This window comes from Sphingopyxis selenitireducens (assembly GCF_051550705.1).
Taxonomy (GTDB): Bacteria; Pseudomonadota; Alphaproteobacteria; order Sphingomonadales; family Sphingomonadaceae; genus Sphingopyxis.
This window is the reverse complement of record NZ_JBPULG010000005.1, coordinates 449788-507458: the sequence shown is the minus strand read 5'-3', so window position 1 is coordinate 507458 and position 57671 is coordinate 449788. Positions and strand designations below refer to the sequence as shown.

46 protein-coding genes (2 of these 46 only partly in view) are annotated in these 57671 nt (G+C 62.3%); 27 read left to right on the top strand and 19 right to left on the bottom strand.

All coding sequences use genetic code 11. From position 1 onward, the window contains the following. The 9 genes from ACSYDV_RS18505 to ACSYDV_RS18465 all read left to right on the top strand — a co-directional run. Nucleotides 1-60, top strand: the 3' end of a protein-coding gene (locus ACSYDV_RS18505) for a chemotaxis protein CheW (RefSeq protein ID WP_438325297.1). 1311 nt of this gene lie to the left of the window's left edge; the window shows 60 of its 1371 coding nt (coding positions 1312-1371); its start codon lies off the left edge, out of view; it ends in the stop codon at nt 58-60. After that, entirely contained in the window at nt 57-1154 is a 1098-nt protein-coding gene (gene cheB, locus ACSYDV_RS18500; protein ID WP_438325296.1) for a chemotaxis-specific protein-glutamate methyltransferase CheB, read from the top strand. The genes ACSYDV_RS18505 and cheB overlap by 4 nt, the downstream gene beginning before the upstream one ends. Further along, on the top strand, nt 1151-1993 hold the full coding sequence (locus ACSYDV_RS18495) for a CheR family methyltransferase (protein ID WP_438325295.1): 843 nt from the start codon (nt 1151-1153) through the stop codon (nt 1991-1993). Before cheB ends, ACSYDV_RS18495 begins: the two co-directional genes overlap by 4 nt. Further along, nucleotides 1993-3999 carry a chemotaxis protein CheA gene (locus ACSYDV_RS18490; protein ID WP_438325294.1) on the top strand — a complete coding sequence of 669 codons (2007 nt, stop codon included), beginning with the start codon at nt 1993-1995 and terminating at the stop codon, nt 3997-3999. Before ACSYDV_RS18495 ends, ACSYDV_RS18490 begins: the two co-directional genes overlap by 1 nt. After that, complete coding sequence (locus ACSYDV_RS18485; RefSeq protein ID WP_438325293.1) at nt 3996-4235, top strand: hypothetical protein; 240 nt, start codon at nt 3996-3998, stop codon at nt 4233-4235. The genes ACSYDV_RS18490 and ACSYDV_RS18485 overlap by 4 nt, the downstream gene beginning before the upstream one ends. 62 nt (nt 4236-4297) lie before the next feature. After that, the gene (locus tag ACSYDV_RS18480; RefSeq protein WP_438325367.1) at nt 4298-4681 is read left to right on the top strand and encodes a response regulator; all 384 of its coding nucleotides are present in this window, start codon (nt 4298-4300) and stop codon (nt 4679-4681) included. Then, entirely contained in the window at nt 4678-5319 is a 642-nt protein-coding gene (locus tag ACSYDV_RS18475) for a chemotaxis protein CheX (protein ID WP_438325292.1), read from the top strand. The genes ACSYDV_RS18480 and ACSYDV_RS18475 overlap by 4 nt, the downstream gene beginning before the upstream one ends. Continuing rightward, on the top strand, nt 5319-7262 hold the full coding sequence (locus ACSYDV_RS18470; protein WP_438325291.1) for a PAS domain-containing protein: 1944 nt from the start codon (nt 5319-5321) through the stop codon (nt 7260-7262). Before ACSYDV_RS18475 ends, ACSYDV_RS18470 begins: the two co-directional genes overlap by 1 nt. Before the next feature lie 606 nt (nt 7263-7868). Further along, entirely contained in the window at nt 7869-8621 is a 753-nt protein-coding gene (locus ACSYDV_RS18465; protein ID WP_497198773.1) for a DUF72 domain-containing protein, read from the top strand. A 653-nt stretch (nt 8622-9274) separates the two neighbouring features. On the opposite strand, the gene ACSYDV_RS18460 is transcribed toward ACSYDV_RS18465, so the two are convergent. Continuing rightward, nucleotides 9275-9724 (bottom strand): hypothetical protein, encoded by a 450-nt coding sequence (locus ACSYDV_RS18460; RefSeq protein ID WP_438325289.1) that lies wholly within the window; start codon nt 9722-9724, stop codon nt 9275-9277. A 111-nt stretch (nt 9725-9835) separates the two neighbouring features. Here ACSYDV_RS18460 and ACSYDV_RS18455 point away from each other — a divergent pair, with 111 nt between their 5' ends. Together ACSYDV_RS18455 and ACSYDV_RS18450 are read left to right on the top strand one after the other, a co-directional pair. Beyond that, nucleotides 9836-10123: an SEL1-like repeat protein gene (locus ACSYDV_RS18455; RefSeq protein WP_438325288.1), complete on the top strand. Its 288-nt coding sequence runs from the start codon at nt 9836-9838 to the stop codon at nt 10121-10123. A gap of 15 nt (nt 10124-10138) precedes the next feature. Continuing rightward, entirely contained in the window at nt 10139-11398 is a 1260-nt protein-coding gene (locus tag ACSYDV_RS18450) for an SEL1-like repeat protein (RefSeq protein WP_438325287.1), read from the top strand. A gap of 267 nt (nt 11399-11665) precedes the next feature. Here the strand turns inward: ACSYDV_RS18450 and ACSYDV_RS18445 are convergent, their stop codons facing one another. Both ACSYDV_RS18445 and ACSYDV_RS18440 read right to left on the bottom strand, forming a co-directional pair. After that, a complete protein-coding gene (locus ACSYDV_RS18445) occupies nt 11666-12283 on the bottom strand; it encodes a hypothetical protein (RefSeq protein WP_438325286.1) in 618 nt (205 codons plus the stop codon). A gap of 170 nt (nt 12284-12453) precedes the next feature. Then, a complete protein-coding gene (locus ACSYDV_RS18440; protein WP_438325285.1) occupies nt 12454-13188 on the bottom strand; it encodes a hypothetical protein in 735 nt (244 codons plus the stop codon). A gap of 958 nt (nt 13189-14146) precedes the next feature. Between ACSYDV_RS18440 and ACSYDV_RS18435 the strand changes: the two genes are divergently transcribed. Next, the gene (locus ACSYDV_RS18435) at nt 14147-14539 is read left to right on the top strand and encodes a VOC family protein (protein WP_438325284.1); all 393 of its coding nucleotides are present in this window, start codon (nt 14147-14149) and stop codon (nt 14537-14539) included. Nucleotides 14540-15253: 714 nt separating this feature from the next. On the opposite strand, the gene ACSYDV_RS18430 is transcribed toward ACSYDV_RS18435, so the two are convergent. Continuing rightward, nucleotides 15254-19534 carry an autotransporter outer membrane beta-barrel domain-containing protein gene (locus ACSYDV_RS18430; RefSeq protein ID WP_438325283.1) on the bottom strand — a complete coding sequence of 1427 codons (4281 nt, stop codon included), beginning with the start codon at nt 19532-19534 and terminating at the stop codon, nt 15254-15256. A gap of 1281 nt (nt 19535-20815) precedes the next feature. Then, the gene (locus ACSYDV_RS18425) at nt 20816-21013 is read right to left on the bottom strand and encodes a CsbD family protein (RefSeq protein ID WP_438325282.1); all 198 of its coding nucleotides are present in this window, start codon (nt 21011-21013) and stop codon (nt 20816-20818) included. 255 nt (nt 21014-21268) lie between these two features. Between ACSYDV_RS18425 and ACSYDV_RS18420 the strand changes: the two genes are divergently transcribed. Then, nucleotides 21269-21658, top strand: coding sequence for a response regulator (locus ACSYDV_RS18420; protein WP_438325281.1), 390 nt, complete (start codon nt 21269-21271; stop codon nt 21656-21658). A gap of 421 nt (nt 21659-22079) precedes the next feature. Here ACSYDV_RS18420 and ACSYDV_RS18415 read toward each other — a convergent pair whose 3' ends face one another. The 6 genes from ACSYDV_RS18415 to pdxR form a co-directional block, all read right to left on the bottom strand. Next, on the bottom strand, nt 22080-22277 hold the full coding sequence (locus ACSYDV_RS18415) for a hypothetical protein (protein ID WP_438325280.1): 198 nt from the start codon (nt 22275-22277) through the stop codon (nt 22080-22082). A 40-nt stretch (nt 22278-22317) separates the two neighbouring features. Beyond that, the gene (locus tag ACSYDV_RS18410) at nt 22318-22530 is read right to left on the bottom strand and encodes a hypothetical protein (RefSeq protein WP_438325279.1); all 213 of its coding nucleotides are present in this window, start codon (nt 22528-22530) and stop codon (nt 22318-22320) included. Between the two features lie 440 nt (nt 22531-22970). Continuing rightward, a complete protein-coding gene (locus ACSYDV_RS18405) occupies nt 22971-23177 on the bottom strand; it encodes a cold-shock protein (protein ID WP_438325278.1) in 207 nt (68 codons plus the stop codon). 291 nt (nt 23178-23468) lie between these two features. After that, complete coding sequence (locus ACSYDV_RS18400; RefSeq protein WP_438325277.1) at nt 23469-23705, bottom strand: hypothetical protein; 237 nt, start codon at nt 23703-23705, stop codon at nt 23469-23471. After that, complete coding sequence (locus ACSYDV_RS18395) at nt 23702-23974, bottom strand: hypothetical protein (RefSeq protein ID WP_438325276.1); 273 nt, start codon at nt 23972-23974, stop codon at nt 23702-23704. Before ACSYDV_RS18395 ends, ACSYDV_RS18400 begins: the two co-directional genes overlap by 4 nt. A gap of 578 nt (nt 23975-24552) precedes the next feature. Next, the gene (gene pdxR, locus ACSYDV_RS18390) at nt 24553-26004 is read right to left on the bottom strand and encodes a MocR-like pyridoxine biosynthesis transcription factor PdxR (protein ID WP_438325275.1); all 1452 of its coding nucleotides are present in this window, start codon (nt 26002-26004) and stop codon (nt 24553-24555) included. A 151-nt stretch (nt 26005-26155) separates the two neighbouring features. On the opposite strand from pdxR, the gene ACSYDV_RS18385 reads away from it, so the two are divergent. Next, a complete protein-coding gene (locus ACSYDV_RS18385) occupies nt 26156-27382 on the top strand; it encodes a benzoate/H(+) symporter BenE family transporter (RefSeq protein ID WP_438325274.1) in 1227 nt (408 codons plus the stop codon). After that, nucleotides 27379-28245 carry a pyridoxal kinase gene (gene pdxY / locus ACSYDV_RS18380; RefSeq protein ID WP_438325273.1) on the top strand — a complete coding sequence of 289 codons (867 nt, stop codon included), beginning with the start codon at nt 27379-27381 and terminating at the stop codon, nt 28243-28245. Before ACSYDV_RS18385 ends, pdxY begins: the two co-directional genes overlap by 4 nt. A gap of 61 nt (nt 28246-28306) precedes the next feature. Here pdxY and ACSYDV_RS18375 read toward each other — a convergent pair whose 3' ends face one another. Then, the gene (locus ACSYDV_RS18375) at nt 28307-29215 is read right to left on the bottom strand and encodes a LysR family transcriptional regulator (protein WP_438325272.1); all 909 of its coding nucleotides are present in this window, start codon (nt 29213-29215) and stop codon (nt 28307-28309) included. A 138-nt stretch (nt 29216-29353) separates the two neighbouring features. Here ACSYDV_RS18375 and ACSYDV_RS18370 point away from each other — a divergent pair, with 138 nt between their 5' ends. Beyond that, the gene (locus ACSYDV_RS18370) at nt 29354-30541 is read left to right on the top strand and encodes an MFS transporter (protein WP_438325271.1); all 1188 of its coding nucleotides are present in this window, start codon (nt 29354-29356) and stop codon (nt 30539-30541) included. 113 nt (nt 30542-30654) lie between these two features. Here the strand turns inward: ACSYDV_RS18370 and ACSYDV_RS18365 are convergent, their stop codons facing one another. Further along, the gene (locus ACSYDV_RS18365) at nt 30655-31665 is read right to left on the bottom strand and encodes an alpha/beta hydrolase (protein ID WP_438325270.1); all 1011 of its coding nucleotides are present in this window, start codon (nt 31663-31665) and stop codon (nt 30655-30657) included. Nucleotides 31666-31961: 296 nt separating this feature from the next. Here ACSYDV_RS18365 and ACSYDV_RS18360 point away from each other — a divergent pair, with 296 nt between their 5' ends. From ACSYDV_RS18360 to ACSYDV_RS18335, 6 genes are all read left to right on the top strand, one after another. Beyond that, nucleotides 31962-32567, top strand: coding sequence for an RNA polymerase sigma factor (locus tag ACSYDV_RS18360; protein WP_438325269.1), 606 nt, complete (start codon nt 31962-31964; stop codon nt 32565-32567). Further along, the gene (locus tag ACSYDV_RS18355; RefSeq protein ID WP_438325268.1) at nt 32548-33513 is read left to right on the top strand and encodes a FecR family protein; all 966 of its coding nucleotides are present in this window, start codon (nt 32548-32550) and stop codon (nt 33511-33513) included. The genes ACSYDV_RS18360 and ACSYDV_RS18355 overlap by 20 nt, the downstream gene beginning before the upstream one ends. Nucleotides 33514-33725: 212 nt before the next feature. Beyond that, complete coding sequence (locus tag ACSYDV_RS18350) at nt 33726-34406, top strand: hypothetical protein (protein WP_438325267.1); 681 nt, start codon at nt 33726-33728, stop codon at nt 34404-34406. Then, complete coding sequence (locus ACSYDV_RS18345) at nt 34406-36766, top strand: M1 family metallopeptidase (protein ID WP_438325365.1); 2361 nt, start codon at nt 34406-34408, stop codon at nt 36764-36766. The genes ACSYDV_RS18350 and ACSYDV_RS18345 overlap by 1 nt, the downstream gene beginning before the upstream one ends. A 9-nt stretch (nt 36767-36775) precedes the next feature. Beyond that, a complete protein-coding gene (locus ACSYDV_RS18340; protein WP_438325266.1) occupies nt 36776-38425 on the top strand; it encodes an alpha/beta hydrolase-fold protein in 1650 nt (549 codons plus the stop codon). Continuing rightward, nucleotides 38425-39564 carry a dipeptidase gene (locus ACSYDV_RS18335; protein WP_438325265.1) on the top strand — a complete coding sequence of 380 codons (1140 nt, stop codon included), beginning with the start codon at nt 38425-38427 and terminating at the stop codon, nt 39562-39564. Before ACSYDV_RS18340 ends, ACSYDV_RS18335 begins: the two co-directional genes overlap by 1 nt. 5 nt (nt 39565-39569) lie before the next feature. On the opposite strand, the gene ACSYDV_RS18330 is transcribed toward ACSYDV_RS18335, so the two are convergent. From ACSYDV_RS18330 to ACSYDV_RS18320, 3 genes are all read right to left on the bottom strand, one after another. Next, nucleotides 39570-40865, bottom strand: a complete 1296-nt coding sequence (locus tag ACSYDV_RS18330; RefSeq protein ID WP_438325264.1) for a metal-dependent hydrolase family protein — start codon at nt 40863-40865, stop codon at nt 39570-39572. Continuing rightward, the gene (locus ACSYDV_RS18325) at nt 40862-42055 is read right to left on the bottom strand and encodes a dipeptidase (protein ID WP_438325263.1); all 1194 of its coding nucleotides are present in this window, start codon (nt 42053-42055) and stop codon (nt 40862-40864) included. The genes ACSYDV_RS18330 and ACSYDV_RS18325 overlap by 4 nt, the downstream gene beginning before the upstream one ends. A 136-nt stretch (nt 42056-42191) precedes the next feature. After that, a complete protein-coding gene (locus ACSYDV_RS18320) occupies nt 42192-42371 on the bottom strand; it encodes a hypothetical protein (protein ID WP_438325262.1) in 180 nt (59 codons plus the stop codon). 88 nt (nt 42372-42459) lie between these two features. On the opposite strand from ACSYDV_RS18320, the gene ACSYDV_RS18315 reads away from it, so the two are divergent. Further along, nucleotides 42460-45528 (top strand): TonB-dependent receptor domain-containing protein, encoded by a 3069-nt coding sequence (locus ACSYDV_RS18315; protein WP_438325261.1) that lies wholly within the window; start codon nt 42460-42462, stop codon nt 45526-45528. Nucleotides 45529-45593: 65 nt separating this feature from the next. Here the strand turns inward: ACSYDV_RS18315 and ACSYDV_RS18310 are convergent, their stop codons facing one another. Beyond that, nucleotides 45594-47348 carry a DUF885 domain-containing protein gene (locus ACSYDV_RS18310; protein ID WP_438325260.1) on the bottom strand — a complete coding sequence of 585 codons (1755 nt, stop codon included), beginning with the start codon at nt 47346-47348 and terminating at the stop codon, nt 45594-45596. Between the two features lie 161 nt (nt 47349-47509). On the opposite strand from ACSYDV_RS18310, the gene ACSYDV_RS18305 reads away from it, so the two are divergent. The 3 genes from ACSYDV_RS18305 to ACSYDV_RS18295 all read left to right on the top strand — a co-directional run bounded on the left by ACSYDV_RS18305 (nt 47510) and on the right by ACSYDV_RS18295 (nt 54956). Further along, entirely contained in the window at nt 47510-47863 is a 354-nt protein-coding gene (locus ACSYDV_RS18305; RefSeq protein WP_438325259.1) for a hypothetical protein, read from the top strand. 166 nt (nt 47864-48029) lie between these two features. Next, the gene (locus ACSYDV_RS18300) at nt 48030-49025 is read left to right on the top strand and encodes an AraC family transcriptional regulator (protein WP_438325258.1); all 996 of its coding nucleotides are present in this window, start codon (nt 48030-48032) and stop codon (nt 49023-49025) included. Nucleotides 49026-49250: 225 nt separating this feature from the next. Beyond that, on the top strand, nt 49251-54956 hold the full coding sequence (locus ACSYDV_RS18295) for an autotransporter outer membrane beta-barrel domain-containing protein (RefSeq protein WP_438325257.1): 5706 nt from the start codon (nt 49251-49253) through the stop codon (nt 54954-54956). A gap of 252 nt (nt 54957-55208) precedes the next feature. On the opposite strand, the gene ACSYDV_RS18290 is transcribed toward ACSYDV_RS18295, so the two are convergent. Both ACSYDV_RS18290 and ACSYDV_RS18285 read right to left on the bottom strand, forming a co-directional pair. Beyond that, on the bottom strand, nt 55209-56024 hold the full coding sequence (locus ACSYDV_RS18290) for a hypothetical protein (RefSeq protein WP_438325256.1): 816 nt from the start codon (nt 56022-56024) through the stop codon (nt 55209-55211). A 93-nt stretch (nt 56025-56117) separates the two neighbouring features. Next, nucleotides 56118-57386, bottom strand: a complete 1269-nt coding sequence (locus ACSYDV_RS18285) for a S8 family serine peptidase (protein WP_438325255.1) — start codon at nt 57384-57386, stop codon at nt 56118-56120. A gap of 91 nt (nt 57387-57477) precedes the next feature. Here ACSYDV_RS18285 and ACSYDV_RS18280 point away from each other — a divergent pair, with 91 nt between their 5' ends. Next, on the top strand, nt 57478-57671 hold the start of the coding sequence (locus tag ACSYDV_RS18280) for an RNA polymerase sigma factor (RefSeq protein ID WP_438325254.1). The gene runs 295 nt beyond the window's last position; only the first 194 of its 489 coding nucleotides appear in the window; the start codon lies at nt 57478-57480; its stop codon lies off the right edge, out of view.

Below are 57671 nucleotides of genomic sequence, written 5' to 3'. Positions count from 1 at the left end.
CTGCTCGATCAGACCGAAGCCGCGATGGTTCGCGACGCAGCGAAGCGGCCGCGCGCATGATAAAGCTGCTCCTCGTCGACGATTCGCCGCTGATGCGCAGGTTGCTTGCCGAAATCTTCGCGCAGGCAGGCGACTTCGAGGTGGAGGTTGCCCGTAGCGCCGAGGAGGCCCTTGCAGCCCTCGAGACGTTCCGCCCCAACGTCATCACACTCGATATCCACATGCCCGGAATGGACGGGCTCGCATGCCTCGACCGGATCATGGTGCTGCGGCCGACCCCGGTGGTGATGGTTTCGGCGCTGACCGCCGATGGCGCCGACGAAACGCTGGAGGCTTTGGCGCTCGGCGCGGTCGATTTCATTCCGAAGCCGCGCGGCGCGCTCTCGCTCGAAATCGAACATCTCGCGGGGCCGCTCGTCGACAAGGTCCGGCAGGCTGCCTCGGCGCGCCTTTCGCGAACCGCGCGGCTTCGCGAGCGTCTCCGGGCGCGCGCTGAAGCGGCGGGAGCTTTTACGCCCGCCGCCCCGCCGCCGCGGCGGGCGCGATCGCGTGCGGGCGATCCGGCACCGCTGCCGGAGGGTGCGCATGTCGTCCTCGTCGGCTGTTCGACGGGGGGGCCGCCGGCGCTGGACGAATTGCTTGGCTCGCTTCCTTCCGGTTTCCCTTGGCCCATCGTGATCGCACAGCATATGCCCGCTAGCTTTACCGGCCCTCTCGCGCGCCGGCTCGACCGCCTGTGCGCGCTCGATGTCGTCGAGGTCGATCAAAGCCTCCTTCTTGAGCCAGGCCGGGCCTATATCGGCCGCGGCGACGCCGATCTCATCGTTTCGCGCCGCGGTGGAGCCAATAGCGTCATGCCCGCGCCGAGTGATCCTGCCGTGTTCTGGCATCCAAGCGTCGACCGGTTGGTCAACAGCGCCCTGAAGCACTTCCCGGCGGATCGGCTCGTCGGTGTGCTGATGACGGGCATGGGCGCCGATGGTGCCAGCGCGATGGGCGAGCTTCACGCGCGCGGCGGCCACACGATTGCCGAGGATGAAACGACCTCCGTCGTCTGGGGAATGCCGGGCGCGCTCGTCGCGGCGGGCGGGGCAAGCTCGGTGCGCCCGCTCGGCGAGATTGGCGGCGAACTCGTCGCGCTGGCGGGCCTGTGACCGCGGCGCCCGCTCCCGCCGTTGCGCTCACCGACGCCGACATCGCCGCGATCGGTGCGATGCTCTATCGCTGGACCGGCATGATCTTCGGTGCGAACAAGCGCTATTATATCGAGCGCCGCATCGCCGACCGTATGGGAAGGCTCGCGCTTACCGCACCTTCGCGCTATTTCGATCATGTGTCCCGGCATCTTGACGAGCGCGAGGCGCTGATCAACGCATTCACGATCAACGAGACTTATTTTTATCGCGAAGATCATCAGCTGGCTGCGATGAGCCGAGACATGCTGCCCGAGATCGTCCGATACAAAAATCCCGGCGATCACGTCCGGATATGGTCGATGCCTTGTTCGACCGGCGAAGAATGCTATTCGATCGCGCTCTGGCTGCTCGAGAATTGGGCGCTCGTGGACGCGTACCATGTCGAGATCGTCGGTTCGGACATTGACACCGCCGCGCTGGATCTCGCCCGCGAAGGGCGCTTCTCGGCGCGTTCGCTCGCGAAACTCCCACGCGGCGTACTCGAGGCCTACTTCGAACCCGAGCATCATCACAAGCGGCGGATCATCGGTGACCTTCGCGAGTCCGTTCGCTTTACCGATGCCAATATCATCGACCCCGGCTCGGTTGCGGGTCTCGGCCGGTTCGACATCATTCTCTGCCGCAATCTTCTGATTTATTTCGATGACGGCTCGCGTCTGCTCGCCGCGAACAACCTCCACGGCGCGCTCGCGGACGGGGGCTATCTCTGTCTGGGTCACAGCGAGTCCATGACGCGGATCAGCGACCGGTTCGAGATGGTTCGATTTGGCGACGCGATCGTCTACCGGCGGCGCTGATGGACGAGCTGCTCGCACAATTCTTCGTCGAGGGCCGGGACCTCGTACAGCGTGCGACGGCCGATCTCGGTCTGCTCGCGCAGACGCCGGGAGACGGGTCGGCGCTCGATAGCGCGTTTCGCGCCGTCCACACCTTGAAAGGCTCGGTTGCGGTGTTCGGGCTCGTGCCGGCCGAACACCTGCTCCACAGCGCTGAAGATATTCTCGACCGCGCCCGTTCGGGGCAGATCATGTTCGACGACCGCGCGATCCATCGCCTGCAACGAGCGATCGACAGGGTCGATGCGTGGATCGACAATCTCGAAGCGACGACCGCGCTGCCCCGCGATGCGGCGTCGGCCGCAGCTGCCCATATACGGGAACTCAGAGAGCTTGCGCCGCGATTGGGTGACGCGACTGCCGGTGGCGTGGGCGTGGGCGTGGGCGTGGGCGTGGGCGAGGGCGCGGGTTCGGACAGAAGGCCGGCGACAGAGCGCGAGGCCGGCGATGCTAAATGGGCGGCCGAATGGTTCGCTGCGGAGAGCGCGCGACTATTGGAGGCGCCGAAAACGCTGACCGTCTTCCGTTATCGTCCGGACCGCGATTGTTTCTTCCGCGGCGAGGATCCGCTGGCGCTGGCGCTTGCTGTCCCCGAGCTGATCCTTCTCCGGGCGCTGCCCTCAGAGAGCGCGTGGCCGGGACTGGGCGACTTCGAACCCTTTCAGTGCGTGACGCGGCTCGAAGGGGTAAGCGGCGCGAGCGCGGATGCCGTTCGGGCCGCCTTCCGGCTGGCGCCCGGACAAGTCGAAATTCAGCGGATCGATCGCGACGAAGCGCAGGCGCCTGCGCCCGGCGCTCGCCGCGCACGCGAAACCATTCTTCGCGTCGAGGCATCGCGCGTGGATCGCCTGGCAGACGGACTCGGCGAATTGATCGTCGCCGTGAACGGGCTCGCACGTCTCTCCGGAGAGCTCGCGAAATCCGATCCCGCGAGGGGCGCCGAACTGCGCGCCATCCATGGGCAGCTCGAACAGGTGTCGAACCGCCTTCAGCGCGATATCGCCGCAGTCCGCTCGGTTCCGCTCGCGCATGCGCTTCGCCGACTGCCACGCCTTGTTCGCGAAATTGCCGAAACACTCGGCAAGACCGTCGATTTCAGGCTGCGGGGGGAAAGCCTCGAGGTCGACAAACGCATCGCCGACGTCTTGTTCGAGCCGCTGCTCCATCTCGTACGTAACGCGATCGACCATGGAGCCGAACAGTCGGAAGATCGCGTCGCCGCGGGCAAGGGACCGGCTTGTCGTATCACCCTCCAGTTCGAGCGCGCCGGCGATCGCATCCTTGTGCGACTTGGCGACGATGGCCGCGGGATCGATGCGGCCGCGGTGCGTGACACAGCGGTCAAGCGGGGCCTGATCGGTCGCGACGCCGCCGAGGCGTTGAGCGAGGCCGAGGCGGTTCGCATGATCTTCCTGCCAGGCTTTTCTACGGCCGGCGCGGTGACGTCCACGTCGGGGCGCGGCGTCGGCATGGACGCCGTTCAGGCAGCGGTCGAAGAATTGCGCGGAACCGTCGACATCGCGAGCGGACTTGGGATCGGGACGACGGTCGAACTCGGATTGCCGGTCAACGCCCTTACGACGCGGCTGCTCGTCGTCGAGGCTGGCGGCCATAGATACGGGATCGCGCTCGACCAGATCGCAGAGACTGTCAGGATCGACGCAAGGGAAATTGCCTTGGCGGGATCGGGCGAAGCCTGCGTACTGAGGGATCGGACCGTTCCGGTCGTTTCCTTGTCCACGCTTCTCGGCGGCGACCGGGCCCAAGGCGGTGTCGCCCGCCTCATCGTGACAGAGGCGAGCGGCGAGCGGGTGGCCATCCGCGTCGATGCATTGGGGGAACGGATCGATGCGGTCGTTCGGCCGGCGACGGGGGTGTTAGGATCGCTCACCGCGGTTGCGGGATCGACCTTGCTGGGAGATGGAAAAATATTGCTCATCGTCGATCTTGCGGAGCTTCTTGCATGAGCGTCGTATATGAAAATGGGGTCATCCGGCTTGTCGGCCGATGCGCCGCCGAGGATGCCGAGACGCTGCTGAACTTGCTCGTCGACGAAAGCGATGCGACGATCGATGCATCGGACGTCTCGAAGCTTCATCTCGCGGTCGCGCAACTGCTTCTTGCGTGCGCACCCAGGATCAGGACCCTGCCAGCCGATCCGATGCTGGCGCAATTATTCGGTCGCTTGTCGGCAGAGCGATAGATGGCAACTATCATCCGCCCGCCTTTGCGCTTAACGACATTTTTCAATCCTCGGGAGTTTTTATGCCTGCCAAAGTAATGATTGTCGACGACAGCAAATTGGCGCGTATCGTCGCCGGCAAGGCGCTTGCCGAACTGCAGCCCGACTGGACCAGGGTAGAAGCGGCCAGCGCCGCCGAGGCGATGGAGCGCCTGGAGGAAGGGCCGGCGGATGTCGCGCTCATCGACTTTAACATGAGTGAAACAGATGGGCTTGAACTTGCGGCAAAGTTGCGCGTTCTCTATCCTGACATGCCGATTGCAATCATCACCGCGAATATCCAGGACGAAATCATAGCGCGGGCCCGCGAAATCGGCGCGGCGTTCGTTCCGAAACCCGTGACGGCCGATGGGCTCGAGGCTTTTGTTTCAGGCGCGGCGCTCACACTTCGATCGCAGCGCGCGTGATTCCGATCGATGTCGCCCTCAGCGAGCTGGAACGCGATGCTCTGACCGAAATCGTCAATATCGGCGTCAGCCGGGCCGCCTCGAATTTGCGCAAGATGATCGGCGACCAGGTTTTTCTTTCCGTTCCGGCGATCGAGGTGGTCAGCCAGACGCGTGCAGCGCGCCTCATCACCGAGCGCGAAGTCAGCGACCTGGTGGCGGTGCGGCAGGATTTTAGCGGCGCATTCGCAGGCCGCGCGCTTCTGATCTTTCCCGAAGAAAACAGTCTCGACCTCGTGCGCGCGGTAGCTGGCAGTGAACTTAGTGCCGACGAGGTCATCGAGATCGAGCAGGAAGCGCTTGCCGAGACCGGCAACGTGATATTGAACTCCTGCCTCGCGACGATGGCGAACATGCTGAAGCGCTCGCTCTCCATGTCGATTCCGCAAGTCGTTCGCGGGACCGGCGCGAGCCTGTTCGCCGCGGAGGAACAGGGAACCGAAGAGGGGCTCGTGCTTTTTCTCTACATTGATTTTGCGGTGAAGAGCCGCGACATCCGGGGATATATCGCTATGATAATGGACCTTCCGTCGCTAGCGATCCTGAAAGGCTTGCTCGAAGATTTCATCACCCGCGTCGTCGGCGACGACCTCCCTTGATGTCGCTGCCTGCCGTCGACAATCTCCAGACCGAGCTTGCCGCCATGGGCGCGAGCGGCACTTGGCATTGGGATATAGCCGGGGACCGGCTCCACGCGGATCACAAGTTTGCCGAGCTTTACGGCCTGGATCCGGAGACCGCGCTCGCCGGAGTGTCGCCCCAAATCTTCTTCAGTGCCATCCATCCCGACGACCGACCGCGCATTCGCATTGCGGTAGCCGCCATTCTTGCGGGCGCCGACACCTTCTCCAAGGAGTTTCGGGTGATCGCGCCCGATGGCCAGATCTTATGGCTCCATGGCCGCGGACAAGGTCATCTCGATGCGATCGACGAGCCCGTCCGCTTCACGGGGTTGCTGGTCGATGTGACAGAGCGCAAGCGTACCGAGGATCGGCTCCGAATCGCGCAGACGGCCGGCGGCGTCGGCACATTCGAATATGTCGACGGCTTCGCCACCGCCAGCGTTTCCGATACCTTCTGTCGTCTGCTCGGCCTCCACCCGGCGCCGGCCCTTCCAAGCCAGACAATCAATGGTGTGCTGTGCGGCGGCGAGGAGCCGCTGATTCCGGGACCCTATGCCGGCGAGGCGCCGGGCACCCTCGACGGGAATTTCCAGATCGTCCGGAACGACGATGGCGAGCATCGATGGATAGAGAGACGGGGCGAGATCGTTCGTGAGGGAAACAGCTACCGGCTGATCGGCGTCATCTACGACGTGACGCACGCAAAGATGCTCGAGGCGCAGCTGCGCGAACTCAATGACAATCTCGAGGCGCGCGTCGCCGCAGAGGTTGCGAGCCGGCAATCCGTGGAGGACGCGCTTCGCCAGGCGCAGAAGATGGAGGCTGTCGGACAGCTCACGGGAGGCGTCGCACACGATTTCAATAATTTGCTGATGGCGATATCGAGCAGTCTTGATCTGCTGCGCAAGCGTGTGGGCGACGACCCGCAGGTGGTGCGGTTGATCGACAATGCCCTCGCCGGCACAAAACGCGGCGCGGCATTGACACAGCGCATGCTCGCCTTCGCGCGGCGTCAGGATCTTGTATCGGATATCATCGCCATCCCGGACCTGGTCGAAGGAATGCTCGATTTGATGCGCCGGACTCTTGGTCCGTCATGGCCGGTCGAAGTCAATTTTCCGCATGATCTGCCGCCCGTTGTTGGGGATGCCAATCAGATCGAGATGGCAATCCTCAACCTTGCGGTGAATGCGCGCGACGCGATGCCGGGCGGCGGGACGATCTTTGTCGCGGCGAACAGCGAGCACCTCGATGTCGCGAGCGGCGAGCTCGCGCCGGGCAGCTATCTTAAGCTCAGTGTAATCGACACCGGCTTCGGCATGGACGAGGACACGCTCGCGCGCGCCGTCGAGCCTTTCTTCACCACCAAGGGCGTCGGAAAGGGCACCGGGCTGGGTCTCTCGATGATCCATGGTCTAGCGCAGCAGCTTGGCGGGACCTTTACGCTCGAAAGCCGAGCCGGAGAGGGTACGACCGCCTCGCTTTGGCTTCCCGCAGCAACTCCTGCGGAGGAACAATTGGATCGGCCGTCCGACGATGCACATGATGCGCCAACAAAGCTCCATAGGCTCAAGATATTAGCGGTCGATGACGACTCGCTCATCCTTATGAACACATCCGCACTGCTCGAAGATCTTGGCCACACCGTATTTGAAGCGAGCTCGGGTGACGAGGCGCTGGCTCTGTTCGCAGCAAATTGCGATATCGACGTAATCGTCACGGATCATGCGATGCCCGGGATGACAGGCGCCGAACTTGCAGAACAGATCGAGGAAATAAGATCGAATGTCCCGCTCATTCTTGCGACCGGCTATGGGGAGTTGCCCCCCGGCTTCCGCTCGGGTGCCGTTAAGCTCGGGAAACCCTTCAGCCAGAAGGCGCTGGCCGACGCGTTGTCGCAGGCGATGGCAACGGCGTGATGTCAGTTGGCACCCGAAAGCCGGGTGAGCAGAGCAGCTATGATAGTAGGTTTGGTAACTGCTGCATATCCGCCCTCGGTTTCCGGATTCTAAGGCCTGCTGCGAAAGGGGAGGCCGATTCCCGCAGCCTTCTGTCGCGGCAAATAATATCCGGTTTTTTCGATTCGCAGCGGAAGGCTTCCTGACCGCAATCGGCCATAGGCAGCGATCTGATTTGGGAAGAAGAACGCCCGATCGGAGATGGACGGGGGTAACTTGAAGAGCCGTGTTTCCTGAAAGGAAGAGCTCTCCGGGTCGCTCGGCGCGGAGAGGCATGCGGGTGGACAGATGATTGTACAGCTGCACCAAAAACCCTTGTCGGTGCCGGCAAGATAAATGGGGTGGCGGGAGATCGTTCTCGGTCAGATTATTCACCCGGGACGCGCGAAGGGTTCATTCGACTGACAGGTTCTGCGGAAATATGCGGCCATGGGGCATCGGACAACGATCGCGGGTCTGGGAGACAATAGGCGAGAGGTAGCAAAGCATGGCGCAGATGTTCCAAACCGGACGACGATCAGATGGCTCGAGCTTCCGCAAAGGTTTTACGCATCTGAAGGCTCGCCGATGCGTTGGCTTCCCATGCAAGCAAGAATCGGCACGGCAGGATGGAGCATTGCGTCCCGGTACAGGGATGTCTTCTGCGGAGAGGGTATGGCGCTGGAGCGCTATTCGCGTCATTTATCATGCGTCGAGGTGAATTCCTCATTCTATCGCTCTCACCAACCTTCGACCTGGACACGCTGGGCGGCTATGGTGCCGACGGATTTCCGTTTTTCGGTAAAGGTGCCGCGCTCGATAACGCACGAGCACCGCCTCGAGAATTGTGACGGATTAGTCGGCAGGTTGCTTGAGGAGACGGCGGGCCTCGGAGAGAAAATGGCGGTGCTGCTCGTACAGTTGCCGCCGACGCTCATCTATCGTCCGCGCGTTGCCGGTACGTTTTTTCGTCTGCTGCGCGCATTAAGCGCCGTTCGTATCGCCTGCGAACCGCGCCATGCGAGCTGGTTCGAACCAGAGGCCGATCATGCGCTCGCCGAGATGATGATTGCACGCGTTGCCGCGGATCCGGCGCGAGTTCTCGCAGCGGCTGCTCCGGGAGGCTGGCGCGGCCTTTCCTATTGGCGCCTGCATGGCTCGCCCCGAATATACCGTTCTTCCTACACGCCTTCACAGCTCGATGAATATTCGCGCCAGCTTTTGTCGTCGGAAACGAGCGAGCTGCCATGGTGCATCTTCGATAACACCGCGTCGTCGGCCGCTCTCGGCAATGCGCTCGATCTGACGTTTCGAACCGATGGTCGCAACGTATCGCGCTGATGATTTGTGATGGCATTGATCTTGATCATACCAATTGCCGTTTTTGCAGTAGTAATTGCAGTAATGATAGGCAGTGGCGAGTTCGTCGTGTATGTCTCACCAAATGCCTGCGCGTTCGCGCAATCGTCCGGCCTCGGACCCCTCTAAGTAACTTGCTGTTACCGAAATTCACCGTGGGATCGCCGAGGCAGGGCTCTTCACCGCCTGGCTGCCGACGCTGCTGGCCTCTGCGGCGCACGATGACAGCTACCCCATTCTGGTGATTCCGGGGATGCTCGCGAACGACGCTTCGACGGCGCCGCTCGAGGTGCAACGGGAAGCCTCGGATATGTTGCCCGCGGAGGGGGGACTGGGCCGCAATTTTGGAACGCGGGACGACGGCCGCATACTTGACGATTCCCGCCGCGAGCTGTTGACTGTGCGCGGTCGACCACTGGGTCCGGAAAAACGAGACGGTTCACGGCACGCTGCCGCTATTTGCTTTTCGGATTTACGCGCCACAAGCCGACCGTCCGTAATCGGCCACACCCGGATTGGCGGTTCGCAAGAGCGCAGCTATTGCCTGCATAGAGCCTGGATCATGCGAGCAAGCCGAGGCGCCGGAATCTCTTCGATCAACCAAAAATCGCCGGAGCCATTCGGGGCCGGTCGTTTCAAGGCTCCGAATATGGCGATTCTCCGCCAAGGCTGTTGTTCGTATGACGGATCAGCAGATCGCACAGACAGGCAGCATCGGAACAGGCGTCGCGCTTTGCGCTGAAAACGGCATCGCGCGGGGGATTGTTCTGGTCGACTGCCTGCTTGGTTGCATTCTCGCGCGCATACACCCACGCAAGGTCGTCGAGGCGGCCCATGTGCCAGAGTCCGGCAGGATATTCGTCCAACGAGTCGCACATCAGCTGATGTGCCTTCACGGTCGGGTCATCGCAGCTAATATCGGACAGGACGTTCGCATAGGACGGTTCCAGCTTTGATATGCTCTTTTCGACCGCGGCAAAATCCACCTTGCAGCTCTGTGCGAACGATATCTGGGGCACGAGCAGCAACGCGATCGTCAGAACCGCACGGTATGCGGGGCCAGGGCGCAGTGACAATAGGGGCATTAAGTCGTCCTTTTATTCGTTGGAGTGCATATCGCGCGCACCGCTTAGCCAGCGATTGCGCATCGCTAATGTGATCGACCGCACGTCGATCGAATAATCAATGAATTTCATATGATAGATAGCGATATGCGGCGGGCTGGCCCAAAGGACCACCAGCGCGCCCTCGCGCTGTTCGACAAAGCCTGCAGCCCGGGCGAGCCCAAGAGCTGCTTCTCGCGGGGGCGGGCCTGTCAGACCGGGAACGGCCGCGATGCCGAGGTTGCGCGCGCCATCGCGCTGCTGGAGCGGGTTCTCATGCCCGAGCCGAAGACAGCGTCCGCCGCCAAAGCCGAAAAGGCCTTGGCGCTCGCTCGGCTGTCAGCCAAGTATCCAGAGGCCACTCCGGCGAGCAAACCATGAGAGATGTACAGCACGATGATGACGCGCATAGTTGATGGCCTGATGTTGCTGCGCGCCGCCATGATCGCGGCGTGTCTCTGGACCGCGGCGCCTGCCTCGGCTCAATGGCAGGCCGAGGAAACCGTCCTGCACTGCCGGTTTGAGGCGCAGGGCCGGGTGGCGTCGATTTCGCTTGCGGGCACGCGGGCGATCTATCGCTATGGTCGCCCCGGGCAAAAGCCAGAACTGACTTTGTCCAGCCCGCTAGCCGATCTCGACTATCAGCGCGCAGACGGTGCGGGTGACACGATCGACGAGATTGCGACCTTCGCGAACGGCGACACCACCTACCGCTTTGCCGCCGGCTTCAAGAACGGCGCGCAGCCTGATCCGTCCGCCCTGCGCCCATTCGGGCTTCTAACCGTGAGCCGGGCCGGCAAGGAACTTGCAAAGCTGGCCTGCGTTCCGGCGAGCATCGAGAGAAATCCAGACCGCTTGCTGGCGCGCATGCGCAACCTCGGCCGCGAGCGGACGTCTGGCGGCGCGACCTTTCCGAATTACCCGATCGACCCGCCGATTCGCGCCGCCGACGCGCCTGCCTGCAAGCCGGAGAACAACGTCGATACCTGCTGGAGCCGCGGCGTCGACGCTGCACGGCGGGGAGACCTGCGCGGCGCGCTCGAACATTACGACATGTCCTGCGACGCCGACATCGGCACCATGGGCTGCTATGAGGCAGGCAAGCTCTACCTCCATATTCGGCAGCTGCGCGATTACGCTCGCGCGAAAGAGAGGCTCGCTCGCACCTGCTCCGGCGACGATTCCGGCCAGGGGCCTTATGCCTGCAAATATCTCGGCTGGATGGCCTTCACCGGGACCGGGGTCCCGCGCAATCTTGACGAGGCGTTTGGGAAGCTCGCGAAGGCCTGCTTCTTCCACAATGACGCAATTCTCATCGACCCGGAGGGTTGCCACTTTCTGGGCAGGACGGCGCTCGAACTGCGCGGTCGTTCGCAGCGCGATGCGGCCAGGGCAGACCATCTGGCATACATCGCGTTCGCACAGGGCTGCACGGACAACGCCAAGACCGTGTGCGATGAAGCCCGCGCGCTATATCGTCGCGAGGCTGCGCGCGCCGCCAGCTGGATAAAATTGTGCGACAGAGATGTCGGCGAACATGGCGCGATCGGCACGTGCGCTGAACTTGCCATAAGCGAGGAGGATTATGATGCTGCGCAGGCCGTCCGGCGGCAGCTTGCGTCGATGTTCCGCGCCGTGTCGACATCGTCGGACTAGGGTCAGGACCCATTGATTTGATGTGACGGCTGTGTTTCAGGCTTGCTGTGAGGAGTCTGGACGATGAGCGCTTTGTTTTTGGCCGGACGGACGAGCAAAAGGTGCGTCTTCAGCCCTATTTTCCGAAGAGCCATGACCGCGCGGGTGTTGATGACCGGCGCGTTCTGAGCGGCATTATCTTCGTCAATACCTCTCCCAAAGCGCAATGGACGCTCGCCGACCGAGGCAATTTGCAGGAAAAGGAGTCTGGCCTTTTGCCTGTTCCGCTCAGTTTTTCCGGACCCGAAATGTCAAACTGCCGGCCTCGACAGCATCTATTTCGATGGTGATATCGCGCAATTCGATCACCGTTTGATCGACCGGAAAGCTGAAACGCTGGCTGCTTGCCGGTCGCTCCGGATCTGCGGCTGCATAACCACGAACGTCAAACTGCATCCTTCCGCCTTCGATACCTCCAAAAAGAATATCGTAGACGCGGCCCGTTTCGATGGGGCCATGCGCCTCCTCGCGTGGATCTTGGGCATTTTTGGAATAATCCCGCGGCGGAATGACCGGATCGCCGCTCAAGACGAATTGCGTTTTACCGAAGCTCTCGATTTCGGGCGCTGGATTTGTAGTGACCTGAGCGTCGGCTGCGGAGGCCTCGGCACCTGCTGCAGCCTGCCCATCGTCGGCCTGGCTGTTAGTCGCGGCGGCGTAGAGGGCAATCGCGGCGCCGGATGCGAGCAAAAGCCCGAGCCTTTTCATATCATTCCCTTTCCAGCCGGATTTGGCCGGTTCGCACGGCTCGACAAACCGCTTTTCGAGCAGACACTTGATCGCCGATACCGACATGAGCAACATGAATAAATATCTTCGTTCAGTCATCATCGGCACGGTGACCAAGTCTGCTATCTTATGCCCCCCAACTTGCTTGCGTGCGAAAGCGTTCTGAAAAGCTTCTGCGTGCTGCAAGCCGCGCAAGGCGCACCGATCCCCGAAAACCGAGCATGAGACCAGCGCTGCTGTGGCTCCGCCTGATGTGATTTCCGTCGTTGCCGGATATCCTGTCGCCTTCAAAGCCGGGTGATGATCATATTTCCAAAAACCTGACTGAACAGGATAACGCTGGCGAGCGCGACACCGAACGAGAAGAGCCAGTTCATCTCGGCCCGAAGCAATATTTGCTCGCGCGCATCCAGCAGACCGGCATCGCGGCGGCGTTGCTGGCGGTGGATGAGCGCCACGGCGAGCAGCGTAAACAGGATCGTCGGGAGATAGCCGAACAGCAGCCCTGTCAATTGTCGCCTCGTCGCGGATCCGGAACCGATTCCTACCATGAAATGGGAAATGGCGACCTGATGCTCATAGCGCATGAAGCTGAAGAGCAAACCTGCAACGGCGAGCAGATAAAAAAGTCCATGTCGCAATCTCAGGCTCAACGGCCAGTCGATCCGCGGTGCGGGTGGAAATAGCTTACCGCCGGGCGGCGGGGCCATGGCGGTCTGACGATCGCCGCGGGCGTTTTTGCGATCATCATTCCAGAACCGGCGATAGGTCATGCGATGGATCACAACTAGCAGAATGACTGCCAGAAACGGCATAATGACATACAGCAATGCAACCGCGCCGGCATTGCGTTCAGTCGATCCGCGCAGCATCGCGACCGCAATCCATCCACCGAACAGCAAGGTCCAGCCGACAAGGAAGGCTGTAATGGCCACCATCGCCCGCCGGACCGGACGTCCATCCATCCACGCATGCAGCCGGTCGAACCAGCCTATGGGGCCGGGTGGCGGAATGTCGGTCATAGTTTCCAGGCCCGGCTGACAGATGTTGAACAATGATCCGGGTTGCAGCGTTGCCAAAGCGCATCGACACCTCGCCGATCTAACGAGAGGCGTCCGACATCGTCGACAAAAGCCGCGCCGCCGAGGTTATGCTTCCCTCTGAAGGCAAGAGGTCGCAAGTAGCGATCAGGCAAAAGCTTGAATAGCACGGTCCGACCCATCTTAATTTTTTGATGTCATTAATCAGTCCGGTTCGGTCAATCGCACCCACCATTGCAACGACAAAGTCCAGGAGTTCGACTGCAGCCAAGCGCCGCAATTTGTCACTTGCCAGTGAATGTCGCAAGCGTTCGGTCGGCTGCGACGCGTGCCGAAAGGCGATGAGGGCGATAGTGATTGGAACATGGTCAATCTTTGCGCGCGCCAGCATTATAGCGCGCGGGTTCTTCTGAATGGGCTGAAGCTCGGCTGACAGCGCGTTTGCACGATTCCCGCTATGTCTCTACGTTGGCGGGTGATCGATCGGGTCGTGATTTTTCCGCTCTTCCACCGGAGAGAGGCCGACCTGCCTCGGCGTGCGTTAGTCGCGCCTCCCATACGAAGTTCTGTGCCTTCGCTTGGCCGGGACTGTATTTAACGGCGGCTTTCCCGCGGCCTGAACCCGCAAGCCTACGGTCCGAGATCGACCAACTTCATTTGTTGAATGTGCATCGGATGGTCGCCGCGTCAGCCACATCATTTGCGCTCCGGCTACCCTTCATACGCCGCAACCGAATTTCTTCCGCCCGCGCAACCGCCGGTTAAACTTGTCGTTAATGGAGAAGGAATAGGGCTCGTTTGGGATCTGGCGGGGTACCAATTCAAATGTCCCTGCCACTTCAAAAAGGGCTGGTGCAACTACGGCGGTTTTCGGTGGGGATAATCGGGCTGGCAGAGCAGATAGTGGCGGTCCGCGTCGCGCTGTCGCGGGGAAGGGAGAATGGATTTGATCGACCATATGGGAATGGGCGTTGCCGACCTGGGAACGTCGAAGCGTTTCTATGATGCGGCGCTGGCGCCCTTGGGCATAGCCCAGGCCATGGAAGTCACGCCCGAAGAAACGGGTGGATACCATGGTATAGGTTATGGCGCGGCAGGTAAGCCGTGCTTTTGGATTGGCAATGGAAAACCCGGTAGCGCGGGCCTGCATATTGCCTTCTCGGCATCTTTGCGTGACGAAATCGATGCCTTCTACAATGCAGCCATGGCGGCTGGCGGACAAGATAATGGCCCGCCCGGCATTCGCGCTCACTATCATCCCAATTATTATGCTGCGTTCGTCCTGGATCCTGATGGCAATAATGTGGAAGCCGTGTGTCATGCGCCTGTGTGACGTCGCCACCGGCAACGGCTCGTCTCGATACGCTCGATATCTGCTCCCTGGGCCGATCTGAATAAAGCATACGGCTCCGGCCGCAGATTGCACGATTGGGCACCAGGACTATGGCTAGCCGAGCATGAGTGCGATGGCGGGGCCGCCTCGCTCGGCCTGCCCGTTGTGAACCCGCGCCATGCCTCTGCTAGCGGCGCGCATGATCCCTTCAGATGACGCGCTGTTGAAAAGTATAGCCGAGGGAAGGGAGCCCGCGTCCTCGACATACGGTCGCCGCCATTTCGGTTGTCGGACGCGACCGGGAGGCGGCAGACGGGCAAGCGACTGCTGACAGGCGGAACCAGCTGCGCGCTGGGCAGGGATCTACTGTGCTAGGGATCTTGTGTTGCGTCCGCAAATCGAGCTTTTCAGCTTGAGAGCGGGCCGTTTCCAAACGGCCACAAATCCTAATGAGTAGTGGTTGGATATACAAAGCTGCAAAGCAGTGACCAATGCCGTCCTCTCAGATGCGACGTCGAGCTGCTCGCGTTTTCGTTCGTCGGATCACATCAGCTTCTACATACCGCCGGTCAATAACGAGAAGAGCGCTCGCGGATCGGCGACCAAATTGCCATTGATCCGCGATCGGTGCACCGGCTTGTATGCCGGACGAAAAAGGGCCGCCGCGCATCGCAGCAGCCCTTCTTTCATGACCGGTCGCCCGACCTTCTTCGGTCAGAAGCTATAGGAAAAGCCCAGCTTCAGGCCGTGATCGCTCCAGCGGTCGGCCATATTTCCGACGTAGGAAACGCCAAGCGAACCGCCGGGCAGTATGTTCGCCTGCAGGCCGGCCTCCAGACGCAGCGCGTTGCGCGTCGCGGGCATGCCTTCGATGGAGAAGCTCTCACCCGTGGCGAGCTTGTGACGCCCTTCGGCGGCTACATCACCAAAACCGCGCAACCATGCTGCTGAGACACGCGGCGTGATTACCGCCTGTTCCGAAACGGGCAGCACGGCGCCAAGTCGCAGGCCTAGCGTGGTGTAGGTTACATCGCGCTTGTGGCTGCCCACCGTGAGTGCGGTCAGTGCACCGCCGGTTTCGTCGAAGCCGTCGGTCTTGAGACGGACATGGTTCGCTCCAGCGAAGGGCTCGACCATCAGCTTGCCCAGCGTGGCCGCATAGCTCAGCTCCGCGAACGCAGAGGCGCTCTTGCCGTTATATTCGCCGGAGACCTGTTCGGAGACGCCCGGGAACGAGATGTTGCGCTCGCCCTTCACGTCCTGCCAGCCATAGGAGCCGCCGACGCGCGCGCGCAGCTTGCCCCATCCGCCACCGACATAGGCCGCGATGGCCGATCCCGTGACCGTCGCGCGGCTGCCCAGATCATCGATCTGTACCTTATCTTCGCCATGGTTGAACGCCACACCAACCCGCCAGTCGCCCAGCATGGTATCGATACCGGTGATGAAACCGAAGCTGTTCTGCGTCGCGGCGGCGGCATTGCCGTCGCTCTTCGCCGTGTTCCAGCTTCCCAGCGCCTGTCCCCAGATGCCGGTGCGCCCGCCGTCCGTCTGCCGGGCGGCATTGCGGGCATTCGACAGCGCATGGCTGATCGTGTCGGCCTGGTCCATGCGGCCGATCACCATTTCGCCAAGGCGCCGGGTGCCATCCACCATGAACGTGCTCGTGGTTTCCCAAAGCTCGCCAGAGAGAGCATCAAACGCCTGCGCTGCGCCGGCTGCGTCAGCCTGTCCGGCAACCGCACGATAAAGGGCGCCATTCCGGACAGCTCCGTCCAGCGCGACAGCAACCGCACGCTGATTAACGGAACCCGCCACGCTGGCGAAGCTGCGGTCATTGCGAACCAGCGTCAATGTTACCGCATTGGCACCATAGCCCAGATAAGGGGTCAGGAACGGCAGATCGACATCGAGGCCAGCAAAAGTGCCCGTCACCCCGCCTGCGGCGGTCAGGATCACATAGTCGCTGGTCCAGCGATACGCGCCAGCCGCCGCGATTACCGAAACCATACCGCCATTGATGGTCGCTGCACCGCTCGCATTGACCCGGTCGCCGTTACCGGCAGCGTCCACTTCGACCTCGAAGACGGAGCCTGCGTTGAACTGCACATTGCCGGCCACATTGAGGGTGCCGACCGAATTGCCCGGCGCCAACGTCCCGCCATTGTTCACGACCAGCGTGCCCGTGGTGCCAGTGCCGCCCAGCGTGCCGCCGTTGTTCACCGCGATTTGGCCCGGCAATGTGCCGTTGACGGCCAGGCGACCGTCGTTGACATCCACCTGTCCGGTGAAGCTGCTCGTCCCGGTCAGGTTCAGCGAGCCCGATCCCCCCTTGATGAAGCCGCCCGTTCCGGTGATCTCGCCTGCAAAGCTGCTGTTTTCATTCTGAATCACCGTCAGTTCGCCGGTTCCCAGCGCCAGCGTGCCGCCGGTGCCGTTCAGGCCTGCCACCTGCTGGTCGCGCCCGCCGAGATCGAACACGCCGCCATTCAGGACAAGGTCGGAGTCGGTATCAAGTTGCGAGGTCAGGCGAACGACCCCGCCCTCGACCACCGTCGAACCGGTGTAGCTATAGTCGCCCGAGAGCAGCAGCGTGCCAGTGCCCCGCTTGATCAGATTGCCGTTGCCGGCAAGGGCGCCGGTATAGTCATAGTCGCCGATCTGGCTGAAAATCAGCGTGCCGTTGTTTACGGCGCCGGCAAGCAGGTTGCCGTCCCTGACCCCGTCGCCGACCTGAAGTGTGCCGGCCGTGTCGATCAGCACGGCGCCGCCCAGCGAACCGGTGAGCAGCATCGTGCCGTCCTCGATGGTCGTATCGCCCCCAAAGCCGCTGCTGTTACCCGAGAAAATCGTAGTTCCGGCGCCCGATTTTACAACTGAACCTGTGCCGCTGAGGACGCCCCGATATGTGGTGGTTGTGGGGCGTGCGAACACCAATGTGGCCTGGTCGGCAATATTGGCATTGCTGTTGATCGTGCCCAGAAGCACCGCAGTGCCTTCTGCCACGTTCAGCTGCGTGCCGCTGATGGCACCGGTAAAGGTCGCGGTGTTAGCGCCGGTCTTGATGACCGTGCCCTGGCCGGAAATCTGCCCGGCATAGCTGATGTCATCCGAGCGATCGAAGACGAGGGTGCCAAAGTTGGTGACGTTTGACGTGATCGAACCGGTAGTGCCGCCCGCGCCGATCTTGACGGTCGCGCCATTGCTGATGCCAAGGCCGTTCTCGAAGCTGCTGGCTCCGGTCAGCGTCAGCGTGCCGCCTTCGACCATCAGGCCGCCGGTGCCGGTGATCTGGCCGGCGAAGGTCTGCGAAGCATTTTTCACATTCAACCCGGCACTGCCGACGATGACGGTCCCATTTCCGTCCAGATCCCTGATCTGCGCCGAACTCGACGCCCGGACATCGAATGTTCCGTTGACGGTCACGCCGCTCGACTGGTTGATGCGGCCTTGTCCGCTCAGGGCGAGCGTCGCCCCGGCTTCAATGTTGGTCGCGCCAGTAAATGTGTTCATGCCGCTCAGCGTGATCGTCCCGCCGGAAACGGTCAGGCCGCCGCTGCCGCTGATGACCCGGTTGTGGAGCAACGCATCGGAGCGATTGAAGACCAGCGCGCCATCGTTCACGATATCGCTGTTGAGCGAACCGCTGGTCCCGCCATTGCCGATCTGCAACACGCCGCCGGCCTTGATGTTGGTGCTGGCAGCGCCGGTCGCCCCGGCCAGAACAGCCTTGCCGCCATCCACAGTGAAACTGCCCGAGAACAGGCTGCTGTCGCCGCTGAAAATTGTCGTTCCCGACAGGACATCAACCGCGCCGATGCCCGAAATGGGCCCGGCAAGGACATAGTCGGTGTCGGTATGGTTGAGGACGAGTCGTCCCGACCCGGCGCCGAATTTGATCCCGCTGGCGGCATCGATATGCCCAGCAGCTGCCGCGCTTTCTCCAGCCGCCGCGCCAATGTTCAACGTGCCGGTCGAACCGGTCTGGAAGGCAATGGTAACCCCGCGGGCGCCGTCCGCTTTCAACGTGCCGCCGTTGGAGATGGTTGCCTCACCATCATTGGTGTAGCCGACCATGACGTAGGAGGTGCCCCTGACGAGGCTGTTCGCGCCATCGACCACCAATGTGCCCGAACTTTCCGTATCGAAGCCCACAATGACCTTGTCGGCGCTCATGGTCGCGCCATCTCTGATGGTCGCGTCGCCCTCGCCGCTAAATCCGACAAAAAGATTGGTCGCGGTCGTCAGCTGGCTGTTTTCTCCTGAAACCGTCAAGGTTCCAGATCCCGACAACTGACGGCCGATGCTGATGTCCCCGGTCGCAGAAACTGCGGCACCGTCACTTATGGTCATGTCGCCGGTGCTGCCGCTGCCGACCGACAGACTGCCCGTTACAGTCCAGCTGGTGTCCTGACCCGCAATGACAGCGACGCCGTTCGAACCGGCATTTATGCCGAGGGCCGAAGAGGTTGTCTGCGCCGAGGCGCCAGCGGACATGTTGAACTCACCTTCGCCGCTACCACCAACGTACAAGCCTCCTCCCTCCAAGAGACTGCCGGCGCCGGAAACGGTGACCGTTCCTTTCGTGCCTTCGATCAAACCGACGCTCGTCGTGGCGCTTACAGTCGCGGTGGCGCCGTCGGTAATATTCAGCGTGCCGTCACCATAATAACCGACTGTCAGGCCGCCAACCGAAAGGCCGGACCCTGTGCCGGTAAGAAGGATCGCGCCGCTTTCATCGCGGATACCGGGCAGGGCAGCATTGTTGGTGCTGTTGCCCACGACAATATTATTTGCGTTCAGCTGGCCACCGTTTCGGATGGTCAGGTCCGCGTGATCCATCGACCCCAGAAACAGCATATTGGCTTCGCCCACAGTGCCGTCGATCACGGGTGCCGGATCGGACGCTGAAGGTGCCACAATTGCAGCGGGAATAGTCAGCGAAGGTGCGGCACCGCCGGACCAGTTGCCGCCGTCGGTCCAATCGTCGCTCACATTTCCTTCCCATACGGGATTTACCGGGGCGGCGACAGCTTGGCCACCGGACGCAAGCGCGAACAGGGCTACGCCCAGGCTCAGCGCCACCTTCCGACTGATCGCGGACGTGCTGGTACTGATTTCAATCTTGTAAACACTCATTCTCAATTCCCCGTTGATTCGAATCACAAAATCCCCAGAATCTTTGTCCAGGTCACATCGGCGACGTTGGCGATGCCAGGGGATAAGGAGTTTGATTACATCGTGGCTTACGTCTGATACCCGCAAACCGGCTTAAGGACGGAACAGGGTTTCTGGCCCTTCACCAGTTCTCCCGTATCATAGGCTCGTTCTTTTCCTCCACCGAGCGTCCCCAAATTATATATGTTTGACATTGGGTTACACATGCCAAGCCCGTTGGCAGAGATTGGTAAGGCATGTCGACTGGAATGTTCTCGCGCTACCTGCTTTTTCTAGTTTTCCGTTCAAATGGGACAGCTCGCAAGTCGACAAGCATGATGTCGCAACTGATCAGCGGTTGGTCACCGTGATGTTTCTGCCGTCCTCCAGGTTGGTAGTGGGCCAGATTGGCGCGGAGCTAGTCGAGTGGTTCCGGACGCTGACAGCACAGACGGTTTTTCCGAATCTCCGGCTACATTTGCTAACATCCCTACCGTGACCGCCACATGAGAAAGGAATGGCAACAAGGAGGGAGGCACGATCATGTGCGAGCAATTTCCTCGTTTTACCTCTTCCACTTGGCGCGTCACCCGAGCCTCGAGCTCGAGGTTGAACACGCACTCCTCGCATCTTGGACATCGAACCGCGCCGCAGTGCGATACGCCCCTGGGCTTCGCAAGCCGCCCGGCGCGCCGTGCCGGTCGATGATGTGTTAGCGTAATGCCCCAGGTTTGATGACGATTGACAGCTTGTTGCGTGCGCTCGCGCAACCGAATGTCTGGTGCCAGATGTATTGCTGCCAAGTTGCGTGATGTCTTGCGCCCGTTCCGCTTTGACAGTCTTCACCAACATCCTTGGCATCCTCGATTACTGGGGAGGAAGGCTGTCGATGCCGAAATGAAGGACAATGAAGGACGATGCTCTCGCGGCAAAGCGGACCTACGATAAGCATTGTCCGTTTTCCTGAGATCGAACCCAGAAGCAACCGCAGGGTTCCCTGGAAAATCGAAACCTGCCCGTCATGCAGGGGCCCTGGGAAACCCGCCCGAGCAGAAGTGCGCAAACCGGCGCAGAAAAGCCCGCGCAGATCCTGCGCGGGCTTCGTCCCGACTTGTGCGGTCAGTAGCTGGTTTCGAATTCGTCGATTTCACGCTCGGCTTCGTCGCGGGCGCGTCCGTAGCGCTCCTGTATCTTGCCGGCAAGGATTTTGCGATTTCCGTTGATCTCGTCGAGTTCGTCGTCGGTCAGCTCGCCCCACTTCTTCTGGACGTGACCCTTGACCTGTTCCCAATTGCCTTTCAGCGTATCGCTATTCATAAAGTTTCTCCTATCGTCGGTACGGAGGAACAACGCGGCGCCTTACCGGATGTTCCGCGACGGTGCCGGCGAACGATCCTGTCGTGAGAACTCCGGATCCTGGCGCGACGATAATGTCGCAACGATTGCTGCTAGGGCCAATCTATCTCTTTGGAACCAGCGACTTCGGCCGGCGTTGAGAAGGCAAGACAGAGGCTGGCGGAGTGTGAGGCTATTTGGCTTCGCTTGGTCCCGGCGTTCAGCAGGGAAGCCGCGTTGGGCAATCATATCATTCTGATGGTCGAAGACGAGCCACTCATTCAATTCATCATGGGTGAAGCCTTGCGCGAGGCCGGCTATATCATCCTGGAAGCCGGGGACGGCGAAGAAGCTCTCTCGATCCTGCAATCCGAAGACGCTGTCGATCTCATGGTCACCGATGTTCGCATGCCCGGCGGAATTGACGGGCTCGAGCTCGTGCGGCGCTCGAAAGCTCTGTCTCCCGGCCGCCCGGTGATCGAATGTTCGGGGCATCTTCTGGCAGACGAAGCCGGTCCGGCAGATGCATTCTTGTCGAAACCGTATACAGCGCGCCTGCTTATGGCGGCAATAGAGCGCCTACTGGACGCGCCTCGCGCCGAGATTCTGCCGATACGCATTAATTGATATGCGCCCATGTCGTGGGGACCCCGGCCGAAGATAGGTCTTCACAGTTGCTTGTCGAACCGTTGCCGGCCGCCTTAAATGCGGAGCCCAGCTCGGTCGCCCGCAACCGGCGATATTCCACACATCGCGGCGTTTATCATGGCTCGGTAGATCGGGCCGAGGTCCCCTTAGCCAACCTGGCCAGCCACGCCTGTCATGGCGTCGAGCATTGCCATGTCGGGTTCTCGCAGAGCGATGATCGCCGCCTAGGCCTTGGGCAAATAATCCTGCCAAAACGGTTTACCATCTATCGCTGCGTGGGGCGGAATTGTCTGCATCTCGCCAAGCGCGCGGGTTACTCTTTCGCGGCCTTTGGTCATGCCTTCACTATAGCATCTATTGTCACGAGGATCGCCTTTAAGATTGCTGGCGCGACAATCGATCAGGCCGCAACCGATCCTTCCGCAACACTGTAGCCGAGGAAGTTCGGTATCAGGCCGCGACCTTCGCGGAATCGGTTGATGCGTCTCGCATAGTGACGCGCGAGGTCGAAATGGGGGGTGGCGAGGCCAGTCTGGCGCGCGCTGCCGGCTTCCATCAGCGCAATCTGGTGGTGGTAGAAAAGCTGGTTCATATCCATGGCGTTTTCCTTATTTGGTCCGGGGAGTGGATGGCTCTGCTCAGGCGAGGCACTGGGCTCTCGCTGCGTCGGCAATCCGGTCCTTTTCGGCGCGAACTGCCTCGGACTTCTGTTGCCGGCTTGCCATGGCATGCCAGGCGGCCGCCGAGCGAAGGTTACGGTCGCGCACCTCCATCAGGTCGGACGCCTCTGCATCGGCCTCGCAGCGTTCGGCCTGCTCACGATAATGCTCACTCGTTGCTGTTGCGGCCATGCTGCTATCCTTTCGATCAATCGATCATATCGGCGATGAGGCGTCTGAGTTCGCGCCGCGAGAGCGTCGATGAACGGGCTCGTTGGCTGGGCTGCATCGGCTTTCCGGCGAGCGGAAGTGCCGAGAGGCTGGGGAAAATACTGCTATTCTGAAACATATTGATCTTCTTGGATTAGATGTCAGCGCCGCTTTGCTCGCGGCGCCCGGACTGTCCGGGGCGCGATCGCAATAGGCGATGCGGCCCTTGGTCAGGCATAGGGCGTCATTTCGACGCGCACGGCGTCGCACACAACGGACCGGATACGAAACGCCGCATCCGGTCCGCCGAATAGGCGATCAACCGATGGCCATTTTGGGTTCGACGCGGCAGCGCCCGTGGGGCAGGATCTCGTCGATCATGTCCTCAAGCGTGAGGACATCCTGCTTGGCCATCCGAAACGTCAGGCCGCTTCGAGGCTCACGGCCGAAACCTTGCCGTCGCGGCCGGTCTCGAGCTCGTAACTGACGCGCTGGTCTTTGTTAAGGGTCGCCATACCGGCGCGCTCGACCGCGGAGATATGGACGAAGCTGTCGCCCGAACCATCCGCATTCGCGATGAAGCCATAGCCCTTGTCGGAATTGAAGAATTTGACGTTGCCGATCGGCATGATTGTTTCCTTTCACGAAAACAGGGTACCCGCCGGCAAAAGCACCGGCAGAGCTGGAAGCGTGAGAAGGGAAGAAATAGACCCCGCGAGGGGCTTCAAAATTCCGTCGCAGGCGACGTTAGCAAGACGCGTATGAACTGACGATATATAAAAGTCAAGGAATTACTTGATTTTCTACATCGATACCGAAGTTTCCTACTGGAAAAGATGTGGGAGAATCATGCTCTGGATTATAATATATCAGCGATCGATCGGAGAATAATGGGCTCGGGTTCTTCTCGTTTGTTCTGCTTATCGAGCCTGTTCGTTCGGAGTCGGCGGGCGATAGAAACGATGCCGTGTCACTTCGCCGTCGATCACATGCCCGCGAAGCCTGAGGCGCATCTCCTCCGCGCCGGCGCCTGTCGTGCAAATGAGCCGGGTGCCGCCCGATCGGAGCGGTTCGATCGCGCTGATGCTGACGCCATGTTCGTGGCAGAGGCGCTTCACCTCCGCCTCGGGTAGCGCGAGGTTCATTGCGCGGCTCATGCGAACCCCGGATCGCGCGACCATGACCGGATCGCCGCGGCGACGCGCTCATAACCTTCCGGGCTCGCGGTCGCGACCGCCAGCGGACGACCGCCGAGCTCGGGATTCTCGCTGTTCAGGAAGGCAATTGCGGGATCGCGTCCGCCCATGGCGAGGAAAGCGAGCTGGCTGATGTCGCCTTGGCGGCGCGCATCGCCGGGCGGCAGCGGTGTGCGGCTCTTGCGAAAGAAGTTGCCCGATCGGCCTTTGGCGGCCGTAGACGTCGTCACGGCTGAAGGCCGATCTTGATCGGTGTGCGAACTCATGCTGTTGGGCCCCTGCCTGTAAGCGGGAGCACCAGGTCTCTCAGTCGCGGCGGCCTACAAGAACGAGTGCCGCGATGGTTATAATATGGGGCCTTGCGGCGGAATTGTAAGATGCTCGTGGCTATCGATCATGCGGTCGATCTGCCGTGGCATCTTGGTCGCTTTCTGAGCGGAGATAGTCCCGGTAACGATCTGCTTCGCGCGATGCGCCCAAGGCTATTCGATCCGCGCACAAAAAAGACGCCCGCGCGATTGGAGCCGGCGGGCGTCAGATGAAGATCTCTGGTTTCCTGACAGGAAGAGCACACTTGGGTCGCACGGCAGGGATAGGCGTGCGGGTCGGTGGATGACTGTACCGTAGCGCCAAAAGACTCCTGTCGACGGCAGCCGTTGTGCAGAAACTCTCGCCGCGACTGTCGGACCGAGACGAACTGGACGAATGTCCGCGTCACAATATTGGGAACCAGATGCTGCCGGTCCGCAACCGGCCACTCTTCGCTGCGGCGTAGATCGATTGCGTTGATGCTCGTGTCCGGGCCAATCTACGGCTTCGCTATCGCTCGAAGTGCATTGCCGAGCGTTCTGACGGCGACCTCGATCTCGGGCGGCGCGTAGGCTGCGAAACCCATGAGAAAGCCGGCTTTGCCGTCGCCGGCGGCGTGGAGCGCCGACAGGCCCATAAGTTCGATCCCGACACGCCGCGCCGCGTCGACAGCCGTGCGTTCCGGCATGTCGCAGGTCAACACGCAGGGCATTTGCAGCCCGCCAGCGGGAATGCGCGGCTCGACGAAATTCGACAGATGCTTGTTGATGAGGCCGGCCAGCACGCCGAGCCGCTGAGCATAGACACCGCGCATGGTGCGAACATGGGCGCCGAAATGCCCGCCCTCCATAAACCGCGCAAGCGTGAGTTGCGCCATGGGAGCCGTATGGCCATCGAGCAGGGTGCGTGCGACGGTCATGGGCTTTACGAGTTGGGGCGGCAGCACGACATAGCCAATCCGCAGTCCGGGAAAGAGCGATTTGGTGAAGGTGCCAATGTAGATGGTGCGATCATATGGATCGAGACCTTGCACGCAGGCCGTCGGCTTGCCGGCATAGTGGAACTCGCTGTCATAATCGTCTTCGATAATCCACGCCCGATGCCGCGCGGCCCATTCGATCAGCGCCATGCGGCGATCCAGCGCCAGTGTGACCCCGGTCGGAAACTGGTGGGAAGGCGTCAGGAAAACCGCTTTCGCCTGGTGCGGCCCGGCGATGATCTGATCCACAGCGATGCCCTGTTGATCCACCCTGACAGGGAGGCATTCCAGGCCCGCCGCATCGAACGCCTTGCGTGCGCCATAATAGGCGGGATCTTCCACAAATATCCGGTCGCCGGGGTCGAGCAGCATATTCGCACACAGCCACAAGGCCTGTTGCGAACTGGTCCGCACCAATATGCGGTCGGCGGTGGCGCGCGCGCCGCGTTCGAGATTCACATAGTCGGCGATCGCGCGGCGAAGCGGCCCGGTCCCCTGCGGATCGCCGTGGAGCAGAGTTTGTGCGCCAACCTCTTTGCGGACTTGCCGCTCCAGACGTTCCCAGAGCTGCAGGGGAAAGCTTCGGGTTTCGGGTATGCCATGGGCAAAGGGCCTTGGCGACAGCATCTCGCGTACCCCGCCGCTGCGGAACATGGCGGCTCCGCGCTTGCCGAGATCTGGCGCCTGGTTGCGCAAGAGCGTGTCCCGCCGCGAAAGCTGGCGGCTTGATGCGAACTCCGTCATCTCCGCCACGAAGCTGCCGCTGCCGACGCGCCGGTTGATGAAGCCTTCGGCATGCAGCTGGGCATAAGCCGCTTCGACCGTGTCGCGCGACACCTCCAGCGATCTGGCAAGCGCGCGCGAGGCGGGCAGGGGTTTGCCCGGCCCGAGCGCGCCGTCGACGATCAGTTGCCGGATAGCCCGCTGAATTCGCGCATGAAGCGGCATCGCTGCGTGGGCGGGGCGGGCCATCCATGCCTTTACGGATTCCAGTTGGGAATGCCTGAACAAATGGTCTGAACCTCTTTTGAAAAATGGATGGGCATATCCGGCCATTGGCCGGCTAATTGTCAAGGCGACTCATTGCCCTTGCGACAGAAAATTCAGGAGTGTCGTCACCATCATGTCATCCGGTTCAACTCCCCTTCGTTTCAGCGATGTCGTGCATCCCGTCGTGGCCGGCCTGATTTCCGTCATTGTCAATTATGGCGGCACCTTCATCCTTGTTTTTCAGGCGGCGAAGGTCGCGGGCCTGAGCCCCGATCTCACGGCATCGTGGGTCTGGTCGGTTTCCATCGGCGTGGGGCTGACCGGGCTGTTCCTCAGCTGGCGCTATCGCGAACCGATCATCACGGCCTGGTCCACCCCGGCGGCGGCGTTTCTCGTCACCGCGCTGGCGACGACGCCTTATGCCGAAGCGGTCGGTGCCTATATGATTTCGGCGGCCGCCTTTGTCGCGCTCGGCATGTCGGGCTGTTTCGAGAAGATCATCCGCTTGATCCCGCCCGGCATCGCCTCGGGCCTGCTTGCCGGCATCCTGCTCCAGTTCGGCATCGGGGCCTTTGGCGGCGCGAGTGCCGATCCGTTACTGGCCGGCTTGCTGATCGTCGCCTACCTCGCGCTGAAGCGCTTCTCGGCCCGTTACGCCGTTGTCGGTATCCTTCTGATCGGACTGGCCTTTCTGTTGACGCAAGGTCGCGTCGACCTGTCGGGGTTGAAGCTGGAATTCGCGGCGCCGGTTTTCACCATGCCGGTTTTCTCGCTGAACGCGCTGCTTTCCGTCGCACTGCCGCTGTTCCTGATTACGCTGACCGGTCAATATATGCCCGGAATGCTCGTCCTGCGGAATGATGGATTCCGGACGAGCGCCAATCCCGTCATCACGGTGACGGGCTTCGGTTCGCTCATCATGGCTCCCTTCGGATCCCATGCCTTCAACATCGCGGCCATTACGGCGGCGATTGCAACGGGCGAGGAGGCGCATGAAGATCCGTCGAAGCGCTGGATCGCCGGCATTGCAGCGGGCTGCTTCTATGTCCTCGTCGGGGTGTTCGGCGTGACGCTGGCCGCGGTCTTCATGGCGTTTCCCGCGACCTTCATCACCATGCTGGCCGGCCTTGCGCTTCTTGGCACGATCGGCGGGAGCCTTGCGGGGGCGATGGCCGATCCAGCGTCCCGCGAGGCGGCGCTGATCACCTTTCTCGCGTCCGCCGCGAACATCAAGCTGCTTGGCATCGGCGGGGCATTCTGGGGCCTGATGATCGGCCTCGTCGCCTCGCTCGTTCTGAACGGCCGTCTGCCACGCCGCGAGCGCACCGCTCTGACCGTCAGCGAAGGAGTCGGAAAATGAAATCCCGGACGATGCCGATGAGGACCTCCGTCATCTCCATCCAGAGCCAGGTCGTGCACGGGCATGTAGGCAACAGCGCCGCCGTTCTGCCGATGCAGGCGCATGGACTGAACGTTGCGGCGGTGCCGACGACGCTGCTCTCCAACCATCCGGGTTTCGAGACCATGCGCGGCCGGGTGCTGGAGTCCGAGCTTGTCGGCGATCTGCTGCGCGGGGTCGAAGAACGCGGGCTGATCGAGACGAGCCGCTACATCGTTTCCGGCTATCTCGGTTCGGGCGCCAACGGGGAGGTTGTGGCCGCTTTCGTCAAGCGGGCGAGGCAGATAAACCCCGGGATCACTTATATTTGCGACCCCGTCATGGGCGACGCCCATCTCGGGATATTCGTCGCCGATCAGGTCGTCGAATGCCTGCGCGACGAACTTGTCCCGATGGCCGATCTGCTGACCCCCAACCAGTTCGAGGTCGGATTGATCGCGGGCGGCCAGCCAATGACGTGGCGCGAGCTGGAGGCGGCCGTCGTGAAAATCCAGGCGTGGCGCGGGGCGCATGTGGTTGTGACCGGCTGTGCGCTCGCCGATACGCCGGCCGGCTTGCTGGAGAATATCGTCTTCGAGGGCAGGAGCTGCACCCGGCTGTCGTCGCCGCGTCTGCCGGTAGTGCCGGTCGGGACGGGGGATCTTTTTACCGGACTTCTGACCGCCAGTCTCGCCCGCGACGTGACGCTGGTCGATGCCGCCCGCCGCGCCGCCGCCACCGTGCTCGACATTCTTGGGCGCACCATGGCCGAGGGCGAGCATGAAATGCAGCTCGCCAGTGTCATGGGAACGCTTGGCTTCACTCGCCGGGAGCTCTCTCGATAAAGCCGCTCCATTATGGGGGCCTTTAGAAAACGAACTGCATTCTGTCCCAGGGGAGCGTGCTTCAGCGTGGGCCGCCGCCAAGGCGTTCCGCGAGAAAGTCGATGAACACCCGTACCCGCGCCGGCAAAGTAGAACCGCCGAGAAAGAGCGCGTGGAAAGGTTCTACATCGCCCGGATTATAGTCGGCGAGCAGCTCGACGAGGCGCCCGTCGGCGATCGCATCAGCGACGTTGAAGCGCCCGATACGCGCGATGCCGACGCCGTCCAGCGCGAGTTGGGTGACGGTGTCGCCATTATTGGTCTCGATCGCGGGAGTGATCGGCAGGCTGATATCGCGTCCGTCGTGGCGAAACGGCCACCATGGTTGCTGGCGGCGGAAATTGAAACCAAGACACCGATGCGCCCGCAGGTCCTCGGGGGCGAGCGGTTCGCCGTAGCGCGCGATATAGGCCAGGGACGCCACTACGACACGGTCGCTTTCGCCGAGCCGCCGCGCGATCATCGGGCTGTCGGGCAACGGGCCAATGCGGATCGCGACGTCGGCGCGCTCTTCGACGAGGTCGATTACGGTATCGGTCAGGCTGATATCGACGATGATCCCCGGGTGTAGGTCGATGAATTCCCCAATCAGGGGCACGACATAGAGGCGCCCGTAGGACAATGTTGTGCTGATGCGAAGCCGCCCGCGCGGCGCGGCCTGTTCGCCGATGGCCTGCTCAACCTCGGCCAGGTCTCCAAGGATGCGCCGTGCCGCATGATAATAAGCTTCGCCCTCAGCGGTCATCGCCAGCGCGCGCGTCGTGCGGGCGATCAGGCGGACGCCGAAGCGTGCCTCGATTCCCGAGATCGTGCGGCTGACTGCGGAGGGCGATAGCCCGAGAATGCGCGCGGCGGCGGAAAAACTGCCGCGCTCGATCGCGGTGGCGAACACCTCCATATCGGCGGTGCGGTTGATGCGATCGCGGCTCATATTTGCGTTAAACTCACAGATGTTTGACCAAATCACTCTCTAAACCAATTGGTACAAGAAGACCATCTGTGCGCTGGACGTGAAATTAGAGCCGGTGTCGCCTTGTGGCGTTCGGCTCGCCCGACAGGAAACAGGCATATGAAGATCAATTTCCCGCTGCTGGCGCTGGCGACCGGCGCCTTTGGCATTGGCATCACCGAATTCGCCCCGATGGGCCTGCTCCCCGATATGGCGGAGGGATTGGGGGTTTCGATCCCCGCCGCGGGGCTGCTGGTTTCCGCCTATGCGCTCGGCGTGCTGGCGGGCGCGCCGCTGATGACATTGACCACGGCGCGGATGAAGCGGCGCACTTTACTGATCGCGCTGATGGCAATCTTCACACTTGGTAACTTCCTGTCGGCGATCGCGGACGATTACGCGATGCTGATGGTCGCGCGGGTCATTACCTCGCTCAACCATGGCGCCTTCTTCGGGGTCGGTTCGGTCGTCGCTGCGAGCCTCGTCGCGCCCGAGAAGCGCGCGAGTGCGGTTGCGGCGATGTTCATGGGATTGACGCTCGCAAATGTCATCGGCGTGCCGCTCGCGCCATGGATCGGCGAGACGTTTGGCTGGCGCACCGCGTTCGGTGCGATCACCGTCTGGGGTCTGATCACCATGGTCGCGCTGCGAATTGCATTGCCGGACATTCCGCATGCCGGGGGCGGCAACATGTACGCTGAGCTTGGCGTGCTGAAGCGGCGCGAAGTGTTGATCGCACTCGCGCTGACCGCGATCGGATCGGCGGCGATGTTCACCGTCTTCACCTATATTGCGCCGATCCTGACCGAGGCAACAGGGGCGGGGACGCTCTATATCACTGCGATGCTGGTGATCTACGGGATCGGCCTCACCCTCGGCAACTGGCTCGGCGGGGTCTTTGCTGATCGATCGATCGACCGTACGCTGATCGTCTCGCTCGCCGGACTGTCCGCCTTGCTCCTGCTCTTTGCGGTCACGATGTTCTCGCCAATCGCCGCCGCGGTCACCATCTTTGCCTGGGGTATCGCGACCTTCGCCATCGTCCCGCCGCTCCAGATGCGGGTGATGGAGGCCGCGTCGGAGGCTCCCAACCTCGCCTCGGCCGTCAACATCGGCGCCTTCAACCTAGGCAATGCGGTCGGCGCGGCAGTCGGCGGCGGGGTGATCGGGCTTGGACTTGGTTATCCCCTTGTGTCCATCGCCGGTGCCGTAATGGCGATGGGCGGCTTGGCCATCGTATTGGTGTCGCGGAAAGCCAAGGTAGCTTCGCTGCTGCCTGTCGGCGTCGTCTATGGCAAGGAAACTTAATTGGCAGCTTTCTTTGTCGATCCCGCTTGGTTGGTGACATTTCTCTACCGGCCACCCTCGACGGTGGGGTCGTCTGCCGATCTATGCCCGGTCGTTGCCGCGCCACGGCGTTCTCAGTGATCGCGCGCCATATCGATGCGGGGCAGGTCACCGGCCGGTAACATAAATTTCAGGCCATGGGTAAAGCCGCGCGGGGCAACGCTGACGTGGGTTTCGTCGTTCAATACCTCCATTTGCATATGGAGGGACGGATAGTCGCGAGATGAAAGTGCCTGCGCCATGTTCTTGGTATCGGTCACCATATTACCTGATTTGGCAAAGCGCGCATCGCCTGGCCGCATCTCTTCATACTCGCCGATGTACATGTAGACACGCGCTGGCAGATCGTCATGTTTGGCCGCATAGGCGCGCTCCTGACCGGCCATATAGTGGTGATCAAACCAGAATGAGGGACTGCCCAGAATATAGCCATCGAACAGGCGGGGCTCGCTCAGCAGGATTTGCATGCCCAGCAGCGAACCATAGGAATGGCCCAGAAAGATACGCCGCTTTTCGTCTGTCCGATAACGTTGCGCGACGAACGGGAGTACCTGATCGCGGACATAGGCTTGATACGCTTTCGATCCGCCGTGCACCGTGCCCGCAGGCGTTCCGGCGGGGCCATTCGCGGTCGGGGTGTAATCGCGGCGGCGGCTTTCCACCCCGCCTTCGCCCTTTGCGTAGGACAGTCCCACAAGGATATGTTCTTCGACGGTTGGGCTCTCGACATTGAGGCGCCGCCCGATCTGCTTGAGCAGTGGGAAGGCGTAATCGGCATCCGTCACATAGAGCACGGGATATCGTCGCTGCGGCTGCGAATGATAGGACGGCGGCAAAGCCACGAAAACTTGATAGCCACGCCCGGAGACGGGATCGGGAACATCCCATACCTCGCTATCGGTCACCTCATACGGCAGCCCCGCACCGCGCTGAACCGACACGCTTGGCTTCGCTTCGCCTTGGGCTTGTCCCGCTGCGGTGTCGGTGCAGGCCGCGAAAAGGCAGGCGCTGACACCGACGGAAAAGATGGACCTGAACAACGTGCGCCCCACTCTGATTCTGTGAATCCGCCAGATTCCCGTCACGCAAATCAGCGGTGATATATGTAATGATCAAGGGCGCTTAGCAGTCGGATATCGGCGTGTCTTCTTCGCGCCAGCGCCGAAAAGATACGCCCTGTCGCAACATCTCTGCACTTCGGGCTACCGCCTTGTTGGGTGACTGCAATGCGCGGGGCTGACGCCTGTCCGTTTGATGCGATTTATGCCTGGAAGCGGACCGTCTCATACCGGCCAAAGCACGCTAGACATTCACGTTGAAGGCGAAAATGCGGCGGTTGAACGTCTCTTGCTCGCGTATGGCCTCGTCTTTTAAGGCCAACTTGCGTGACAATGAAGTTCGCCGTACATCACCGGCGATGGATCATCAGCAGCGCATCGAGTGGTTCGCACGCGAGATTGTGCCGCACGAGGGGGACCTCAGGCGGTGGCTTGCCCGGCGATTGCGGAGCTTGGCCCATGCCGAGATCGACGAGATCGTTCAGGAAGCCTACGCGCAGATCTGGAAAGCCAATATCGCGGCGATCCATAAACCGCGCGCGTATCTTTTTGTGTCTGCCCGCAATATTGTGGGTCAGATCGCCCGTCGAAACAAAGTCGTGCCCATCGAATTGATGGGAGATATTGAAGTTCTGGATCTCCACTCTGAAGAAGTTTCTGCGGATCGACAGATCAGTGCACGTCAGGAGGTTGCCCGGCTCAATCAGGCGATCGCCCTGCTTCCCGAAAAATGTCGGCAGGCCTTCCTGCTGAAGAAGGTCGAAGGCCTCTCGCAACGTGAGGTCGGGACACGGATGGGAATTGCGGAAAGCACTGTCGAAAAGCATCTTTCCAAAGCGATGGCCATCCTGTCGCGCCATATGATGACGGATGGCCCTGAAACTGTGCGAGGCGATGAAGAGGTGGCCGATGCCCGGCACCGAATCTAGCATCGACGATATGGCCCGGCTGTGGGCGATCCGCACCGCAGAGGGCGATATGCCGGCGGAACGACAGGCCGAGATGGAGGCTTGGCTCAATGCCAGCAGCCGGCATCTGGGTGCCTATGTCCGCGCTCGCGCCGTCTGGAGCCGGCTCGACCGGATGGTTGCGGTATCCCAGCCGCAGATGGCGCCGGTGTCCGACAGCCATACCGCAAGTCCGCGTCGCCGCTGGTTGTATTTTGGGGCTGGGATCGCTGCTTCGATTGCCTTGCTCGTGGGCATCGGCGGTATCGTGACCGGACCGGACGAACAGCGGATCGCGGCGAGCGATGAGAGCGTCTACCGGACGACGCTCGAGGATGGATCGCGCCTTCTTCTCGATAGCGGATCGGCGGTCGCGGTGCGGTTCGACAAGGTCGAGCGCCGATTGGAACTCGAGCGCGGGCAGGCATTCTTCGACGTCGCGCACAATGAGCGCATACCCTTTGTTGTCGAGACGACGTCTTTGCGCGTTACGGCGGTCGGGACGAATTTCTCGGTTGGTCTGCGTGATGGCGGGCGCGAGGCTCTGATCCTCGTCACGGAAGGTGCGGTTCGCGTCCAGCGAAAAGGGGGCGGAGCGGCAACAATCGTTCGCGCTAACGAGCAACTTGCCGCGGACGCCGACCGGTTGACCCGCAGCCCGTTGAACTCGCGTGAGGTCGAACGTCAATCGGCATGGCAGAGGGGGCTGCTCATTTTCAATGGCGAGACGCTTGAAGTCGCCGCCGAGGCGGTCAACCGCTATGCGTCAAAGCCTGTCGTGATTGCCGATGAGAGCCTTGCGCGGCAAAAGTTCGTGGGGATGATCCATACGGGCAACTCACATTCTTTTGCCAATGCCGCAGCCGCGGCATTCGACGCTTCGGTTGAAGAACGTCCCGATTCGATCATTCTCCGAACGGGCGATTAACCGCCCTGGAGCCAGCGTGCGAGTAAGGCGAATGCTGGCGTCCCACCGGGCTGACGCTTGGAGCGGTCGCGGCGTTTCAGCGAATTTATAGGAAGCACACGCCGCCACGATAGCGGATTTCTCTCTCTCGATACTCAACAGCATCGAACCCCGCAAAATGCCGGGCGAATGCGCGCGACCAACAATGGTGGGGCGATCGAGGGAGGGATTCTATGAAGAAGCATGTGAAGCTCGCGGCGGTGATTGCGCCGCTGGCCATATTGGGCGGTGCGACACTGGCACAGGAACAGCCCGTTCGCCCGTCGCTCGATCGGTTGAAGGAAATGATCGAATCGACCACCCCTGAAACGCAGGTGAGCAAAGTCGACCACGAACGTTTGATCGTCCGGCGGCTCGACGTCGTTGACGACAAAGGCGTGATCCGCATGAGTCTGGGCCGCAACGAGGCGATCGTCGACGGGATCGCCTATAAACGTTCGATCCCGGTCGGCGGTATGCTGCTTTACGACGACAAGGGCAGCGAGCGGGGCGGCTGGGGCTATAGTCCGGCGAATGGCGGCGCCGTGGTGTTCGCGCTCGACCATCCGGCGCAGGACGCGACGGGCCTGCGGGTTTTGCCCGATGGCTCGGTTGATTTTCAGATGATCGCCGCGCCGCCGCTGATTCGTGAGCCGGCACTTGGCAACAAGCTGGTGCCCGCCATAAAAACGCCGCAGCGGCTCAAGTTGCGGCTGGCCCCCGACGGCACGCCGCTGATCGAACTTTCCGACAAGCAGAGCCGTCCGCGCATCCGTTTGACGGTCAGCGAAGATGGCGCAGGCGCGCTCGAGTTTCTGGATGCTGACGGCAAGGTCGTGCGGAGCTTCGCGCCGGAAAGGGAGGCGCTTCCGTGATGCCGGGCGCGGCGCGCCGCGCATGGATCGGTTTCCTGCCTTTGTTGGGGATCGGTGCGCCTGCCGGAGCTCACGACAAGTTTCAGCAGATGGAGGGCGTCGAATGGCCGTCGCCCGACTCGGCCCGAAGGGCGTCGGGTGCGCCCGGCGACGGCTATTGGCAGCAACGTGTCGATTACCGGATCGAGGCCCGCCTCGACGAGGACGCGCGGCGCATCACCGGCACGGCGACGATCACCTATCATAACCGGTCGCCCGACAGTCTCGATGCCATCTGGTTTCTGCTCGATCAGAATATTCACCGGGCGAACGCCGATGCAGAGGTTTCGCGCGCAACGCGCCCGGGCGATCCGGCAAATATGCACGAGCTTCGCCGCGCGATGAAACTCACCGGCTGGAGTGGGGGGTATTCGACCATCAGGGCGGAAACGCCCGGCGGCCAGCCCCTTGCGACCTCGCTCGCCGGCACGATGATGCGCGTGGCACTGGCGGCTCCGGTCGCGCCATCAGGCCAGACGCAGTTTCGCGTCCACTGGACTGTCGATCTGCCCGAGACGAAGGCCTTCGGGGGGCGAAGCGGATATGAATGTTTCGACGACGCCGCGGCGAACTGCATTTTCCTCGGCGGCTACTGGTTTCCCCGCACGGCGTCCTATTCGCACGATGTGGGCTGGAACCATCGGCAATTTCTGGGTGCGGGTGAATATTCGCTGGAGTTCGGGGACTATGACGTCTCGCTCGACGTCCCCGCCGATCACGTGGTGGCGGCGACCGGCGAACTCGCCAATGCGAGTGAGGTGCTGACCGCTCTCCAGAGAAGCCGGTGGGAGGAGGCGCGCGATGCCTCGTCGCCGGTGTTTATCGTCACGCCCGACGAAGCGCTAGCGGCCGAACGGGCCCGATCGACCGAACGCAGGACGTGGCGCTTCACCGCCCGCGATGTCCGGGATTTTGGTTTTGCTTCGTCGCGCAAATTCATCTGGGATGCGATGGGGGTGCGCCAGTCCGATCCGCGCAACCCGCTCGTCATGGCGATGTCCTTCTATCCCGACGAAGCGCGCCCGCTCTGGAATATCTATTCGACGCGTGCGATCGCGCACACGCTGGCCGTTTTCGGCGATATGGCGTTTCCTTATCCCTATCCCGTCGCGCAGTCGGTGAATGGCCCGGCCATCGGCATTGAACATCCGATGATCAGCTTCACGGGGATGCGTCCCGTGACGGATCGCGTGACCGGCGATATTACCTATACCGAACAGGCCAAGGCGGCCCTGATCGGCACGGTCATTCATGAAGTCGGGCACAACTGGTTTCCGATGATCGTGAATTCGGACGAGCGTCAATGGAGCTGGCTCGACGAAGGGCTCGTGACCTTTCTCCAATATGAAGCGCAAAAGCGTTGGGACTCCGATTTTCCTTTTGCGCGCGGCGCTCCCCGCGACATCGCGGCCGCGATGAAGGCGCCAGGCCATGCGCCGATTATGCGGTCGACCGAGAGCCTGCCCAACATCCAGCATAGTGCATATGCCAAGCCCGCGTCTGCGCTGGTCTTGCTTCGCGAAACGATATTGGGTCGCGAGCGTTTCGATCGCGCTTTTCGCGCCTATGGCGCAAGATGGCGCTTCAAGCGGGCGACCCCGTTCGATTTCTTTCGAACGATGGAGGATGTGTCGGGCGTCGATCTCGACTGGTTCTGGCGGGGCTGGTTCTATTCGACCGACCACGTCGATCTCGCGATCGAGCGGGTGGAGAAGGGGCTGCCGACCTTGAAAGCCCCGACTGCGGGGCCCGTCGCAGCCGGATCTGCCCGCAAATCCGGCTCCGTGACTGCGATAGGCGCGGCGGTCATGGCCGACCACTTTCCGGAATTGCGCGACTTTTACGATCTTCATGCCGTTGTGGGGCGCGACGCTGCGGCTGCGGGGAAGGACGAAGCGGCCAGGGCTCAGGCTCTTGTCGCCGACCAGGCTGTGATCGACGCACTTCCGAACCTTTATCTTCTTACCTTGTCCAACCGTGGAGGGCTGGTATCGCCGGTGATCCTGAAGCTCGATTTCTCGGATGGAACGAGTGATACGGTGCGGATTCCCGCCGAACTCTGGAGACGCTATCCCGACCGGCTGGTTTGGCGGCACCTGACGGAAAAGACGCTGGTGCGCGCGGAGATCGATCCGCTTGGCGAGACCGCGGACGCGGATACATCGAACAATATCTTCGACAAGCCGATCGCCGAGGTCGTCCTTCCGGTCACGCCTTCCGCCGTGGCGTCGAACGGTCTGCGCGACGCCAGTCTGCGGGTCACGGGAGATTCGGTGGCGCCGGTTGCCGGTTCGAAACGCGAACCGCTTTCACATCGATAGGTTTTTTTCATGATGATACGCCTGTTGGCTTTTCTGCTTCTTGTCCTGTCCGCACAAGGCGTCGCCGCATCGCCTGTGCGTTTCTCGGTGAGGGTGCCGTCGGCACTGGTCCGGGACGAACCGCCCACCGGCCGATTGCTCGTCGTGTTGACCCGCGACCCGGCCCGCGAACCCCGTCTCCAGATGACGCGGAACGGGCCTGCCGTGATCGGCATGGATGTGCCGAAGCTGGAGGCGGATCAGCCGGTCGTCCTCGACGGCCGCGCTACCGCATCGCCGGCGATCGAGGGGCTCGCGGCCGGCACTTATTATGCCCAGGCCGTATTTGTGCCCTACGAAAGAATGAAGCGGCAGGACGGGCACGTCGTCTGGGTGCCGAACGCATCAGAGCGACGGCCGCTCATGCAGCTTCCCGGTAATCTTTACAGCATGCCGGTGCGGGTCGATCTCGATCCGGCGGCGGGCGGCGTGGTTGCCCTCGAACTGTCGCGCAAGGTCGAAGCATCGCCTCCGCCCGTCGATACCGAGTGGATCAAGCACATCCGGATCGAAAGCCGCCTGCTCAGCGAATTCTGGGGCAAGCCCATGTATCTTGGCGCCACGGTCGTCGTGCCGCGCGGGTGGAACGACAAGCCTGAAAAACGTTATCCGATTCTTTATCACATGAGTCCCGGACAGGATGCGTCCCGGCCGTATCAGTTCAGCCCCGATCCCGTTGCCGGGAGCCGTTCTTTCGGCCCGGAGGTCAATATCCAGACCGGCCATGACTTTTACAAAAGCTGGATTTCGGATGGTTTTCCTTCCATCCTTCTTGCGACGATCATCCAGCCGACGCCTTATTTCCTCGAAGGTTATGCGGTCGATTCGGCGAATAACGGTCCGGTGGGCCGGGCAATTGTAGAAGAACTCATGCCGGCGATCGAAAAGCGGTTCAGGGCGTTGGGCACGCCCGAAACCCGCATCGTTCAGGGACTGTCTACAGGGGGATGGGAGGCGCTCGCGCTGCAGGTCAAATATCCCGACTTTTTCGGCGGCGTTTGGACCTATAATCCCGACCCCGTAGATTTCCGCCGATTCATCGCAAGCGACATCTATGCGGATTCCAATGCGTTTTCAGTGCCGTACAATGACTGGTATGCGCTGGAGCGGCCTTTCCAGCGGAGCATAGAGGGCCAGACGGTCCAGACGATGCGCGAGCTCAGCCTTCGCGAAGCGGCTCTCGGTTCCCGGGGGCGGTCGGGGAGCCAGCTTGACGCGTGGAATGCCGCGTTCGGCCCCGTCGGTCCCGACGGCTATCCCGGGGAACTCTGGGACAAGAAAACGGGACGGATCGATCCGGAGGTTGCCGCCTATATGCGCGCCGGGGGATATGATCTTACCGACTATATCCGGCGGAACTGGGCGGTTCTGGGTCCCAAGCTGGCCGGGAAGATCCACCTCATCTCGGCGGATATGGATGAATATCACCTCAACCTTCCGGTCAATGGTTTCATCGACATGATCCGGGAAAAGGGCGGCGAAACCTATCCGATCCGCATCGTCTACGGACGCCGCAAAGGCCATGACTGGCACCATGTCGATTATGCCGAGATGATCCGCGAAGTGGCCGAACATGTCGGTGGAAAGCAACCCGACCGGACTCTGGTGGAGATTTACTGATGCGCTTTTCACGACGGGAAATGCTGGCGGCGGCCACGGTCTTTGCGGGTGCAGCCGGTGCGAGTGCACCAGCTCTGGCAAGCGCCATTGCCAGAGCGCGCGGCGGCGATCTGGACGAGATGATCGTCATCGACGGCAATTCGGCGGTGATTGCAATCCATCGCCCCGGTCAGCCCCACGACGCTCCCGATGCGGACATGATCCGCAGCATCGTCGCGTCCGGTTTGACGGCAATCAGCATGACAATCGGTCAGGGAACCGACGGTGACAGGTTCGGGCGGGTGATACAGAAGATCGCCGGCTATGGGGAAAAGATCGCGGCCGCGAGCGATACGCTGATGCGGATACGCACGGCGGCGGACATCCGGACGGCCAAGAAGACGAAGCGCCTTGGCCTTATCTATAATATCCAGGATACTGCGCTGCTCGACACCGACGTCGCGCGTATCGCAACGCTCCAGCAGATCGGCGTGCGCATCGTCCAACTGACCTATAACCGCCGCAACTGGGTCGGCGACGGCGGGCTAGAGGGCAATGACGGCGGGCTCAGCAATTTCGGTCACGAGGTGGTGCGCGAACTCAACGCGCGCAATCTTCTGGTCGATCTCAGCCACGGTGGATCGCGCCTCGTCCGGCAGGCGATTGAGGCGTCTTCGGCCCCTCCGGTCATCAGCCATGCGGGATGCCGGGCACTGGTCGATCTGCCGCGCAATGTGGGCGATGCGGAGATGCGGTTGCTGGCCGAACGCGGCGGGGTGTTTGGTGTCTATTTCATGCCGTTCCTGTCGCCGACACCGCCCGCGACGACCGCGGACGTCGTCCGGCATATCGAGCATGCGCTGAATGTTTGCGGTGAGGATCATATCGGTATCGGATCGGACGGCACGGTGCCCGCGATGCAGTTTGACGAAGCGACGCTTGCCGCCAACCGCGCCGAGTATGCCGGCCGCGTGCGTGCCAACATCGCTGCGCCGGGCGAGACGCCCGACGGCACCTATTATGTACCCGACCTCAACGAACCCGATCGGATGTACCGTCTCGCGGATGCGCTCGCGCGCCGGGGATGGCCGTCGACGCGTATCGAAAAGCTGATGGGCGCCAATTTTCTGCGCGTGTTCGGCGAAGCGTGGGGCGGTTGACGGGCCTACCGAAGGAAGACCCGTCCTTCCTTCATTACGAAGCGGACATCCTCCATCTCGCCGATGTCGGCAAGGGGGCTGGCCGGGGTCGCAATGATGTCAGCAAACTTTCCGGGCTCGATCGACCCGATATCCCGATCGAGCCCGAGGTGTTTCGCTGCATTCACGGTCGCGCTCTGCAGCGCCTCGAGCGACGTCAGCCCGGCGCCGACCAGCAACCGGAATTCGCGGGCGTTGGTGCCGTGCGGACTCACGCTTGAATCGGTGCCGAACGCGATGCGAACGCCGCCTGCATGGGCGCGGCGCGCCATCTCGCTCATTTTCGGTCCGACGAGCAGGGCTTTCGCACGGGCTTCGGGGCTGAGGAAACCGTCCGGATCCCGGCCCCAGCCGGTCACCGTTTCGCCGGCAAGCAGCGTTGGCACCAGATAGGTGCCGTTTTTTCGCATCAGCGCGACCGAGCGCGCGTCGAGGAACGTCCCGTGCTCGATCGAGTCCCCGCCGGCGGCGAGAAAGGCATTCACGCCGCCCGCCGAATGCGCATGGGCGGTAACCTTCCGGCCGAGCGCATGCGCGGTCTCGACGATGGCTTTCAATTCGTCATCGGTGAATTGCTGATCAACGCCGAGCGCAGCGTCCGAAAGCACCGCACCTGTCGCGGTGATCTTGATGAAATCGGCGCCGCGCTGGACCTGCTGCCGGACCACTCGCCGGCAATCGTCAGCGCCCGAACAAAGGTTGGGCCGCTGGATCGCCCGTATGACCTCCGTGCGGTAGCCATAGACATCGCCTTCGCCGCCATGCGGGCTGAGGACATTGCCCGCCGCATGAATGCGCGGCCCTGCGATCTTGCCGCTCGCGATACCGTCGCGAAGCGCAAAAATACCGTCATTCTCGTCACCGACGTCCGCGACGGTCGTAAAGCCCGCGCGCAGGACGAGTCCCGCAAAATGGACCCCGGCGATCGCGAGGTCGGCGGCCGTCCGGGTCACCCGGTCCATTTTGCTCGTCGCACTGTCTTCGTGCAGCAGATGGACATGGCTGTCGATCAGCCCGGGCATGACAAAGCTGGTACGCAGGTCGATAACCCGGTCCGCCTCACCGACATATCCGTCCTCGATCGCGATGATATGCTTGCCGCGCACGATGATAGTCTTTCCCGTTGCGACTGTGCCCGTCGCGGGATCGGCAAGCAGGGCACCTGCGTGGATGAAGATATCCCGGTCCGGTTCGGATGCGGCGGAACGCGAAGGCGACAAGGCTGTGCCCGCCAGCAAGATGGCGGCGAATATCGATCTCATTGCTTGTTTCCCCTTGTTTGGCGTTCGGCTTCACGCACGACGCGAAGCAGATTTCCGCCCCAGATATTTTCGATGTCGGCGCGTGAATAACCCGCCGCCATCAGCCGCTCGGTCACCTTCGGCAGCATCGTTACATCGGCAAAGCCGTCGACGTCGCTACCGCCGTCCCAGTCGACGCCGACCCCGACGTGGCGGGGCCCGACGAGGCGGAGCGCGTGAAGCAGATTGTCCATGAAATCGTCGAATGTCGGGCGCGGCACGGGGAAGCGCGCGTTGAGCGCGGCCCGGTCAGCGTCAAACTCGGTCTGCCGGTCGGGGCCGATATCGCTGCCAAACCTGGCAAGAAGTTTCGCGACGGCGGCATCGCGAGCCGGATCGGGGGGAAGGCGGGTCATATAGATCGAAGAAATCTGGATGACTCCGTCGTTTGCCGCGAGGCGCAGGATGCGTGCGTCGTCGATGTTGCGCGGGCGGTCGAAGAGGTCGCGGCACCCACTGTGCGACAAGAGAATGGGGGCGCTCGACAGGGCGATCGCCTGATCGAAGGCTTCGTCCGATGCGTGCGAGAGGTCGACGACGATGCCAAGCCGATTGGCTTCCGCAATGAGCGCGCGTCCTGCCGGGCTCAGCCCATGCCATCGGGGGCCGGCCGGGTCATTCGCTGAATCGGCGAACTGATTGTTCGCCATATGCACGAGGCCGAGCATACGAACCCCGAGATCGCGAAACTGCTCCAGCGCCCCGACATCCTCGCCGAGTGGATAGGCATTCTCCATGCTGCGATAGACGAGCATCTTGCCGCCGCCCGCGAGCGCGGATGCTTCGTTCGCCCGCTCGGCCAGCGCCAGCCGGCCTTGGCTTCCGGCCACCATTCGCTCGATTGCCGCAAGGCGCCCCATCGCGTGTTTCCGCGCATGGGCATATCCTGCCGTCTCGAGCGGCCCCTGCGGAGTGAAGGCCACCCAGAAGCCGCCGTCCAGCCCGCCGTCGATCATTCGGGGAAGATCGACCTGCGAGCCATTGTCGGCGACCGTATGGCGGTCGAGGATCGACCAGGCAGGATCGTCGAGGCGTGCAGGAGTATCGAGGTGCGAATCGAGGACCAGCATGTCGCGGTGCAAATGCTGTGCTTCTTCCGAAACCGGACTGGCGGCGACCGCCATATGATTTGCACCCGCCAGCAGGAGCATGGCACTGCGCAAGAGCGAACGGCAGAGAATGTGCATATTCGGAGTGATTGACGAGGTGTGCGAATCCGCCAGTGACGGGCGCGAAAAAATGGCTGGCGGCCTGAGTGGCGGAAAAGTGGATCATGAACATCCTAGGTCATGACACAATGATCAGGGGGATGATGATGATACAGGCTGTTCGATTGAAATTTTTAGGATTGGCCGGCACGGCGATGGTTTCATCGTTGGCCTTGTGCGCGCCGGCGGCGGCGCAGGTTGCTAAAAAGCAGGCGGCTGCGAACGTGAAGATCGGCTCGCTGCCGGCGCCCGAAGCCATCCTGGAGCTCGGGTCCCAGACCGGCGTACAGATCGTTGCGCCTGCCGCGGACATCAGTGGCGTTCGCACAAACGCGGTCGCGGGCCGGATGACGGCGCTGGATGCCGCGCGCAAGATGTTCGAAGGTACCGGCCTGTCTCCGGTCCGCGTCGGCGAAAGCGTAATCATCCGGGGCAAGCCGAATGCGAGGCCTGCGGTCAGGCCGCAGGCGGCGGTCGACGAAGGTGTACCTGTCGATGGCCCGGCGATCGTCGTGACCGGTTCGCGTGTCAGGAAGGGGCCGCAGGATGTCCTTCAGTCCGTGCAGGTGACCGATCGCGAAGAGTTGCAGCGTCGTTCATACAATAATGTGCTTCAGGCGCTGGAGGCGACGCCCGGCTTTGGTCTTTCGGATTCCAGTCCGACGGCGATCGGAGGCAGCGGCGCTTCGACGTTCAATACCGGTGCAAGCTTCGCCAATCTTTTCAACCTCGGATCGCAGCGCACGCTGACGCTGGTCAACGGCCGGCGTTTCGTATCGTCCAACGTCGTCGCCGGCGGGAACGCCTCGGTTACCGCGGCTGGCAGTCAGGTCGATCTCAATACCATTCCGGTCGGACTAATCGAGCGCGTGGAAACGGTCGCGATCGGCGGCGCACCGGTCTATGGTTCGGACGCAATCGCGGGAACGGTCAACATCATCCTGAAGGATGACTTCGAGGGACTGGAGGTCGCCGCTCGCTACGGGATTTCGGGGCGCGGCGACGCGGCCAGCAAGATGGTGCGTTTCCTTGCCGGCGCCAATTTCGACGATAACAGGGGCAACATCGTCGTCGCCTTCGAACACAATAAGCAGGCCGGTCTTCTCGATGCCGACCGTTTTACCCCCTATCGCCTCGTAAATAATCCCGCCAACACCGGTCCCGATGACGGGATTCCGGGGCGCATCGTTGCCGAAAATTTCCGTTTCACAGGACTGACGAGCGGCGGGCTGCCGTTCCGTGGTCCAAGCGGCCCCGGCACGATCAGCGGCGCTTTCCCGAACGGGGACTATATTGTCGATGCGGCGGGGCGGCCCTTGCAGTTCGGCGCGGGGAGCAATCTGGTGCCCTTCGATCCGGGCGTGGTCATGCAGCGATCGGGCGGCATGCCGGTCGTGTCGTCCGGCGGCGACGGCCTGCATACCAGCGCCATCGCGTCGCTCTATACGCCGACTACACGTCATATCATGAATGTGCTGGCCCATTACGAGCTGACACCCGGGGTCACGGCCTTTTTCGAGGGCAATTATGCGCGCAGTCGGGGCGTCGAACAGGCTGAACTGCTCAGCCTGTTCACCCCGTCGATCACCGGGCGCTCGCTGACGGTATCGGTGGACAATGCGTTTCTGAGCGACGAGACCCGCGATATTCTTGGCGCGAATGGTGTCACCAGCAGTTTTCAGCTCGCCCGCAATAACAGCGATCTTCTGCCTCCGGCGCAAACGACGATCGAACTCTACCGGATCGTCGGCGGTCTGAGCGGTTCATTTGAGGCATTCGACCGCACGCTGAAATGGGACGTTACTTTCAACCACGGGCACAGCCGCGGTACGACCCAGGTCACCTACGTCAACGACGCGCGCTTTCAGGAAGCGGCGGATGCGATCGCGGATATCAACGGCAATATCATATGCGCGTCGGGCAATTCTGCCTGCGTCCCGCTCAATATCTTTGGCGTGGGAAATTTCAGTCCCGAAGCGCGCGCCTATGTCACCGACGCGGGGATCGGGATCAACACCACGACGCAACAAGTCGTGACCGCCAATCTTTCGGGCGAATTGCCGTTCGAGATCGTGGCGCCTGTCGCGTTCAACATCGGTGCCGAGTACCGCAAGGAGAAGGGTGCTTTCGAACCCGATGCGGTTTTGGAAGGCGGCAGCTCGTCGCTGGGCGTCGCGCTGCTTCGGGGATATCTGCCAACCCGGGGGGCGTTCGACACGAAGGAAATCTATGGCGAGCTGAGCCTCCCGTTGATCGTCCCCGGCAATGATGTGCCGCTGATCAAGAGTCTGCAGTTTGAGGGCGCGCTGCGCTATGTCGATCACAGTTACAGCGGTGGTGCCACGACATGGTCCGCCGGCGCCCGGCTTTCGCCGCGGCTGCCCGGCGGCGCTGACGGCCTGACGCTGCGCGGCGTCTATACCCGGTCCATTCGCTCTCCCGCTATCGCGGAATTGTTCCTCGGCCGGGCGCCTGCCCAGATGACGGTCGAGGATCCGTGCGACGCGCTGAACTTTCGCGGCGGCACCAATCCGGCGGTTCGCGAAGCAAACTGCCGGGCCGCCCTTGCGGCGGTGGGTGCCGGGGCGCCCGAGAATTTTCAGCAGACGCGCGGTTTCACGCAGAAGGGCTTCAGCGAAGGCAATCGCAATCTGAAGAACGAACGGGCCGAATCCTGGTCGATCGGCTTCCAGTATGAACCGGAAGGGCTCAGGGGACTGAAACTCCATGCCGACTGGAGCAACATCACCTTGCGTGATGGTATCAGCGCAGTGAACATCCAGACGCTGGTCAATCTTTGCTACGATAGTCCGGCCTTTCCCGCGACGGCTGCCTGTTCGGCCTTTGATCGGCTGTCCGCGCCGGACGCGCCGCGTGCGACGGGGGACATCGCCGACGGTTTCGTAAGCGGCTATATCAACGCGGCGACCATCCGCTTTGCCGGAGCGATCATGGGCGCCGACTATCGCTTCGGCCTCGTCGGCGATGACACGGTGCGGATTGGTGCCACGCTCTTCTACACCGACCGGTTCGATTTCGTCTCGGTTCCTGGCCAACCCGCGATCGACTATGTCGGTACGACCGGGCTTTTGAATTCCGTCGCAAAATATCGCACGCGTTTCGAACTGGGATACGAACGGCGCGGATTTGATGCCAGCGTGCAGGCGCTGTGGACGAGCCCGGTGAAGTTCGACCGGAACGCCACGATCGAGATGAACGACGTGAATCGCGTTCCGGGCTACTGGCTCGTGAACGGGTCGGTCAGTCAGGAAATCGACGAGAAGGTCCGCTTCCAGCTTACGGTCAACAATATATTTGATGCGAAAGTGCCTTACGAAGCGCGGGTCGGTGGCACCTATCGTTCCTATGATGTGCTGGGCCGCTATTTCACCTTCGGTGTAACCGGCAAGTTCTGATCGCGAGTAAAAAGATGCGGCCGGCCGGAGAAGGCTGGCCGGCCGCATCGCCAATCCGCGGGCCTTCACCTCTTGAAACGAGCAGTCAGCAATTCGTCGAGCACGGGTAGCGGAAGGGGACCCTGTCCCAGCACGACGTCGTGGAACCGGCGGATGTCGAAACCGGCGCCCTGGCTTGCCACCGTCCGCTCGCGCAGGCGCAGCAATTCCCGATAACCCGACAGATAGGCGGTAGCCTGTCCGGGAATCGCAATGTAACGATCGACCTCCTGCCGATTGTTGCGCGGGGTCAGCGGCAGAAGGTCGTCGAGATAGGCGACAGCTTCCTCGCGGGTCCACCTGAAGGCGTGGATACCCGTATCGGCGACCACGCGCGCCGCACGAAGAAGTCGCATCGAAAGCAGGCCGAACACCGACATGTCGTCGGGGTAGAGATTCTGTTCTTCGGCCAGATGTTCGGCATAAAGGCCCCAGCCCTCGCTATAGGCGCCGATGCTGAGCAGCTTTCGAAACATGGGCAAATCGGCAAGATCTTCGGCCAGCGTCGTTTCGATATGATGGCCGGGAACGGCTTCGTGAAAAAGAAGCGCGGCGAGTTCGTACCGCGGCAGGGCGCGCATGTCGTGCAGGTTGACATAATAGATGCCGGGCCGCGAGCGGTCGTGCGGCGGCGAGGAATAAAAGGCCTTGGGGACGGTCGCCTCGCGCCATGCCTCGACGCGGCGTATCTCCACCGGCGAGCGGGGCTGCTGCGAGAATATCCGCGGCCCAGCCTTCATTGCCCGGGCCAGCAGTGCCTCGGCCTCGGCAAGATAGGATGCGCGTCCTTCTTCTGTCGATGCAAACCATTGCCCTCCGTCCGTCTCGACCTGTCGCCAAAAGCCGGAAAGATCGCCGGAAAATCCCCGCGATGCTGCAATTTCAGCCATTCTGCCCAGGACACGCGCGACTTCCTTCTTACCGATATGATGGAGGTCCGTCGGAGAGAGGGGAAGCGTGGTCGCGCGGCGAAGCCGGGAGCGGTAGAAAGCGTCGCCGTCGGGCAGCGCCCACGCTCCGACACGGGTGTCGCCGCGCGCGGCTGCCAGTCGAGTGAGATAATCGCGCAAATGCCGGTAGGCCGGTGCGAAGTGATCGCGCAGTGCGGCTTCGGCTCGGAATCGCAGCTCCGGCCGATGCTGTGCCGCAATATCGCTTTTGTTCACCTTGGCCAGGAAGTCGGCTAACATGATGTTGACGTCAGGGCCTCCATCGAGTGGTGCGCCGGTCAAAAGACGATCCACCGAACTCGCGACCGCAGTGCAGATGAAGGCGGGAGGGGCAATGCCCGCCACGCGCTGTGCTTCCAGCGCGTCCGTCAGCTGGCCGAAGAGTCGGGGCATTTCAACCAGTCGATCAATATAGGCGGCTGCATCCGGATAGTCCCGGATCGGATGATTGTTGAGAAGCGTGCCGACCACTTGATCGTGCAAGCCGGTCATTTGGGACACCAGATAGATATGACGGCGCCAGCGGAAATCAGCCTCCATTGTTTCGCCGGAGTAAATGAAAAGGCGGAGGCTCAACTCGAGAGCCGGGTCGGTCGAGCTTGCCAGAAGGGATCGTGCAATTCGAAGGTCTTGGCTATTCGCCGCTGCTGCAGCGATCTGGCTGCTTTCACTAATATCGTCCCACTTGTCCTGATCAGTCCGGATGCCAAGCCGAGCCTGTAAGATGGGACTGGCGGAAACTCGGCGTGAAAATGATGTTTCGAACAAGTTCTCGATGTCAGCTCGTGTATTCGGTGTTCTTCCGCCCGCCCCGATCAGCGGCGTCGACAAAAGCGCAATCATGGCGGTGCGGCGATCAATCTCGCTGAACATGAATCCTGTCTCCTCTCAAGGTGAAGAGGAATCGCGGATGAAAATCCGCTACAGTTCCGTCTGATCGTTATGTGACAAGGTCATCAACGCTGGAGACGGGGTGGCGAGGATTGCAGAATTTGTCGGTGTTAGCGCAGCCGTCCCGTCGATCCGATATCTCGCCGCTCTTCGACATTCTCGCCGAAATCGGCCAGATTGCAAACGGCCAATCCAAAAATCTGCGGACGTCAAACGGCAGCTTTCGCCGATTTCACGCCGATAGCTGCCTGTCCGAAATCGGCCAGTTGCGGCATGCCGCGATGATTTCTGTCGCTGCCTTCACGCGCGATGCAAACATTTCCAAGACCACGGGGCACGGCTTTTCTGCCCGACGAAGCCTCATTCGAGACCGCCAATATTCTCGAGGGCGCTGTCATGGCTTGGAATGGACGCGTCGACACTCCCCTTCTGGCGATCGTGGCTTTCTGAACTAGTGGTCGAATGACGGCCGTTCATTATGGAAGCAGCGAGGCGATCACGCTTGACTGGCAAGCGCGGCTTGTGGGGCGCCAGTATCGCTATCGACGTCTCCGAACATCGCTGAACGCTTGTGACCGTCAGGACATTGCACTTTTCGAACAACAGGATAGTGCTTAGACTATGGGCATTCCGTCACCCCAGACGCCAGAAATCGGACGATCGACATTCGACGTCTTTTCCGACCCGCACGCGATGGCGCAATCTATGTCAGGTCTTGACCGGAATGCGCCCGGACCCAGGCCGGTCAAGGACGGCGCTGCCGATTTTCACGGCGTGTTCGCGCGAGCCATGCTGGGGGATGTGGGCATCGGCGTTGGCAGGTTTGGGCAAGGCGAATCTCAGCGCGCTGAACTAAGTGACGCACACACGTTCATGTTCGCGACCGAGCCGGGTCTGATCCGGCGGCTGTCCGGTAGGTCTTTGCACGGAAATCGCATCATTCACTTCCGACCCCACGCTGAAACCGTCGCAACGTCCCCTCGGGGCATGGCATGGGCCTTCGGGATTTTGCTACTGCCTGGTGACATACTTGAACGTCACGCTCCCGCGCTCGCGGGCGTTGATCTGGCAAGGCCGTTGCGAAGCGACCGGTTGTTTCAGATTCCCGATGACGCAATGTCGCGACTGATCGCCCTGATGAAGGACACCGCGCGCATCGCTCGGGACAAGCCATGGATCATCGAGGCGAAAGAGCCCGCCCGCGGGTTGGCCGGCACGGTCATCGACGCGCTGCTGCTCGGCTTGGGGCGCGGCCTGTTGCGACACGATCGCGGAGCGCCTGACCGGCACCGTCAGATTGCCGCGCGCTTCGAACAAGCACTTGATGAGCGGCCGGAGGAAATGCTCTCGCTGGCCGCGATTTGCGCGGCGGTCGGTGCGCCCGCGCGAACACTTAACCTCGCGTGCCTGGAGTTCCTGGGGCAGAGCGCCGTCAGTTATGCGCGCGGACGGCGCCTTGATCTTGTAAGGCTAACCTTACTCTCCTCTGACCCTGCGACGACGCAGGTGACGTCGGTGGCGATGCAGTTTGGTTTCTGGGAACTCGGGCGGTTCGCCGGTGCCTATCGCGAGCGGTTCGGCGAACGCCCGTCGGACACGCTGCGCCGCGGGCGCTGACGCCGTAAATTTCGCACGAACATCGCTTGCATGCCGGAATTGCATAGCGGTGTGATTAGCTAGCGACCTATCGGACGCCGCGAATGCGGGCATGGGCTCGATCGACTTTTCGATCGGGGTGCGGACCAGGCCGCAAGGCCTAAGGCCGAGCAACGCATCATCGCACCAACGCCGGCCGGGAGTTTATCCATTATGTCCGCCCAAAATCGACGCGAACGAGCAAATATGGCTGCCGCACGGAACTCTGTCTCGGTCGCGGCCCTGGCAATCGCGCTTGGCTTGATTGCGAGCCCGATCGCCAAGGCGCAGCAGATCAGTCAGGGCGGGGGCGGTGCCGCGGGCGGGATCGCAGGCGGCGCGGGCGGGGGAGGAGGAAGTGGCGGCACCAGCGGTTCGGGCACGGGGGGGGCGGGCGGCGCCGGAGCCAGGACGCCGGCCGGGGCGGCGGTGGCCGGTGATGCGGGAACCAACCCCACCACCGGCGGCGCAGGCGGTCTCGCCGGAATTCCGAACGATATATCGGCGGGCGGCGGCGGCGGCGGCGGCGGCGGCGGGCGCGTCGTCGGGCCCTTCACCATGGGCGGTGACGGCGGGAACGGAGCGAGCGGCGGCAACGTGGAAGCCGCGACAGGCTCCTTTTCCTTCAGTGTCGACTATTTTGGCTCCACTGGCGGGGATGGCGCAGGTGGCGGTGGTGGCAGCGGTGGCGGGGGCGGTGGCAGTGGTGGCTTAGTCCTTACCGGCACGGGTGCCATCGCGAACACGGTTGGTCATGCTGTCAGGGGCGGCAGTGGCGGCCGTAGCAATACCGGCGGCGGGATCCTGGGTTCGGCCGGCGGCGGCGGCGCGGGCCTCGTGCTGCTGAACGGCGGCAGCCTGACGGTGACCGGCAATTCTGCAATCGACGGCGGTGCCGGCGGAGCGCAGGGCTCGGTCGGCGGCGGCGGTGGGGCGGGCCTTTTCCTCTACACCGGCGGTACTCTGGCCAATCAGGCCGGAACGATCCGGGGGGGAGCAGGAGGCGGGGATCTGCTTGCAGTGTCCTCCGGCGGTGAGGGCGGTGCCGGGGTTCTCGCCAATCTGGGGACCATCCGCAACGAGGCCGCAATCGCGGGAGGCGCTGGCGGCGCAGCCAATTCCTTCGGCGGCGTCGGCGGCGTCGGCGTCGTCGCCTGGGGCGGGAACGTTGAAAATGCTTCGACCGGCACAATCCTCGGCGGCGCCGGCGGAACGATCAGAAATGCCGGCACCAGCATGCGCGCAGGCAGCGGCGGCGGGGGCGTCTGGTTTCGCGATGGCCAGGCAGCAAGTTTGAATAATGCAGGCGCCATCGAAGGCGGCGGCGCAGGCGCGACGCCGTTCGGAGACAATATCGTCGGCATGGGCGGTGTTGGTGTAGCGGGCGCGGCGACGGGCAATATCTCGATCCTCAACTCCGGTACGATCTCCGGCGGCCTGGACAGCCGGAATAACGTGCGGGCCGCTGCGATTGCTCTGTACGGCAGCGGCAACCGGCTGGAACTGTGGTCGGGCTCCACCATAAACGGCAATGTCGTCGTGTCGGGCGGCACCGACAACCGGCTGACGCTGGGGGGGGCGCTCGATGCCAGTTTTGACGCGTCCCAGATCGGCGCGGCGCAGCAATATCGGGGTTTCGACCTGTTCGAGAAAACAGGTTCGGCCAGTTGGACGCTGACCGGGAGCGGCAACCAGAACTGGTCGGTTGCAAGCGGTAAGCTGAATGGCGATACGAGCAGCCTTGCCGGAAATGTGACCTTTGCCAGCGGTGCCGGCACGGGCGGCGTGACATTTGATCAAGACGTCGATGGGATATACCGGGGCACGATCGCCGGCGAAGGCACGGTGATCAAGGCCGGCACCGGCGCGGTGACATTCGCGGGGAAAAGCATTGTCGGCGGTGATTTCACCGGCACGGTCCGGGTCGAAGGCGGCACGCTGATACTGAATGGGGCGCTAGGCGACGCGACGGGCACGACGGCCAGCCTTCGCGTCGGCAATGGCGCGATGTTGGGCGGCAGCGGCACTTTCCTCGGCGATGTCAGCGTCGCCGATGGCGGCACCGTTGGTTTGGGCGTGAACGCCGGCACTTTGACGATCGCGGGTGATTATAACCTCGGCGCCGGGTCGATCCTGAATTATGCGCTTTCGCGGAGCGGTGTCGTCGGTGCGGGAGCCAATGATCTGGTCGTGGTCGGCGGTGACGTCACGCTCGACGGCATATTGAACGTCACGGCCTTGGCCGATTTCGGCACGGGCTATTACCGTCTCATCGATTACGCCGGTACGCTTATCGACAATGGGCTGGAACTCGGCGTGACCTCGCCCGGCTTCGCGAGTTCGATCCAGACTGGCATCGCCGGGCAGGTCAACATCTTGTTCAATGATGGCACGCAGCGGGTGCAATATTGGGACGGCACTGACGCGACCGGCGTTTCCTCGCAGGCGAGCGGTGACGGCGGCGCGGGCGTCTGGCGCGCCGGTTCCACCAACTGGACCGCAGCCGCCGGATTCGGCATTAATGATGCCTGGGCGGCACAAGCTGGCGTTTTTGCGGGCAGTACTGGGGGCACCGTCACCGTAGAGGGCACGCAGGCTTTCCAGCTTTTGCGCTTCGAAACCACCGACTATGCGGTGCAGGGCGGTTCGCTCGCCGCTACTGGCGGCTTTTCGATCATCGACGTCGAAGCGGCCTGGGCGAGGATCGATTCGGTGATCACCGGCAGCGCCGGTCTTACCAAGATCGGCGCGGGCGCGCTCACGCTGAGCGGAGCGAACGGCTACACGGGCATGACCGTCGTCAGTGCGGGCCAACTGGCGCTGGCAACCGGCGGATCGGTTGCCGGCGCGGTCGAAAATGAAGCTGACTTCGTCAATGACGGGAGGGTGGCGGGACAGGTCACCAACAAGGGGAGTTTTGCATCCACTGGAACACTGAATGGTGGGCTGGTCAATCGGGGCACCGCGAGCCTCGCCGGCCAGCTCAACGGAGCGCTTGCGAACAGCGGGGGCACCGTCGCACTTACGGGGGCCTTGTCTGGGGTGACGCGGATTGACCAATCGGCCGGTTCCAGCCTGGATCTCGCCGGCTTCGATCTGACGATCGACACGTTCAATGGCGGGGGCCATATTGCGTTTGGCGGCGGAAATCTCATTATTGGCGCGGCGGGGGGCAGTTCCGTCTTCGACGGCACGACGGGCGGTGGCGGTGCCATGACGATCGCGGGCGGAAGCTTTCAGGGTGGCGGTACGATCGATGCGGCCGTGATAATCGCCGACGGCGCGCATCTGAAAGGTGCGCAGGGCAGCACCTTGTCGATGAGGTCGCTGACATTGAGCGCCGGGTCGGAGGTCGATGTAATGTTGGGCGCTCCTTCCGGCGCGGCCCTTTTCGATGTTGCCGGGAATCTGACGCTTGACGGCAGGCTGAATGTCAGCGCCTCGTCGGCGTTCGGCGCGGGGGTCTATCGCCTGTTCGATTATGGCGGCACCTTAATCGACAACGGGCTCGAATTCGGTACTGTGACGGGAGCTTCGCTTGATGGTCTGTCGATCCAAGCGGGCGCGGGGCGAGTGAACCTTGTGGATACGGCCGGGGCGACGCTGACATTCTGGGACGGCGGCGATGCCGGGCTTCACAACAATGGCACGGTGGACGGCGGTAGCGGAATCTGGAGCGCCGGCGGCAGCGCGTGGACCACCGCGACCGGCGCCGTGAATGATATCATGACTCCGCAGCCGGGCTTCGCCGTGTTCCAGGGCAGCGGCGGCACGGTCAAGATCGACAATCGAGTCGGTCAGGTTTCGAGCACCGGCATGCAGTTCGCGGCGGATGGCTACCTCATCGGTGGCGGCGACCTTGCTCTTTCTGGTGACCGGGCCGTGATCCGCGTCGGTGACGGAACCGCGGCAGGGGCGGCGATGACGGCCGCCATCGGTGCGTCGCTGGCGGGCTCGGCGGCTTTGGTCAAGTCCGACCTCGGTACGCTCATCCTCAGCGGATCCAATAGCTACACGGGCGGCACGATCATCGACGCCGGGACCCTTGTCGGCGATACCAATTCGCTGCGCGGCGACATCGCAAACGGTGGCACCCTGGTCTTCGATCTGCCGGACAGCGGAGTCTTCGCCGGTGCCGTTACCGGTTCGGGGACGACGATCAAGTCGGGCATCGGAGCACTGACGCTTGCCGGTACAAACGCCAGCGACTGGCGGATCACGGGTGGCAGCCTGATCTCTACCTCGGCGCTATTCACCGGCGACATCGATCTGGCCGAAGGCGCCCGTTTCGTGTTCGACCAAGCGAGCAATGGCACTTATGCCGGAACGCTAACCGGAACGGGTTCGGTCCGGATCCGCGGTGGTGGCGCGATAGAATTGAGCGGCGATGGCTCAAGCTTCCGCGGCGTCGTCACCGTCGACCAAGGCCATATGCTCGCCGTCAACAACAGGCTGGGCGGCGTTCTCGACGTGCTCGCCGGAGGCCGTCTTCAAGGCGGCGGTATGGCCGGCTCGGCTCACATCGCCGGCACGATCGCGCCTGGCAACTCGATCGGCACGCTCAATTTTGGCGGCAATCTCGATTTTGTCTCGGGCGGCATCTATGAAGTGGAGGCGAACGCCTCGGGCGATAGCGACAGGATCGTGGTTGGCGGCATCGCCACGATCGGCAGCAACGCCGACGTGGAGGTGCTGGCAGCCGACGGCAATTATGCGGCCAACACCAGCTACACGATCCTCAGCGCCGCCGGGGGGATCTCCGGCACCTTTGCCACCGTCACATCCAACCTCGCCTTCCTCACACCGGTACTCAGCTATGCGGACAACGCGGTGACGCTCAACCTTCGCCGCAATATAGTAGACTTCGCCGCGGTGGCAGAGACGGAGAATCAGCGCGCAGTCGCCCCCTCCGTTCAGGCACTGAGCGCGGGCAACGAAGTCTACGACGCAGTGGTGGCGCTCACGGCACCGGAGGCGCGCGATGCTTTCGATCAGCTTGCGGGTTCAGATTATGGAAGCGTGCGGGGGGCGCTGCTGGAGGACAGCCGGTTCGTACGCGACGCCATATTGTCCCGTCGCGAAATGGCAGGGGAGACCGGACTGGCTGTCTGGGGGCGCGTGCTCGGCAGCTGGGGCAATATGAACGGGGACCGCAACGCTGGACGCTACGACCGCGATGTCGAGGGCGTTCTCACCGGCTTCGACGGTTTGCTCGGCGAAGGCTTCCGCGCAGGCGCGGCGTTCGGATATGGCTCTACCAAGCTCAGGACGGCGCGGGCCGCACACGATATCAAGGCCTTTCAAGCTGGCGGCTATGTCAACGGCGCGGTCGGTGCGGTTTCGTTGCAGCTTGGTAGCGCATATAGCTGGAACACCGTCAACGCCTCGCGCCGCTTGGCATTCGGTCCGCTCGATCAAACGCTTTCAAGCGAATATTCCGCGCGTATCTTCCAGGCATTCGGCGAAGTCGCGTTCAAGAGAGATCTGAACGGTGCAATGGTCCAGCCTTTCGTCGGAGTGGCGCATGTCACCCTGCTTGACGCCGAGTTCGACGAGCATGGCGGCAGCGCTGCGTTGCGGGGCGGCAATGACAACGAGCATCTGACCTATGGCACGGTGGGTATTCGCACCCGAGCGAGCCTTGCTACAGGAGGCGTCTCCTTGCGCTTCGCAGGATCGGCTGCATTGCGCCATATCGTCGGCGACCGCATCCCGGCTGCCGACCTCTCGTTTGCAACCGGCCCGATGTTCCGCGTCGTCGGTGCGAGAATCGATCGAAACAGCATCGTCGTCGATGCCGGCCTCGAAACGGACCTCGGTCAGAACCTGGGTTTCGATATCAGCTACACCGGCAATTATGGCGCTCACGCCACGGACCATGGCGGGCGCGCGTCGATTAACTGGCGATTCTGAAGAGATTGGTTGTTTACATCTGCGGACGATCATTGGCTCGCTTCTGACTAGCTGGACTTTGGTCTTCTGACAGTTGCCTGACAACGGGCAAGGCGCAGGCGTCAGCTATTCCGGATATTTGGTCGGACGCGGACAGGCGCTAAACGGCCAAAGGCGTTCCTTGGAAACAATAAAGAGGACGAGCCGCATGGCGGCCCGTCCAGTAATCGATCGGCGTCAATTGGGTCGTCGCCGATCGCCCCATTCCTTCGATTATTCGCTGGCGTCCTGCTGCTCGGCTGTTTTCTTGAGCTGGCTTTTGGTCATGCCGATCACGAGAACATCGCCCGAGCCTACAAAGCTGCCGGCGGGCAGCGTCGCGACGCGATTGCCGACCTCGACCGTCACCGCCTGCACGATGCCGCGACCGGTCTGGCGCAATTCCTGGACATGGCCGATCACCTTGCCGCGCGGATCGGTGACGGGCATGCCGGGCGCCACCGCGAACATGCCGTTACCGCTGGCGGCGCCACTGCCGGCGGCAGCGAGTTGGCCGAGACTGCCCTGGAAGCCGCCCGCGACCGAACCGGCGCCGCTGGCACTGCCTGAGACGCCTGACAGCGCGCCGCCGGCCTGGTCACGGACGGTCCCGACCTCACCGTGGGCGGTACCGGTAGCGGTCGAAGCGGTGGTTTGGGCGGTGCCAACGGCGCCGCGGGCGGTCTGGCCGACGAAATCGGTGCCGACTGCTTGCGCGTCAAGGCTGCCATTGCCCGAGGCGCTGCCCGAGCCATTGGCGTTGTAGCCGATGGTGTTCCCGATCAGGTCGGCGTTGCCATTGGCCGACCCCGTGCCATTCGCATCGGCGCTGCCCTTACCCTGGACGCGGCCCGAGCGGCGATCCACATGGGTTTCGCCGCGCCCCGAACCGGTGATATTGGCAGCGGTGCCGAGCGTCCCGCCCAAACCACCGCTAAGGCCGCCGCCAAGCCCGCCGCTGCCGCCGAGCAGTTGCGCTGCTGCGGGCGTCGAAAATGCCGCGGCCGCTGCGGCAAGCGCGAGAGCCGAGGTGAAAATACGATGTCCCATTGTCCTTCTCCTTCATCTTGCGGCCCGGAGGGGAGGGCCTGGAGGAAGAACGATGGTGCGTTCGAATTTCTTCCCAAGAATATGCATCGCCGATCAGCGGCCGCCGCAATCTCCGCAAATCAGGCCATGGCCATAGATTTTATCGCGGCCTTTTCTGCCTAGGTCGCGCGCTTCGAAGACCATGGCGGAAACCGCTGGTCCGATCCGGTCGATCGCCGGCGCCGGGTAACGGAGCGCGAGGCGTCCGGCGACCAACGGGGCGGCAAAAGATGTGCCTCGGAGGCGATCTGTGTCGTTGGCGCCGGTAGCCGCAAGCACGTCGTCGCCGCGCGCTGCGAAGTCGACATGGAGCGCACGGCCCGCCTCGGGAAGCGCGCGGTTCGTTGAGTCGACGCCGGTAACGGCGAAAACAGCCTTATAGGATGCCGGGTAAGCGGGCGGCGCGGCCGGCCCGTCGTTGCCGACCGCTGCGACGATCAGCATGCCGCGCTGCTGCGCGCGCGACACGGCGCTGGCCAGCAGCTTGTTGTCGGGACCGACCAGGCTGATCGTCGTCACCGCCACACCGCGCTGAACCAGCCAGCCGAGCGCGCGTGCGATAGCGCTGGCGTTGCCGCCCGCCGGATCGGAGCCATAGACGTCGGCGGCAAGAAGATTTTGTCCCGGGGCCGAGCCGCGCACCGGGCCGCTCCCGATGAGCAGCGACGCGACCGCGGTGCCATGGCGGCTTGCATAAGGCGCACCGGCGGCAAAGCCGCGCTGCTCGACGCGCCCCGCGACCGACGGATGCGCAGCGACGCCGCCATCGATCAATCCGAGCGAAGCTTCGCCCGGTGAGCCCGCTGTCGCCAGCGTTGCCGCCGGCAGCGCTCTGCCAGGGCCGCTCGCGAAATAGATATGGTCGGAATCGATTTCGGCGTCGGGAAGCATCTTGGCGAGCTGCTTTTGCGCGGCGGCAAGGCTGCGTCCTTCGGGAACTGCGAAACGAACGATCTCGAGGTCGAGGCCTTCGATATGATCGCGATCGACCAGCCGGAACCCGTCCTTCGCCGCGCTCGCGATCATGGCATCGTCGACGCCCGTGGCGACGAGCATCCCGCGTACCGCGGGCTGGCCATTGCGATCGGGCTCGATGCGATCGCGATTGTCGCGCAGCAGCGTGGCGATCCGGTCGAGCCGCACCTGCGCGAGAGTGTCACTTAAGGCTGACATCGGCGCGGCGCCGATCTCCGGCAGCTGGGGCAGGGGGCCGGCGGCATCGGGGAGCCGGACCGGTGGCAGGACGATTTGCGCATCGACGTGCGCCGCCATCCCGGCAGGCAGGAGCGCAATCGTCAGGATCAGGGCGGTCAAAGCGCGCATCGAAACTCCGTGCATCCGAAAAATTTAGCATGCTGCGGAAGAAACGATAGAGTGGCGTCGTTTCTTCCTCTGACACAGCGAAAAGGCGAATATGAGGTTCGAAGAGGAACTGGTCGAATTATTGCCGCGCCTGCGCCGGTTTGCGCGCGGATTGGCGCGCCATGCGAGCGATGCCGACGATTTGTGCCAAGCCGCGATCGAACGCGCGTTGAAATCGCAGGACCAATGGCAACAAGGGACAAGACTGGACAGCTGGATGTACCGCATTACCCGCAACCTATGGAT

What these genes read in the sequence shown, in the direction of transcription:
- ACSYDV_RS18480 (WP_438325367.1), top strand. Translation starts at nt 4,298, where the DNA reads ATGCCTGCCAAAGTAATGATTGTCGACGACAGCAAATTGGCGCGTATC.
- ACSYDV_RS18285 (WP_438325255.1), bottom strand. Translation starts at nt 57,386, where the DNA reads ATGCGCGCTTTGACCGCCCTGATCCTGACGATTGCGCTCCTGCCTGCC.
- ACSYDV_RS18455 (WP_438325288.1), top strand. Translation starts at nt 9,836, where the DNA reads ATGATAGATAGCGATATGCGGCGGGCTGGCCCAAAGGACCACCAGCGC.
- ACSYDV_RS18345 (WP_438325365.1), top strand. Translation starts at nt 34,406, where the DNA reads ATGCCGGGCGCGGCGCGCCGCGCATGGATCGGTTTCCTGCCTTTGTTG.
- ACSYDV_RS18375 (WP_438325272.1), bottom strand. Translation starts at nt 29,215, where the DNA reads ATGAGCCGCGATCGCATCAACCGCACCGCCGATATGGAGGTGTTCGCC.
- ACSYDV_RS18290 (WP_438325256.1), bottom strand. Translation starts at nt 56,024, where the DNA reads ATGGGACATCGTATTTTCACCTCGGCTCTCGCGCTTGCCGCAGCGGCC.
- ACSYDV_RS18320 (WP_438325262.1), bottom strand. Translation starts at nt 42,371, where the DNA reads ATGGCTTCGGGCGCCGGCAGCGAGCCGATCTTCACGTTCGCAGCCGCC.
- ACSYDV_RS18440 (WP_438325285.1), bottom strand. Translation starts at nt 13,188, where the DNA reads ATGACCGACATTCCGCCACCCGGCCCCATAGGCTGGTTCGACCGGCTG.
- cheB (WP_438325296.1), top strand. Translation starts at nt 57, where the DNA reads ATGATAAAGCTGCTCCTCGTCGACGATTCGCCGCTGATGCGCAGGTTG.
- ACSYDV_RS18335 (WP_438325265.1), top strand. Translation starts at nt 38,425, where the DNA reads ATGCGCTTTTCACGACGGGAAATGCTGGCGGCGGCCACGGTCTTTGCG.
- ACSYDV_RS18470 (WP_438325291.1), top strand. Translation starts at nt 5,319, where the DNA reads ATGTCGCTGCCTGCCGTCGACAATCTCCAGACCGAGCTTGCCGCCATG.
- ACSYDV_RS18295 (WP_438325257.1), top strand. Translation starts at nt 49,251, where the DNA reads ATGGCTGCCGCACGGAACTCTGTCTCGGTCGCGGCCCTGGCAATCGCG.
- ACSYDV_RS18405 (WP_438325278.1), bottom strand. Translation starts at nt 23,177, where the DNA reads ATGCCGATCGGCAACGTCAAATTCTTCAATTCCGACAAGGGCTATGGC.
- ACSYDV_RS18325 (WP_438325263.1), bottom strand. Translation starts at nt 42,055, where the DNA reads ATGCTCCTGCTGGCGGGTGCAAATCATATGGCGGTCGCCGCCAGTCCG.
- ACSYDV_RS18330 (WP_438325264.1), bottom strand. Translation starts at nt 40,865, where the DNA reads ATGAGATCGATATTCGCCGCCATCTTGCTGGCGGGCACAGCCTTGTCG.
- ACSYDV_RS18450 (WP_438325287.1), top strand. Translation starts at nt 10,139, where the DNA reads ATGATGACGCGCATAGTTGATGGCCTGATGTTGCTGCGCGCCGCCATG.
- ACSYDV_RS18465 (WP_497198773.1), top strand. Translation starts at nt 7,869, where the DNA reads ATGCGTTGGCTTCCCATGCAAGCAAGAATCGGCACGGCAGGATGGAGC.
- ACSYDV_RS18435 (WP_438325284.1), top strand. Translation starts at nt 14,147, where the DNA reads ATGGATTTGATCGACCATATGGGAATGGGCGTTGCCGACCTGGGAACG.
- ACSYDV_RS18425 (WP_438325282.1), bottom strand. Translation starts at nt 21,013, where the DNA reads ATGAATAGCGATACGCTGAAAGGCAATTGGGAACAGGTCAAGGGTCAC.
- ACSYDV_RS18460 (WP_438325289.1), bottom strand. Translation starts at nt 9,724, where the DNA reads ATGCCCCTATTGTCACTGCGCCCTGGCCCCGCATACCGTGCGGTTCTG.
- pdxR (WP_438325275.1), bottom strand. Translation starts at nt 26,004, where the DNA reads ATGGCCCGCCCCGCCCACGCAGCGATGCCGCTTCATGCGCGAATTCAG.
- ACSYDV_RS18415 (WP_438325280.1), bottom strand. Translation starts at nt 22,277, where the DNA reads ATGGATATGAACCAGCTTTTCTACCACCACCAGATTGCGCTGATGGAA.
- ACSYDV_RS18350 (WP_438325267.1), top strand. Translation starts at nt 33,726, where the DNA reads ATGAAGAAGCATGTGAAGCTCGCGGCGGTGATTGCGCCGCTGGCCATA.
- ACSYDV_RS18355 (WP_438325268.1), top strand. Translation starts at nt 32,548, where the DNA reads ATGCCCGGCACCGAATCTAGCATCGACGATATGGCCCGGCTGTGGGCG.
- ACSYDV_RS18385 (WP_438325274.1), top strand. Translation starts at nt 26,156, where the DNA reads ATGTCATCCGGTTCAACTCCCCTTCGTTTCAGCGATGTCGTGCATCCC.
- ACSYDV_RS18400 (WP_438325277.1), bottom strand. Translation starts at nt 23,705, where the DNA reads ATGAGCCGCGCAATGAACCTCGCGCTACCCGAGGCGGAGGTGAAGCGC.
- ACSYDV_RS18410 (WP_438325279.1), bottom strand. Translation starts at nt 22,530, where the DNA reads ATGGCCGCAACAGCAACGAGTGAGCATTATCGTGAGCAGGCCGAACGC.
- ACSYDV_RS18370 (WP_438325271.1), top strand. Translation starts at nt 29,354, where the DNA reads ATGAAGATCAATTTCCCGCTGCTGGCGCTGGCGACCGGCGCCTTTGGC.
- ACSYDV_RS18340 (WP_438325266.1), top strand. Translation starts at nt 36,776, where the DNA reads ATGATGATACGCCTGTTGGCTTTTCTGCTTCTTGTCCTGTCCGCACAA.
- pdxY (WP_438325273.1), top strand. Translation starts at nt 27,379, where the DNA reads ATGAAATCCCGGACGATGCCGATGAGGACCTCCGTCATCTCCATCCAG.
- ACSYDV_RS18485 (WP_438325293.1), top strand. Translation starts at nt 3,996, where the DNA reads ATGAGCGTCGTATATGAAAATGGGGTCATCCGGCTTGTCGGCCGATGC.
- ACSYDV_RS18315 (WP_438325261.1), top strand. Translation starts at nt 42,460, where the DNA reads ATGACGGCGCTGGATGCCGCGCGCAAGATGTTCGAAGGTACCGGCCTG.
- ACSYDV_RS18490 (WP_438325294.1), top strand. Translation starts at nt 1,993, where the DNA reads ATGGACGAGCTGCTCGCACAATTCTTCGTCGAGGGCCGGGACCTCGTA.
- ACSYDV_RS18300 (WP_438325258.1), top strand. Translation starts at nt 48,030, where the DNA reads ATGGGCATTCCGTCACCCCAGACGCCAGAAATCGGACGATCGACATTC.